Origin of the sequence: Xanthomonas dyei, from assembly GCF_002939865.1 — a bacterium.
GTDB classification, from domain to species: Bacteria; Pseudomonadota; Gammaproteobacteria; order Xanthomonadales; family Xanthomonadaceae; genus Xanthomonas; species Xanthomonas dyei.
In genome coordinates this window covers 1-47,365 of the sequence record NZ_MDEE01000037.1, presented here as the reverse complement: position 1 = coordinate 47,365, position 47,365 = coordinate 1, and the positions used below count along the sequence as shown (strand labels likewise).

34 protein-coding genes and 2 pseudogenes are annotated in these 47,365 nt (G+C 64.2%); 15 read left to right on the top strand and 21 right to left on the bottom strand.

What is annotated here, in order from left to right:
• Positions 1-146: 146 nt before the first annotated feature.
• Positions 147-494: pseudogene (locus XdyCFBP7245_RS24570) on the top strand (IS3 family transposase); the annotation flags it as partial.
• Positions 495-668: 174 nt separating this feature from the next.
• Here the strand turns inward: XdyCFBP7245_RS24570 and XdyCFBP7245_RS23895 are convergent.
• The gene (locus tag XdyCFBP7245_RS23895; protein WP_146091701.1) at positions 669-1,706 is read right to left on the bottom strand and encodes a lysophospholipid acyltransferase family protein; all 1,038 of its coding nucleotides are present in this window, start codon (positions 1,704-1,706) and stop codon (positions 669-671) included.
• Positions 1,699-2,382: a hypothetical protein gene (locus XdyCFBP7245_RS23890; RefSeq protein ID WP_146091700.1), complete on the bottom strand. Its 684-nt coding sequence runs from the start codon at positions 2,380-2,382 to the stop codon at positions 1,699-1,701. Before XdyCFBP7245_RS23890 ends, XdyCFBP7245_RS23895 begins: the two co-directional genes overlap by 8 nt.
• Positions 2,383-3,052: 670 nt before the next feature.
• On the opposite strand from XdyCFBP7245_RS23890, the gene XdyCFBP7245_RS23880 reads away from it, so the two are divergent.
• Positions 3,053-3,739, top strand: a complete 687-nt coding sequence (locus XdyCFBP7245_RS23880) for a hypothetical protein (protein ID WP_146091698.1) — start codon at positions 3,053-3,055, stop codon at positions 3,737-3,739.
• Between the two features lie 388 nt (positions 3,740-4,127).
• Here the strand turns inward: XdyCFBP7245_RS23880 and XdyCFBP7245_RS18935 are convergent, their stop codons facing one another.
• The gene (locus XdyCFBP7245_RS18935) at positions 4,128-4,700 is read right to left on the bottom strand and encodes a hypothetical protein (protein ID WP_104617005.1); all 573 of its coding nucleotides are present in this window, start codon (positions 4,698-4,700) and stop codon (positions 4,128-4,130) included.
• Between the two features lie 155 nt (positions 4,701-4,855).
• Between XdyCFBP7245_RS18935 and XdyCFBP7245_RS18930 the strand changes: the two genes are divergently transcribed.
• A complete protein-coding gene (locus XdyCFBP7245_RS18930; protein WP_046964822.1) occupies positions 4,856-5,059 on the top strand; it encodes a YdcH family protein in 204 nt (67 codons plus the stop codon).
• 611 nt (positions 5,060-5,670) lie between these two features.
• On the opposite strand, the gene XdyCFBP7245_RS18920 is transcribed toward XdyCFBP7245_RS18930, so the two are convergent.
• The 3 genes from XdyCFBP7245_RS18920 to XdyCFBP7245_RS18905 all read right to left on the bottom strand — a co-directional run bounded on the left by XdyCFBP7245_RS18920 (position 5,671) and on the right by XdyCFBP7245_RS18905 (position 10,771).
• On the bottom strand, positions 5,671-6,651 hold the full coding sequence (locus tag XdyCFBP7245_RS18920; protein ID WP_104617011.1) for a zinc-binding dehydrogenase: 981 nt from the start codon (positions 6,649-6,651) through the stop codon (positions 5,671-5,673).
• Between the two features lie 482 nt (positions 6,652-7,133).
• Positions 7,134-9,797, bottom strand: coding sequence for a glycerol-3-phosphate 1-O-acyltransferase PlsB (gene plsB, locus XdyCFBP7245_RS18910; RefSeq protein ID WP_104617002.1), 2,664 nt, complete (start codon positions 9,795-9,797; stop codon positions 7,134-7,136).
• Entirely contained in the window at positions 9,797-10,771 is a 975-nt protein-coding gene (locus XdyCFBP7245_RS18905; protein WP_104617001.1) for a hypothetical protein, read from the bottom strand. Before XdyCFBP7245_RS18905 ends, plsB begins: the two co-directional genes overlap by 1 nt.
• 405 nt (positions 10,772-11,176) lie before the next feature.
• Here XdyCFBP7245_RS18905 and XdyCFBP7245_RS18900 point away from each other — a divergent pair, with 405 nt between their 5' ends.
• From XdyCFBP7245_RS18900 to XdyCFBP7245_RS18885, 4 genes are all read left to right on the top strand, one after another.
• Positions 11,177-12,229, top strand: coding sequence for a LacI family DNA-binding transcriptional regulator (locus tag XdyCFBP7245_RS18900; protein WP_104617000.1), 1,053 nt, complete (start codon positions 11,177-11,179; stop codon positions 12,227-12,229).
• Between the two features lie 166 nt (positions 12,230-12,395).
• Positions 12,396-15,431, top strand: a complete 3,036-nt coding sequence (locus XdyCFBP7245_RS18895; protein WP_104616999.1) for a TonB-dependent receptor — start codon at positions 12,396-12,398, stop codon at positions 15,429-15,431.
• A 303-nt stretch (positions 15,432-15,734) separates the two neighbouring features.
• Entirely contained in the window at positions 15,735-18,767 is a 3,033-nt protein-coding gene (locus tag XdyCFBP7245_RS18890; protein WP_104616998.1) for a TonB-dependent receptor domain-containing protein, read from the top strand.
• 107 nt (positions 18,768-18,874) lie between these two features.
• A complete protein-coding gene (locus XdyCFBP7245_RS18885; protein ID WP_104616997.1) occupies positions 18,875-20,395 on the top strand; it encodes a tryptophan halogenase family protein in 1,521 nt (506 codons plus the stop codon).
• 502 nt (positions 20,396-20,897) lie between these two features.
• On the opposite strand, the gene XdyCFBP7245_RS18880 is transcribed toward XdyCFBP7245_RS18885, so the two are convergent.
• The 3 genes from XdyCFBP7245_RS18880 to XdyCFBP7245_RS18870 form a co-directional block, all read right to left on the bottom strand.
• Positions 20,898-21,494: a hypothetical protein gene (locus tag XdyCFBP7245_RS18880; RefSeq protein WP_146091697.1), complete on the bottom strand. Its 597-nt coding sequence runs from the start codon at positions 21,492-21,494 to the stop codon at positions 20,898-20,900.
• 278 nt (positions 21,495-21,772) lie between these two features.
• Positions 21,773-22,504, bottom strand: coding sequence for an orotidine-5'-phosphate decarboxylase (gene pyrF, locus XdyCFBP7245_RS18875; RefSeq protein ID WP_104616995.1), 732 nt, complete (start codon positions 22,502-22,504; stop codon positions 21,773-21,775).
• A complete protein-coding gene (locus XdyCFBP7245_RS18870) occupies positions 22,501-23,466 on the bottom strand; it encodes a 5'-nucleotidase, lipoprotein e(P4) family (RefSeq protein ID WP_104616994.1) in 966 nt (321 codons plus the stop codon). Before XdyCFBP7245_RS18870 ends, pyrF begins: the two co-directional genes overlap by 4 nt.
• A 310-nt stretch (positions 23,467-23,776) precedes the next feature.
• Here XdyCFBP7245_RS18870 and XdyCFBP7245_RS18865 point away from each other — a divergent pair, with 310 nt between their 5' ends.
• Together XdyCFBP7245_RS18865 and XdyCFBP7245_RS24815 are read left to right on the top strand one after the other, a co-directional pair.
• A complete protein-coding gene (locus tag XdyCFBP7245_RS18865) occupies positions 23,777-24,433 on the top strand; it encodes a YceH family protein (RefSeq protein ID WP_104616993.1) in 657 nt (218 codons plus the stop codon).
• 25 nt (positions 24,434-24,458) lie between these two features.
• A pseudogene (locus tag XdyCFBP7245_RS24815) lies at positions 24,459-24,634 on the top strand (hypothetical protein); the annotation flags it as partial.
• 134 nt (positions 24,635-24,768) lie between these two features.
• Here XdyCFBP7245_RS24815 and XdyCFBP7245_RS18860 read toward each other — a convergent pair.
• From XdyCFBP7245_RS18860 to XdyCFBP7245_RS18840, 5 genes are read right to left on the bottom strand one after another with little or no spacing between them, the layout of a single operon-like run.
• On the bottom strand, positions 24,769-25,620 hold the full coding sequence (locus XdyCFBP7245_RS18860; protein ID WP_104616992.1) for an STM4011 family radical SAM protein: 852 nt from the start codon (positions 25,618-25,620) through the stop codon (positions 24,769-24,771).
• A 7-nt stretch (positions 25,621-25,627) separates the two neighbouring features.
• A complete protein-coding gene (locus XdyCFBP7245_RS18855) occupies positions 25,628-26,989 on the bottom strand; it encodes an STM4012 family radical SAM protein (protein ID WP_104616991.1) in 1,362 nt (453 codons plus the stop codon).
• Positions 26,986-27,804 (bottom strand): STM4013/SEN3800 family hydrolase, encoded by an 819-nt coding sequence (locus XdyCFBP7245_RS18850; protein ID WP_104616990.1) that lies wholly within the window; start codon positions 27,802-27,804, stop codon positions 26,986-26,988. Before XdyCFBP7245_RS18850 ends, XdyCFBP7245_RS18855 begins: the two co-directional genes overlap by 4 nt.
• On the bottom strand, positions 27,797-28,927 hold the full coding sequence (locus XdyCFBP7245_RS18845) for an STM4014 family protein (RefSeq protein WP_104617010.1): 1,131 nt from the start codon (positions 28,925-28,927) through the stop codon (positions 27,797-27,799). Before XdyCFBP7245_RS18845 ends, XdyCFBP7245_RS18850 begins: the two co-directional genes overlap by 8 nt.
• A gap of 19 nt (positions 28,928-28,946) precedes the next feature.
• The gene (locus XdyCFBP7245_RS18840; protein ID WP_104616989.1) at positions 28,947-29,858 is read right to left on the bottom strand and encodes an STM4015 family protein; all 912 of its coding nucleotides are present in this window, start codon (positions 29,856-29,858) and stop codon (positions 28,947-28,949) included.
• Positions 29,859-30,009: 151 nt separating this feature from the next.
• Here XdyCFBP7245_RS18840 and XdyCFBP7245_RS18835 point away from each other — a divergent pair, with 151 nt between their 5' ends.
• The 4 genes from XdyCFBP7245_RS18835 to XdyCFBP7245_RS18820 are packed head-to-tail and all read left to right on the top strand — an operon-like array spanning position 30,010 to position 36,092.
• Complete coding sequence (locus XdyCFBP7245_RS18835) at positions 30,010-31,128, top strand: AAA family ATPase (RefSeq protein WP_104616988.1); 1,119 nt, start codon at positions 30,010-30,012, stop codon at positions 31,126-31,128.
• Positions 31,125-31,538 (top strand): bpX5 domain-containing protein, encoded by a 414-nt coding sequence (locus tag XdyCFBP7245_RS18830; RefSeq protein ID WP_104616987.1) that lies wholly within the window; start codon positions 31,125-31,127, stop codon positions 31,536-31,538. Before XdyCFBP7245_RS18835 ends, XdyCFBP7245_RS18830 begins: the two co-directional genes overlap by 4 nt.
• Positions 31,535-33,382 carry a hypothetical protein gene (locus XdyCFBP7245_RS18825; protein ID WP_104616986.1) on the top strand — a complete coding sequence of 616 codons (1,848 nt, stop codon included), beginning with the start codon at positions 31,535-31,537 and terminating at the stop codon, positions 33,380-33,382. Before XdyCFBP7245_RS18830 ends, XdyCFBP7245_RS18825 begins: the two co-directional genes overlap by 4 nt.
• Positions 33,375-36,092: a bpX6 domain-containing protein gene (locus tag XdyCFBP7245_RS18820; RefSeq protein WP_104616985.1), complete on the top strand. Its 2,718-nt coding sequence runs from the start codon at positions 33,375-33,377 to the stop codon at positions 36,090-36,092. The genes XdyCFBP7245_RS18825 and XdyCFBP7245_RS18820 overlap by 8 nt, the downstream gene beginning before the upstream one ends.
• A gap of 258 nt (positions 36,093-36,350) precedes the next feature.
• On the opposite strand, the gene XdyCFBP7245_RS18815 is transcribed toward XdyCFBP7245_RS18820, so the two are convergent.
• From XdyCFBP7245_RS18815 to XdyCFBP7245_RS18805, 4 genes are all read right to left on the bottom strand, one after another.
• On the bottom strand, positions 36,351-37,385 hold the full coding sequence (locus tag XdyCFBP7245_RS18815) for a DUF4272 domain-containing protein (RefSeq protein ID WP_104616984.1): 1,035 nt from the start codon (positions 37,383-37,385) through the stop codon (positions 36,351-36,353).
• A gap of 10 nt (positions 37,386-37,395) precedes the next feature.
• The gene (locus tag XdyCFBP7245_RS18810; RefSeq protein ID WP_104616983.1) at positions 37,396-37,992 is read right to left on the bottom strand and encodes a GNAT family N-acetyltransferase; all 597 of its coding nucleotides are present in this window, start codon (positions 37,990-37,992) and stop codon (positions 37,396-37,398) included.
• A gap of 71 nt (positions 37,993-38,063) precedes the next feature.
• Positions 38,064-38,327, bottom strand: a complete 264-nt coding sequence (locus XdyCFBP7245_RS23875) for a hypothetical protein (RefSeq protein ID WP_146091696.1) — start codon at positions 38,325-38,327, stop codon at positions 38,064-38,066.
• Positions 38,328-38,420: 93 nt separating this feature from the next.
• A complete protein-coding gene (locus tag XdyCFBP7245_RS18805; protein ID WP_104616982.1) occupies positions 38,421-40,397 on the bottom strand; it encodes a UvrD-helicase domain-containing protein in 1,977 nt (658 codons plus the stop codon).
• Between the two features lie 207 nt (positions 40,398-40,604).
• Here XdyCFBP7245_RS18805 and XdyCFBP7245_RS18800 point away from each other — a divergent pair, with 207 nt between their 5' ends.
• Both XdyCFBP7245_RS18800 and XdyCFBP7245_RS18795 read left to right on the top strand, forming a co-directional pair.
• Positions 40,605-41,240: a thymidine kinase gene (locus XdyCFBP7245_RS18800; protein ID WP_104616981.1), complete on the top strand. Its 636-nt coding sequence runs from the start codon at positions 40,605-40,607 to the stop codon at positions 41,238-41,240.
• A gap of 419 nt (positions 41,241-41,659) precedes the next feature.
• Complete coding sequence (locus XdyCFBP7245_RS18795; RefSeq protein ID WP_104616980.1) at positions 41,660-42,904, top strand: GAF domain-containing sensor histidine kinase; 1,245 nt, start codon at positions 41,660-41,662, stop codon at positions 42,902-42,904.
• 247 nt (positions 42,905-43,151) lie between these two features.
• On the opposite strand, the gene XdyCFBP7245_RS18790 is transcribed toward XdyCFBP7245_RS18795, so the two are convergent.
• From XdyCFBP7245_RS18790 to mutM, 3 genes are all read right to left on the bottom strand, one after another.
• Positions 43,152-44,753: an OpgD/OpgG family glucan biosynthesis protein gene (locus XdyCFBP7245_RS18790; protein ID WP_104617009.1), complete on the bottom strand. Its 1,602-nt coding sequence runs from the start codon at positions 44,751-44,753 to the stop codon at positions 43,152-43,154.
• Positions 44,754-44,821: 68 nt separating this feature from the next.
• Positions 44,822-45,925 (bottom strand): DUF4380 domain-containing protein, encoded by a 1,104-nt coding sequence (locus XdyCFBP7245_RS18785; protein ID WP_104616979.1) that lies wholly within the window; start codon positions 45,923-45,925, stop codon positions 44,822-44,824.
• A gap of 196 nt (positions 45,926-46,121) precedes the next feature.
• Complete coding sequence (gene mutM / locus XdyCFBP7245_RS18780) at positions 46,122-46,937, bottom strand: bifunctional DNA-formamidopyrimidine glycosylase/DNA-(apurinic or apyrimidinic site) lyase (RefSeq protein ID WP_104617008.1); 816 nt, start codon at positions 46,935-46,937, stop codon at positions 46,122-46,124.
• Positions 46,938-47,365: the final 428 nt, after the last annotated feature.

Genomic DNA, 47,365 nt, shown 5'->3' with positions numbered 1-47,365 from the left:
TCTGGCTTTCTGTGAACTTGCTCTTGCGCATCGTTAGTCTCCTCGGTGGCTAGTGTGCCCGGAGACCTGTAGTGATGGATGGATCAATTTTACGGGGAGTCGACAGTGGTCCGGGCGATGCAATCGCCTATGCATACCGGGCGGTGCTACAAGCCTTAATGATAGCCGTATGGCGACGTAAGTCGCCTGCGGGACTGCTGGTCCACTCCGACCAAAGCAAGCAGTTTACCGGGCACGACTGGCAGGACTTTTTAAAGGCACAGGGCCTAGTCAGCAGTATGAGCCTTCGCGGCAACTGCCACGACAACGCATTTGCGGAAAGCTTCTTCCTGCTCCTGAAACGTAAGCGTATCAAGCGACGGATCTAAGTGACACACGAGGAAGCCAAGCCCTATGTCTTCAACTATATCGAGATGTTTTACAGCACACGGCGACAGTACGGGAACAACCATGGGCTATCGCCCGTAGAGTTTCAAAAACAGCAATCGTCATGAGGTTTCGGGGTCTCTACAGAAGCCGAGGCGATTCGGATAGACTTATCTTTTGCCTGAAAAAATACCTCGAATACGACTAACTTTCGCCTTCACTTTCTTGAGAGGCATCTAGAATTTGCATCCACCAAATGTGAAGACTAAGGATCTAAATTTCATGCGTTAGCCTAAAGAGTTTCAATTGCGCGTTTGATAAGCATTATCCGTGATTGGAATGGACCGAGATATACACGCTCTTCTATGACACTTTAAAAGCGGATCCAATGATATAAGTGCAGTGAAGTCCTCGGAATTATTTATATGTACAAATTCCTTCCGATGAAAATGTTTATGCCAATACCTCCAAAAGATGATTTCTTTGCCTATGCCTGTTTCATATTGATGAAAAATTTCTCGGATTGCAGTGTAGTCAACAAGTTCATTTGATGTCGCAGCACTAGATCCTTGTGCATCAACGACCGAAATCGCTTTTAAAACTTTTATTTTTTTGCGCCAACCAAGTGTACGAGGCAGAACCGGAACAATTTTGACGTCAGTCTTTCTACTGAGGCTTGCAACTCCGAGCATTACATCGAAATCACGCAAAAAGAAAGGGATAGTGAAAGCCGCCAGTTGATCCTGACATATATCAGGCATGATTATTACGGTTCCGCCACCTCTAAGAATTTTCAGGGCAACCGCAAGCCCTCTTGGATCGTTGTGACAGATGATAATATCCTTATCTAGTGTGGGTATGACTCTTTGCGCAATGTCGTCGAATACGCTGTTATTTACTGATTTGGTTGGAGGGTCATAAAAAATTGCAACCTTCCGCTTCGGAGGTGCAGATAGGGCTATTGAAATAATATCTACTACAAACTCACCGAAATGTGGTACAGCCACAATCGCGCCTCCTACAGGATGAATCTCCAAAGCTTGCTTCTGATTTATTTTCGATAAACTGCCAGCCAGATTCGTCATCAAATCCCCCGGGAGCTTTACCATAAGCTGCGATTTTAGTTGAGACACTCTCAACCAACTGGCATATGCCTCCACCCTAATTTGAGCGTTATCACACATGGCGTCTATATCAGGACGACTGACGTTATCACCAGTAATACGGGCAACAACATCATACGCCTTTGAAGCAGAGCTGAAATAAAATATCGACAGATCAATTAAATATTTTATTTCTAGCAAAATCCGTATGAGGCCAGAAGAAATTGAGTTAACCATTTGAAATCTCCTTTCTAGCCTCTCGCTCGATTGATTTCAAATCATCCATAATATATGAGGTTTTCTTTGAAGATAGAACCCCTCTATAATGGCAATCTAAGACCTTGGATTTGTACTCAATTATTCTGAAAAGCTCCTGACCTATGTGCTTTTTCCTAAGCCGTTCGCGAGAAAAGCGGGCGGCTAGGCTCCCTTCAACCTCTTCGTAAAATTTAATTAATCCAACTATACTTTCAATCAGATCGTACTGACTTTTTAATCCGCAATACGGCTTAATGGAAGAAAAATATCCATCTCTTTTGAGGAATACTTTTGCCAGGTATTTTGAATAAAATATAATCTCAAAAGTTGATACACCGAAAAACTCTCCTTGCTTTGCAAGGTATATCCCACAATCCTCGTGGCGTATCAGTTGATCTGAAAATGAAAGTACACAAAGGCTACCAGCCGGGCGAGAGAAATAATTCTTAACTGTCTGCAAACCTTGCATAGGAGTTAAGAATGATAGATCGTCTATGCCAGCGGCAAGCATACTATCCGGAGACCCAATTACAACCGCATCGTTTTTAGAACAAACATCTCTTGCAAATTCAATGTTTATCTTCGTTGTAGCTAAAACGATCAGCGTTATTCCGCTCTCGGCCCAGAAAAAATGATCTGTTTGTTCTTGATCCATAAGATGACCACTCCATATAGTAAAAAGGAGGGGGCGAGCCCCTCCTTTGTTATCGTTCAATCAGAACAAGCACTCGCTAATAGGAGTGGTGGGAGGCTGCGGCACATCTGCTAGCTGAAACAGCTCTCGGGCCTTCTGCGCCATGCTAATAAGAGACAAGGCATCTTCGAACTCATTCACATTCAGGGCAACATCCATTTCTTTTACCTTTCAGTGTAAGCGGCCTTCTTGGCCGCTCTCGATATCTATCATGCAAACGAACTCAATGTCAATACCGCTTTCATGCAAGAAAACATACCTCGCATTCCTTAGTAAGAGTGAAAAAGCTTGCCTTAGTGGAGCATGCTTTCTCCTGATTAGCCCTGACCCTCAGCTGGATGTTTGTTGCAGTCCTGCAAATCGCTTCGTTTTCCTGATGTTTTCCGTGATGTCCGCTGTCGGCGCCGTTGGCGCGAGGAGCCGGTCCGAGAAGTTCTTTCAGCCAGGACCCCATCCTGGCCTTGCATTGGGCGGGTTTAGCGATAAGCGCGGAGGTGCTGCAGCTGAAGGTCAGGGCTAATCAGGTGCTTTCTTGATTAGACATTAGAAATGATGTAATGATCCTAGTGCGCGTACTGCCTATAATTCGTATTCAGTAGAACGTTTTGCAGACTAGTTATTCTGAATTAGGATGAAAAAACCGCAAATGGAATTAGAATTCAAATCAAGTCTAAAATATGAATACAGTCCAAATGCCCTTTGGAAAGAGAGGATTTTAGCGGTTCTTTTTATTTTATTTATTCATCTAATTATTTATTTCTTATTAAAAAAAGAAACCGCGGTCAGAGAACCGTTGCCAGCAACTGACTCCGCACTTACTCTGTTTTTCTTACCTCGGACTGACCCTAAATTTCCGCAACTACATCTCAAGCCCAACTTAAATTTACAAAACTCCGCGGTGAAACTTTCTATTCAACCGCCAGCCCCTCTGATTAGAAGACGAACAGAAGCAGCCTCGTCATCTAATATGACCGCGAGTGAAAATTCGGTTGATCATAGAGAGGAAGTTGTTAACCACGAGCTTGACCTAAGCCTACCTGAAGAATATAAAAATACATCACAGGTGCAACCCAATGTACTACCCGCTACGTCAGAACCAGGTACATCACAGAATACTCGATTTGAAAAGAATTGGGCGCCAGATGGACAAGAAATGCAGCAAACATGGGCATTCCGCTCGAAAGCGGCGGCATTATTGCTATCTGCAACTGGTGCGTTACGCCGCCCTTGCACTGATTTAGAGAGAAAGCGCAGGGACAAAAAGTGCTTTGGATCCCAATACGAGGGAGATGATGTAATCCGCGACTCTCAAAGATAATGCATCTGGATCCTGATAGGCTTTTTTGGCTTGATTGAGTAGTGTGCAGATGCGGTCGAGCGCGAGATTAGAGCTAGGATCAGTAAGAAAATTGTTGCACTCCGCGCGCACCGCTTAGTAAGTAATTACTTCCCGAGTTAAAGCATCAAATGCCATTGATGGCAGCATCGCTGTACTCGAAAATCGCTACCAAAATTATCTGGCTCGAGACGCAGAGTGCGATCCAGTGGAGTAACCACCACATGTTGTTACCGGCTCAGCGGATGAACTCCCGTAGCGCAGCAAAGGCGGCGCCTTCCATTTATCATGCCCAACTGCCAGCCGCTTCGCCTGATCCACTGTAATTTTGTGTCCGCAAGAGACCGGATCCAATCTACACCCGACTACCTCAAGGTACCCAGACCAGATTCATCAGCTGCGGGTCGGCGGTCACCTTGACCAGCTTGCCGCTGGGGCCGAACTGCACCTGGTACTCGGCGAAGCTGTCGCGCCAGTAGCGCCACAGCGAGGCTTCCAGATTCGGGTTCTCGCTGCTGATCGGGTAGCCGACCGCCATGAGCACCTGTTCGCGGGTCATGCCACCGGTGAGCTTGCCGTCCACGATGGCCTGGCGGATCTTCGGCGGGAAGGTGGCGAGCTTGAGCTTGGGATCGGCGGTGACGATGTAGCGGGCGGCGAAGGCGGTGTTGTCCAGGTCGCGGCTGTAATCGTTGCCGATGGACTGCTTTTCGCCGGCGATCTTGAGGTTGACGCGGTTGCGGCCAAAGCCGGTGACGCTGACCGGGGTGCCGACGGGGAGCATGCGCTTGCCGTCTTCGGCGTAGTTGCTGTCGCTGATCCAGCTGCCGTCGGTGCGCATGTTGCAGCACAAAAAGCCGTCGTACTTGGCCACATCGGCGGCCGAGGCCAGGTTGGCGGCGGTGAGCAGGCTCAGGGCCAGCAGGGAAGAATGCAAACGCATCGTAAAGACTCCTTTCTCGACGGCCGTGGCCGCGCGGCAATGATGGGATGAGGCGCGCCACCGTTTCCCCGAGGGCGCGGGGGCATTGTCGCAGCCTGCGGCCACTTGGCAAGCGCGGGTGACGCGTGTCGCCCGGGGTTGTGTATGCTCGGGGGGTGGAAACCCTCTCACCCGCCGAGATCGTCGAACAGATCGCCGAGTTGCGACGCGCGCACCGTGCGTTGGACGACGAGATCCAGCGCATGCCCGCGAACCTGGAAGACGAGCTGCAGATGAAGCGCCTGAAGAAGCGCAAATTGCAGATCAAGGACTGCATCATCCGTCTGGAAATGGAGCTGGTTCCCGACGAGCCCGCTTGAGGCATTGGGTGCTTGGCCTGGACCTGGACCTTCGTTGCGAGGGCAGGTGCGCTTGGGTCTGTGCTTCGGTGTCAGGTGTCCGGTGATCCTTTACAGGCGCTGGTCTGGCGTGACCTAGGCTGATCGACTTTGTCGCAGTGGTGAAGCAGCACGCGGGGTGGACGCACCGTGTCGCGCAGGCCGTGCCCTCACCCCAACCCCTCTCCCGCAGGCGGGAGAGGGGCGTCACAGCAGCGATCGGCGGACTGCCTTCCCCCGCCTGCGGGAGAAGGTGCCCCGCAGGGGCGGATGAGAGGACGGGCGCGATTCGAATCGGCTTACAGATTCGAATTCGTCTACGGACATGGGGCCCGATTTCGGTCCTTCTGCTGCACCTTCTGCGGCCCTACCCTGCCCCTGCCCTGTTCCGGATTTGAGTGCAGATGCATTTGGGTGTGGATTCGGATTCGAGTACAAGAGCGAGTGCGGCGTCGGCCGTGGGCGCCACAGATTCCTACCCTGGCCGCATTGCTCCACTCTGGTCGCAGTTGCTCCACTTCGGCCGCACACGGACGGCTCCGATCGCGACCAGCCTCGAACCTCCTGACACCCTTTTTGCTAAGCCGCGCGTGTTAGCCGGCACGCAACAGGATCTTGCCGCGGCGGCCCGGCTCGTCGCTTGCGGCCGCCGCCTTGGCCGCATCTTTCAGGTCGAATACCGCTTCCACCGGCAAGGCCAGGCTGCCATCGACGGCGGCCTTCAACAGCTCGCCGATCATGCGGCGCTTGTCCTCTGATTTTGTGGCCTGCATCACCTTGCTACCCCAGAAACCGCGCACGGTCGCCTGCTTGAAGATCACATCGCCGCTGGAGATCTGCAGCGGCTCGCCGGTCATCGACCCGAACGACACCAGCTCGCCGCCTTCGGCCAGCAGCCCCATCAAGTCGCCGGCGGCACTGCCGGCGACCGAATCGATGGCGCGGATAATCGGCGCATCGCCGGCCAGCGCGCGCACTTTGTCCTGCCAGCCGTCCTGCGCGGTGGAAACAGCATTGCCGATGCCCAACGCCTTGAGTTCGTCCACGCCCGCATCGCGGCGGACCAGGTTGATCACGTTGATGCCGCGTGCGGCGGCAAGCATGGCCACGGTCTTGCCGACGGCGCCGTTGGCGGTGTTCTGCACGATCCAGTCGCCTTTTTCCACGCGCAAGAATTCGATCAGCATCAGGGCGCTCAAGGGCATGGCGATCAACTGGCAACCGCGGTCATCGTCCAGTGCGTCGGGCAGCGGGACCACGCCGGCTGCATCGGCCAGGAAATACTCCGCCCAGCTTTCGTGGACACCGGCCGCGACAACGCGCTGCCCGGTCTGCAGGCCTTCCACGCCCTCACCCAGGGCGTCGATGACGCCGGCGCCTTCGCTGCCGCCGATCGCCGGCAGTTCCGGCGTGTAGCCGTAGTTGCCGCGCACGGTCCACAGGTCGTGGTTGTGGATGGGTGAGCGGCGCATGGCGATGCGCACCTGCCCCTTGCCGGGCTGCGGCACGGGCCGTCCGCCGAGTTCAAGCACCTTGGCGGGATCGCCGAATTGGGTATGGATGGCTGCGCGCATCGAATCTCCTGCCAAGCGCATCCGCATTGCAATGCGCTCGATCACTGTGAAAGGTGGTTCGATGCTATCGACATGCGCGCAAGCGGCCGATGAAACGGACGCAACTGTTGTGTGAAACCTTGCCGTGCTGCGGATCGATGTGTGGTGAGGGCGATGTGCTGCATGGTTGCATGGTTGCCTGCAGCCGCAACCTCATACGGCGCTGCGCGCCACCTTCTCCCGGTGGGAGAAGGTGTCATCGGGTCGTTGCTACAGGTGTGGTGCCTCGCTGCCGCGCTGGTGTTTCTCTACGCCGCGCGCGTGCTGTGTCTCTGCCGCGCTGTCCCGCTTCAGCGGCAACACCGCGTTCGATTTGCTGCGGCCGCACTGCGGCGCGCGATGTCGCACCGTTTCCAACTCGACCGAACTGGAACAATCGGTCAGCGCCAAGCAATGCCGCGCGCTTCGCCACGTGCGCGGCTCTTGCCGCCAAGACCGCTGCCTCACTCCGGCGGCAACACCGCATCCGGTTTTACCGCCGCCGGACTGACCCGCTCGATGGTGTGGCGCAGTTCGCGGCCGAGGATGAACTTGGCATCCTTGGCCCATGCATCCAGCCGCTCATCGAACAGCAGCTTGCTGTTCTCGTCCGGCCAGACCAGGCGCAGCTCGCGCAGTTTCTGGATGAAGCTGCGGAACAGGGTCTTGTCGAAGAACTCCGGCGCGGCAGGTGCGTACAACAGGCTCAGACGCTGCGCCGCCTGTTGGCACAGGCTTTCCAGTTCGCCAGCGCCGAGCACGCCGGGGCCGTTTTTCACCAGCACCGAAATGGCGATGTAATAGCGCTCGAATGCCTGTTGCAACGAGTGGCCGATGGCGCGCAGACGGAACACTTCATCGGTCTGCCCGGTGTTGCGGGTCAGGATGCCGCCGTCGTCTTCGGTCACATTGAGCAGCAGGCCTTCGCGCACGAACATGTCGATGGTCTGTTCGATGCGTTCGGCAAAGCGGTCTTCGCTCCACGGCAAAAACAGCTCGGCCTGCAGGAACGGGTACACCGTGCGACCCAGCCGGATCAGACCGGCGCGGCTCATGCGGCGGTTGTTCTGGAAGCAGCACGCCACCCACGACGATGCAGTGAACAAATGCAGCACGTTGTTGCGGAAGTAGCTCAGCAGCACCGCGGTATCGCCGCTGACGCTGAGCACATCGCCCAGCGGGTGCGACACGCGCGTGAGCACGTTGATCTCTTCGGCGTGGGTGATGATGCGTGCCGGGGTATGCGGAGTCACGGTGACGCGGTCCGAGTACGGCATTTCCGCCAGCAGCTTCTTGCACAACTCGATCTGCGCGATCAGATCGGCCTCGCCCATCGCGTGCTTGGGCGTGGACAGCAGCGCCAGCGCCAGCAGGTTGATCGGGTTGACGTCGGCCGCGCAGTTGATGCGGGTCTGGATCTGCGTGGACAAGGTGTCCACCGCCGGTGCCAGCCAGCTGGGTTTGGCATCTTCCGGCAGCGGCTCGCCATCCCAATCCGGGGCGTGCTTGGCCAGCACGTCGTTGAGCGCGATCGGCTCGCCGAAGTTCACCACCACCTGGCCGTAGTTCTGCTTGAGCACCTTGGGGATCGACCACAGCAGGCCCCAGATGGATTCCTTTTCCTTCGGCCGGCCGGTGAGCTCGTCGAGATAGCTGTTGCCTTCCATCAGCTTCTCGTAGCCGATGTAGACCGGCTGGAACAGCACCGGCTTGCGCGGCTGACGCAGGTAGGCACGCAGCGTCATCGCGATCATGCCGCCCTTGGGCTGCAGCAGACGTCCGGTGCGCGAGCGCCCGCCTTCGACGAAGTATTCGATCGAATAGCCGCCGGCCACCAGCTGCGCGACGTATTCGCTCAGCACCGCCGAATACAGCGCATTGCCGCGGATGCTGCGGCGGATGAAGAACGCGCCGCCCTTGCGCAGCAGCGTGCCCACCACCGGCAGATTGAGGTTGATGCCGGACACGATGTGCGGCGGCACGATGCCGCGTTCGTACAGCAGGTAGCTCAGCAGCAGGTAATCCATGTGGCTGCGGTGGCTGGGCACATACACCACTTCGTGCCCGGGCGCGGCCTGCTTGAGCTTGTCCAGGTGATGCACCAGCACGCCGGCGTAGATGCGGTTCCACACATGGGTGAGCAGGAAGCTGGCCGAACGCACCACCGGGCTGGAATAGTCGGCGGCGATCTCCCACGCATAGGCATGCGCCTTGCGCCAGGCATCGACCGGCTTGGAGTTGTCGCGCTTGGCCTGGGTGGCGATGGCTTCGCGTACCGAATCGGCGGCCAGCACCTGGTCCACCAGAAGACGGCGGGTGGACAGATCCGGCCCGATCACCGCCTCGCGGATCCGCCGGAAATGCGTCCGCAGCACGCGCTGCAACTTGCGCAGGGTGCGCTCGGGCGGCAGGCCTTCGGCCATGGTCTGGCGCAGCGAGATCGGCGGCGCGAAACGCACGATGGTGGTACGGCCATTGAGCAGTACCGCCAGCAGGCGGCGGAAACGGCCGACCAACGCCCAGTTTTCCGAGAACAGCACCGCAAACCAGCCGCTCTGCTTGTCCGGCGCACGCCCGACGAAGATCGACACCGGCACCAGATGCACGTCCAGATCGGCGCGCACGCGGTGCGCCTGCAGCAACTTGGCCAGCGAGTCGGAATGGGTCTTGCCGCCGCGTTGTTCGGGGATCAGCGAATTGCTGCTGCTGCGCCGCGACAGCGCCAGGTAGGCGCGCTTGCGCTCCAGCGGGTCGCCCGGCAGCGGCACCAGTGGCGATGGCAGGCCAGCCTCGCGGCAGGCCTTGTCCAGGATCAGGGCGCTGGACAGGCCGTAGTCTTCCAGGACATAGACCACTGGCTTGCCGTCGTCATAGCGCCCGGGTTGTTCGGGTTCGATGGTCAGGCTCAGCCACGGGTCGGCCAGTCGACCGAGCAAGCGCGCCCACCACGGGCGTTTGGCCTGACGTGCGGTGGCCAGCAGCGGCGCTGCCGGCGCCGCTGCCTCCGGCGTCACGGCGGCGGACAACGGCAACGCAGCCGCGCTCGCGCCGGGGTCGGCGACCGAGGTGGTCGGGGCAGGCTGGCCGTCCGGAAACGGCAGGGGGTTCTGTTCTGGCATCGCGGTCATTATCGCCCAGCCGGGCGTTGCCCGGCGTCCGTGGCCGGTGGCGGCGGTGCCCGCGCCGTGTCGGGGGCTGCCGCAGCATCGGGTAGGGGCGGAGCCGGCAGGGCGTCGAGCAGCGCCTGTATCTCGTTCTGGGTCTGTTGCTGGTACCAGTGCCCATCGCGCTTGATCAGCGCCACGGTCAGGTCGATGGCGTGCGCCGCCAGCGGATAGCGCAGCCGCACCTGGGCGCTGTCGCCGTCCTGCTTGATCAGCCCGGTGCGCAGCGCGTCCAGGCTGGTGTCGATCGACAGGTCGTAGCGCTCCAGCACCTTCTTGCACGCGGCCCAGAACGGCCCCAGCCGGCGCAGGCTTTCTTCCATGCCCAGCCGTTGCAGGTCGGCGTCGGAGGTGATGCCGGTGGCGCGGGCCGCGGCCACCAGGTCGGCGATGCTGGCCTTGGCGCGCGGACGATCGGCCAGCGGCGCGGTGGTCGCCCAAGCGCTCAGCGCGTCGACCAATTGCACGTAATGGGCGCGCTGCTCGGGCTGGTAATCGCTGCGGCTGCGCAGGTACTGCACACCGAACTGGCCCAGCGACTGCGCCGCCTGGGCGATGCCGCGCGACTGCCCGGCCAGCTGCGCGTCGAAGGCCTGCTGCAGGCGGCGCTCGGCATCGGGCGCCGACAACGACCCCAGCAGCGCACCGACTTCGTTGGGCAGCGGCAGCTCGGTCAGCGGCCAGCGGCTGGCACCGCTGCGCCAGGCCGCTTCCAGCTGGGTGTATTGCGCAGGCGTCACCCGGATCCGCGCATAGGCGACCAGATCGTTGCGCCGCAGCGGCAGGGTCATCGACTGCATCGCGGCGGCCGGCTCGGCGGTGGCACCGGGCAAGGGGGCGGCGGTGTCGTTGCGCTGGCAGCCGCCAATGCACAGCGCAGCCAGCAGCACCCACGCGATGGACTGACACCGGCCGGCGCGGACGGTAAATGGCGACATGCGCACGATGTTCCCCTGATCGATCGGCGCATCTTGCTGTCTGAATGCACTGGCGGCAAGGCGCGGCACGACCGTGCGCCACGGTATGGTTCAAAGATGTTACTTTTTCGTAGTTCCCGCGTGATGTCAGCCGGTGTCCGACATTGGCTGCTGTTGTCTTATTCGGACAACTTTGTCCACCAATCAGGTCGCAGCCCTTGTCCCAGCGATGTTTGACCCAATGGTGCGGCGCATCATGTAAGCGCTTGCAGTTCCTGCTAGCGTGCGCGCCATCTCGCTTCGAGGTCGCCATCGGATGGGGCCGATGACATTTATGCGCCTGTGCGACACGAACGTTCTGCGCCAGCAGACCGTGCGCCCTGTGCTGGCGTGCGGTCGCCACCGCCTTGTTTTGGAGAAAGCGCCATGAGTCGGCCCCGTTCGGAAGGCGGCAGCGTCACCATCAAGGATGTGGCGCGCGAGGCGCAGGTGTCGGTGGCCACGGTGTCGCGCACCATGAACGGGCATCAGCATGTGGCCGAGTCGGTCCGCGAGCGCGTGCTGCAGGTGGCGCGGGCGCTGAATTACATCCCCCATCACGCTGCGCGCAGCCTGAGCAGCCGTCGCACCCACACCATCGGGGTGGTGCTGCCGGACCTGCATGGCGAGTTCTTTTCCGAATTGATCCGCGGCATCGACCAAGTGGCGCGCGACCAGGGCTACCACTTGTTGGTGTCCAGTTCGCACGGCGACCCGCAAGCGCAGCGGCGCGCCCTCGAACGCCTGCCTGGGCGCGTGGATGGCGTGGTGGTGATGTCGCCATCGCTGGGCGATTCGGGTGTGCATGAAGACGCGTTGCCTGGCGGCTTGCCGGCGGTGCTGCTCAATTGCGCCGGCAGCGCCAGCCAGCGCCCGGTGCTCAATGTCGACAACTACGGCGGCGCGCGGGTGATGACCCGCCACCTGCGCGACAGCGGCCACCGCCGCATCGCCTTCATCGCCGGCCCCACCGACAACTTCGACGCGCATGAGCGCCTGCGCGGCTATCGCGACGAGTTGGCGCTGGATGCGGATGCGCAGCCGTGGGTACTGCCGGGCAACTTCGACGAAGAATCCGGCTACCGCGCCGGCCAGACGTTGGCGCAGGACACGCGCCCGGACGCAGTGTTCGCCGCCAACGACATGATGGCGCTGGGCTGCCTGTTCGCGCTCGGCCATGCCGGGTTGAAGGTGCCGCAGGACATCGCGCTGGCCGGCTTCGACGATGTGCCGATGGCGCGGTACGTGTTGCCGGCGCTGACCACCATGCGGGTGGATATCGCCGGGCTGGGCGCGCGTGCGCTGCGCTTGCTGCTGGGCCAGCAGTTGGTGGATGCACCCGCGCCGCCTGCCGATGCCGCGCCGCCGGCGTTTTCGGAAATGGTGCCCGAGCTGATCGTGCGTGCGTCCAGCGCGCCACGCGCCTCGCCTAGCGGCTGACACCATGCGCCACATCGCATCTTCACGAATTCTTTGCAGTTTCTTATGCTTTTTATAACGCCTGTCGTTTGTTTGTTGCCGTTCTGCTGTCTTTGAAACAACGCACTACCCGCGCCACGCCGACCACTTTGCCGGTACGCGCCTGACCCCTGGGAGGGGGAAAGTCATGAAGAGCTACCGCACCGTGTCCACCCTGCCGGCACGCAGCCTGTTGTGCTGCGCCCTCGCCGCTTCGTTGTTGTCCGCCGCTCCGGCGATGGCCCAGTCCAGCAATGCCACATTGCGCGGACAGGTCGCCACGTCCCAGGCGGGCACCACCGTGACCGCGACCAACGTCGCCAGCGGCGCAGTGCGACGGGTGACCACCGGTGCGGACGGCACCTATGCGCTGGTCGGCCTGCCGCCGGGCACCTACAAAGTGGATGCCGGCCCGGGTACCGAAAAGACCGTGACCTTGTCGGTAGCCTCGTCGGTCAGCCTGGATCTGGGCGGCGGCGATGCGCCGGCCACGGCGCCGGCCGGCACCGCCACCACGCTGGACGCGGTGCAGGTCACCGCCACCACGCTGCAGGAGGTCAAGACCTCCGAGGTGGGCACCAACATCTCGTTGAAGCAGATCAACACGGTGCCGCAGCTGACGCGTAACTTCCTGGAATTTGCCGACACCGTGCCGGGCATGCAGTTCGAGACCGATGCCAACGGCAACAGCCGCATCCGCGGCGGTGCGCAGGCCAGTTCGGCGGTCAACGTCTATATCGATGGTGTGGGCCAGAAGAGCTATCTGTTCGGCGGCGTCTCCGGCCAGCAGCAGAGCGCGGGCAACCCGTTCCCGCAGTTGGCGATCGGCGAGTACAAGGTCATCACCTCCAACTACAAGGCCGAGTTCGACCAGGTCGGGTCGGCGGCGATCGTGGCGTCCACCAAGTCCGGCGGTAACGAATTCCACGGCGAAATCTTCGGGCGCACCACCAATACCGATTTCCGCGCCCGCCAGGCCGACGAGCGCGCCGGCGCGCCCAATGCCGACGGCGAGAAGCGCAAGACCCACCAGGACGAGTACGGCATAGCCTTCAGCGGGCCGATCGTCAAGGACAAGGCGCACTTCTTCTTCAGCTACGAAGGCAAGGGTTTTGAAGTCTCGGCCAACCCGGTCGCGGTGCCGGATGCCTTCAGCGCACTGAGCGACGATTTGCCGGCCGGCGTGCAGAGCCGCCTGGGCTCGGTCACCCGTCCGTTCAAGGAAGATCTGTACTTCGGCAAGATCGATTGGGACATCGGCGACAACGACCGCCTGGAGCTCACCGCCAAGGTGCGCGACGAAGAAAGCCGCGACAGCGTGGGCGACCAGAACACCGCCATCGCCGCCAAGACCAATCTCAATTCCGAAGAACGCTACGACCTGCGCTGGCAGCATTTCGGCGAGAACTACGTCAACGAAGCGCGGGTGTCGTATGAAGACGTGCTGTTCAACCCCACCGCCTACACCATCGGCAGCCAGACCGTGTACACGCGCGGCGTCGCCGAAGACGATGTGCTGCTCAACGACGATGCCACCAGCGGCCTGGCGATTCAGCGCAAGGGACAAAAAGGCCCCAGCTTCCAGAACGACCTGACCTTCAACAACATCGAGTGGCACGGCAGCCACGTCATCAAGATGGGCGTGAAGTACAAGGAAGTGGAGTTGACCCAGAGCGAAAACTCCGCGGCCAACCCGTCGTTCTATTACGCGGTGACCGATGGCGCAGGCACTGCGTCCATTCCCTACCAGGTGCGCTTCAATCTGCCGTTTGCCGGCGCCGCGCCGTCGGTGACCACCACGAGCAAACAGCTGGGCCTGTACCTGCAGGACGATTGGGACGTCAACGACAAGTTGCAGTTGAACATCGGCGTGCGCTGGGATGGCGAAAAGATTCCGTCCTACCTGGACAACGTGACCCCGCCGGAAGTGATCGCCGCATTGAACGGCCCCGGCACCGACCCGGCGGTCAGCGCCACCTATGCCGAACAACTGGCCAAGGGCGGCGTGAACATCAACGACTACATCAGCAACGGCCGCAATCGCAAACAGGACAACAACAATTTCGCGCCGCGCCTGGGCTTTTCCTACGACTTCCGTGGCGACGAATCGCTGGTGCTGTTCGGCGGCGCCGGGCGCAGCTACGACCGCAATCTGTTCGACATCATGGGTTTGGAGCAGGTCAAGTCGGCGCTGTCGCAGTACACCGTCCGCTTTGTCGAATCCTCCGATTGCACCCCGGCGGCCGGCACCTGCACCAACTTCAATCCGTCCTTTGTCAGCAACCCGGATAGCCTGGGCGGCCTGGTCAATGCACGTGTGCGCAACGGCGAGATCGACCTGCTCAACAACGATCTGAAGACGCCGTATTCGGACCAGTATTCGCTCGGCCTGCGCACCCGCGTGGGCGAGTGGAGCAACTCGGCCACGGTGTCGTACATCCACAGCAAGGACGGTTTGATCCTGACCTTGGGCAACCGCTATCCCAATGGCGATTTCTTCCAGGCCGGCAGCCAGGCCTTCGGGGAGACAGCGGCCGGCTTCGGCAACCTGATCATCGGCAACAACGGTGTCGAAACCAAGACCGCGCAGCTGCTGCTGTCGACCGACAAGGCCTACACCAAGGAAAGCGGCTGGGGCCTGACCGCTGCCTACACGTTCTCGCACGCACGCGGTAACCGCGGCAACGACGATCAGTACGGCTTCGATGCGGCGACGATCGCCAACTACCCGTTCCTGGATCTGAACGCGGTACCGCGCCACCGGCTGGTGCTCACCGGCATCTACGATCTGTTCTGGGGCATCAGCGCCTCGGCCAAGCTGACCCTGGCCACGGTGGCGCCGCGCAACGAGGCGGTGTCGTTCGATCAGTACGGCGGCCCGACATCGGACAACATCCGCATCGTGTCGGTGGATGCACCGGGCGGCAAGTTCCTGGCCGGCGGCGACATCTTCGGCACGCGTCAGTTGGATCTGTCGTTGTCCAAGGACATGCATGTCACCGATGCACTCACCGTGCAGGTGCGTGGCGATCTGATCAATGCGCTGAACTTCCGCAACTACGACCAGTACGCCATCGACTGGGGCAATGCCGGCGTGTATAGCCCGCGCGTGAGCATCAACCAGTACGGCGCGATCTCCACACCGCCCCGTACCTTGTTCATGAGCGCCCGCATCATCTGGTAAGCCGGCCCCGCGGTCTGCAACACCGACTGGTGCAGATCGCAGGTGTCGCACGCTTCTGTTTTCCCGCGCACGGAGCTCGCGCCGTTCTGGACTGGTAACGCTTACTGGTTCGGTGCGGCGCATGCCGTATAGCGCACTTACTGCGCGCTGCGCCCCGCAACGTGTGCGCCTTTGCCGTTTTTGTTTGCAGTTGCTGTTGTTTGTTGCGTTGCCCGTTGTCCCGTCTCACTCACATCAAAGTACCAACCTCGACGCGCCAGTCACTCCACTGGTTCGCGCTTTACCCCTGGGAGGGGGAAAGTCATGAAGAAGCACCGCACCGTCTCCACCCTGCCGGCACGCAGCCTGTTGTGCTGCGCCCTGGCCGCCTCGTTGTTCGCCACCACCCCGGCCATGGCCCAGTCCAGCAACGCCACGTTGCGCGGCCAGGTCGCCTCCGCGCAGAGCGGCAGCGAAGTCGTCGTCACCAATATCGCCACCGGCTCGGTGCGTCGTGCGCCGGTCAATGCAAACGGCAACTACACCATCGTCGGGTTGCAGCCGGGTACCTACAAGGTCGAGTCCAACGGCGTCAGCCGCACGGTGACCTTGTCGGTGGCCTCCAGCGCCACTGTCGATCTGGGCACCGAGACGGCTGCACCGGCCGGCGATGCGACCACGCTGGAGACGGTAACGGTCAGCGCGCCGATGATTCGTGATGTCAAGACGTCCGAGGTGGGGAACACCATTTCCGCGCGGCAGATTCAGCAGTTGCCGCAAGCCACGCGCAACTTCCTGGAGTTTGCAGACACCGTGCCGGGCATGGTGTTTCAGGTGGACGGCAACGGCAACACCAAGCTGCGCGGCGGTGCGTCCAACGCCAGTGCCGGCAATCTGTATATCGATGGCGTGGGCCAAAAGAGCTACGTGCGCAGTGGCGGCGTCGCCGGCCAGAGCGATACGCAAGGCAATCCGTTCCCGCAGCTCGCCATTGGCGAGTACAAGGTGATCACCTCCAACTACAAGGCCGAATACGGCCAGATCAGTGGCGCGGCGATCACCGCGGCCACCAAGTCCGGCACCAACGAGCTGCATGGCGAAGTGTTCTATCGCTACACCGATCAGGATCTGCGCGATAAGCGGCCCGACGAGGAAGAAAACGGCAAGATCGACTCGCAGACCAAGGAATACGGGTTTGCGTTGGGCGGGCCGATCATCCAGGACCGCATGCATTTCTTCGTTGCCTACGAGGGCAAGGAAAACGTTGCGCCCAAGAGCGTGCAGCCCAGCGCAGAGGCGGCCACCTTCGTCAATCAGCTGCCGTCCAACCTGGCCAGCCAGTATGGCCCGGCCAACATGCCGTTCGAAGAAGACCTGTTCTTCGGCAAGATCGATTTCGAACCAACCGACCGCGATCGTATTGAGCTGAGCACGATCTACCGCGACGAAACCCAGACCGCCAATGTCGGCGGCACCAATACGCTGGCGCAGGCCACCGACAAGATCAACAAGGACAAGCGCACCAATCTGCGTTGGCAGCACAGCGCCGACAACTGGTTCAACGAAGTCATCGTCGGCACCGAGAATTCGGAGAACAATCCGACCCCGCGCACGCTGGGCAACGGCATCGTCTATACGTATTTCCAGCCACGTGCCGGCTCCACCGATATCGATGAGCGCACCTTTTTGACCACCGGCTCGGCCGGTGGCCTCAATGCGCAGCGCAAGAGTCAAAAAGGCTGGTTCATCCAGAACGATCTGACCTTCACCAGCTTCCAGTGGCACGGCGAACACACCATCAAGATGGGTGTGAACTACAAGGACATCGAGCTGACCTCGCAGGACGCCGCGGCGGTGAATCCGCAATTCAGCTACCGCGTCAACGGTGGCAGCGTGGAGTCCACGCCGTACCGCGTGGACTTCGTGGCGCCGTACACCACGCCCGGCCAGCGCGCCACGGTGGTGTCGCCGTCCAAGCAGTACGGTATCTACCTGCAGGACGATTGGGCCGCCACCGACAAGCTGATGATCAACATCGGCGTGCGCTGGGATTACGAAGACACCCCGGCTTACACCAACTTCGTCACCTCGCCGGACTTTGTCACCGCGCTCTACGCCAACGATGCCGAAAACCCGGGCCAACCGTGGGCCAACCGCCTGCTGCCCAGCGGCATCAACGTGGCCGACTACATCAGCACCGGCAATAACCGCAAGAACTTCAAGGATGCCTGGGCGCCGCGCTTCGGCTTCTCGTACGACTTCTTCGGCGATGAAAGCGCCATCCTGCACGGCGGTGCGGCGCGCTCGTACGACCGCAATCTGTTCGAACAGTTGGCACTGGAAACCAGCAAGGCGGCGTTGTCGCCGGTGGCGGTGTATTTCGAAAATCCGGCGTCAGGCCAGTGCTATCGCGCAGATCGCTCCTGCGTTGCATTCGACCCGCGCTATCTCACCGGCATCGATCAGCTCAACACCATTCCCGGTGTCAGCGGCAGCGCCGAGCTGTTTATGTTCAACAACAAGCTCAAGACGCCGTACAGCGATCAGTACAGCATCGGCATCACCAATCAGGTGGGCGATTGGTTGACCGATGTGACCTTCCAGCGCGTGCTGAGCTACGACGGGTTTGCGATGGGCCTGATCAACCGCTACCCGGATGGTTCGTACTTCCAGAACGGCAATGTGCCGTGGGGCGAGCCGGTGCCGGGCTACCAGAACACCATCCTGGGCACCAACGGCCTGGAGCAGCGCAACAGCCAGGTGCTGCTGTCGGCCGACAAGCCGTACACCAAGGAATCCGGTTGGGGCCTGACCCTGTCCTACACGCACACCAGCGCGCGCCAGAACCGCAACATCGACGAGCCATACGGCTTCGACAAGGCCACCATTCGCGACTATCCGTTCGTCAAATCCGACGCGGTGGCCACGCATCGCTTTGTGGCCTCCGGCTCGATCGATGGCCCGTGGGGCGTGACGTTGGGTGCCAAGCTGGTACTGGCAACGCCCGAGCCGATCAACACGATCGCTTGCTTCGGCTTCACCGATCCCGATGGTGCGACCTGCCAGCAGGTGGGCGTCACGCCGCCGGGCAGCGGCAAGTTCCTGGTCGGCGGCGATATCTGGGGCTACCGCACGGTGGACTTCCAGGCCACCAAGGAGTTCACCGTTGTTGGCGACTTCAAGCTCAATGCGCGGGTGAACCTGCTCAACGCGTTCAACTTCAAGAACTATAGTGCGTATTCCTATAACAGCTTCGGCAGCAATGGGCAGTTCGATCCGGATATCAGCCTCAACACCAGCGGCGAGATCAACTACGTGCCGCGCAGCGTGGTGTTGGAAGTCGGCGCAAAGTTCTGATTGAGCGTCATCGCCACACGCGTGCGGCTGCGCGCGTGTGGTCTTCGCAACGGGGCCAGCTGGCCCCGTTCGTTTGTCCGTCCTCTCTCGATCAGGAACGTGCAGGCATGATCCCCGCTCCGCTTCGCAACATCGTCATCGTCGGTGGCGGCACCGCCGGCTGGATGGCGGCCGCCGCCTTCGCGCGCGTGCTTGGCCCCACCTTCAACGTGCAGCTGATCGAGTCCGAACAGCTCGGCACCGTGGGTGTCGGCGAAGCCACCGTGCCGCACATCAAGGCCTTCAATAACCTGCTCGGCATCGATGAGGCCGAGTTCGTGCGCCAGACCCAGGGCAGCTTCAAACTGGGGATCGAATTCGTCGACTGGCAACGCCCGGGCAGCGCGTATATCCATGGTTTCGGCACGCAGATCGGCCACCCGCTCGGGCTGCTGCCATTCCATCAATACTGGATCAGGCAACAGCTGCGCGGCAAAGCGCAGCCGTTGGGCGCGTACAGTCTCAATACCGTGGCCGCCGCGCGCGGCAAGTTCATGACCTCGGCCGGCGACGTGCCGGCCACCTCGCCGCTGGCCAACATCGCCTACGCGTATCACTTCGATGCCTCGCTGTACGCGCGCTTCTTGCGCGGGTTTGCCGAAGCGCGCGGCGTGCGCCGCATCGAAGGCATGGTGGAGCAGGTGCAACTGCATCCCGAGTCGGGCCACGTGGTGTCGTTGCAGCTGGCGTCCGGCCAGGTCATTGCCGGCGATCTGTTTATCGATTGCTCGGGCTTTCGCGGCCTGTTGATCGAAGACGCGTTGCACACCGGCTACCACGACTTCACCCACTGGCTGCCGTGCGACCGCGCCCTGGCCGTGCCCTGCGAAAAGATCGGCCCGCCCACGCCGTACACGCGCTGCACCGCGCGCGCAGCCGGCTGGCAATGGCGCATCCCGCTGCAGCACCGCACCGGCAACGGCTACGTGTATTCCAGCGCGCACATCAGCGACGACGAAGCCGCCGCCAGCTTGCTCGCCAACCTGGATGGCGCCCCCTTGGGCGACCCGCGCCCGCTGCGCTTCACCACCGGCCGGCGCAAGCAGTGCTGGAACCGCAATGTGGTCGCGCTGGGCCTGGCCAGCGGTTTTCTGGAACCGCTGGAATCGACCAGCATCCATCTGATCCAGTCCGGCATTTCCAAGTTGCTGGAGCTGTTCCCGCGGCAGGGCATCAGCCCGGTGCTGGTGCAGCGTTACAACGACCGGCTGGCGTTCGAGTTCGACCGCATCCGCGATTTCCTGCTGCTGCACTACCACGCCACCGAACGCGACGACAGCGCGTTCTGGCGACACTGCCGGACCATGCCGATCACCCCCGAGCTGCAGGCCACGCTGGACCTGTTCCGCGACAGCGGGCGGTTCTATCGCAATGCCGAAGAGATGTTCGCCGAGATCAGCTGGGTGCAGGTGATGGTGGGCCAGGGCATCCTGCCGACCGGCTACCACCCGCTGGTGGACCAGGTACCGGACACCGACGCCGAAGGCTTCATGGCCAGCGTGGCGCAGACCATCAGCCACTGCGTGGACGTCATGCCGACCCACCAGCAGTTCATCGACCGCTATTGCAAGGCGGCGCTGCTGCGGTAAGTGCCCGCCGGTGCAGCGATCAGTACCGGGCGAGCGCCTCACGCCCTTGGCGAGGCGGTGCCGGGGTGGCGTGCGATCGTGCCGAAGACCCCGCTCCCAGCACGGTGCGCAGTCGGGTGGCAGCGGCGCATCTGCGCCGGGCGTCGGCCAAAAAAAAGGATCGGGCACACGGCCCGATCCCTTCGAAAACCGGGACAAGCCCGGTGGACAATGAGTGGCACAGCTTCCGACTGACATCGGACGCGGCATGCTAACCAGACTTTAACGTTAAAGCAACACTTTAAGAGTCTTTGCCTAAGATCTTGATTATTCAGCCGCTACGGCGATAGCGGCTTCGTTAAACAAGCCTGGGAAACTGCGTGCGAACTCTTGACTGCACTGGGCAACGTATTGCGCACTCACCTGCTTGACCGTCGCGTAGTCCATCGCTTGCCAGTCGGCGAAGGGTCATTCGATGGGTGCAGGATTGCAGCGTTGGGTGACCAGAGGTAGGACATGGTCATCATTCTTTTGAGCTGGCGGGGCAGCTGGGTAACGCAGCAGCAATGGCACGGCGTTCGGTCGTACCGTCGCGACGCGTCGTCAGCGCATACACATCGAGCTGACAGCGGCCTGCACCGAAGTCCAGATGCGCTTCGTAATCAACGCCCGATTCCGGCACGAAGCTGCGCGTCGTTACACAGGTCGGCCCATGTCCGATGGGGCTGTTACAGACCATCCGATAGCCAGGCGGCGCCTTGGGGCATGTCGGACTGGCCACCGCACCGGCGCTGAAGCCCACCACCATCGGTTCACCTGCCCGCACGGCGAGTTCCAGTGGGTGTTTGGGTGTGTCGCTCAGGCGTGGCATGCCCAAATCTTGACCACCAAACACGAGCGCGCGAGCGGCGCGGCCGAATCCCGGAACATTGGCGCGATCGCATGTGGTCCCTGGGTAGATCACGGTGTTGCCATCGTCGCCGACGATGCGCAGGCGCGTTCGTTGTCCGTCGGTAGGTTCGTCGTAGCGGAACAACTCCGGAACGTTGGCGACGAGAGAACAGCCGCCAATACCAGTCAAAAGCAGCGCCGCAATGAGCGGCCGGAAAAGATCTCGCATGACACATTATCCGAAGCCGGTGTCCCGTATCGGCAGTGTCCGGCAACGTTAGTTGCTGCGGCCACACCGTCCTTGGCGGATATGGCGCAGACACTAGCGCACATCGACATCCATGCAGACGATGGTCACCGTCTAGGTCGCCTGCTAATACAGATTCAGGCTTTCACGCAATCCTCACCAGCGGGCTACGCCTTACCCTGCGTGGGTGATTCCCCCACGCCAAGCGCGCGGCCGATGAAGCGGCGTGTCTTGCGTCATTGCAAACAACTAGGGGTGCCTTACTCGCGAGATCGCACTACTGCCATCGCAATCTCGGCCTGGATAGCGGCCGCCGCCGCTGCCGGGTCGGCGGCCAGGCGGATCGGCCGGCCGACGACAATCGCATCGGCGCCATCGGTGAAGGCCTGCGCCACGCCCACGGTGCGCTGCTGGTCGTCGCCGACCGGGCCGCCGGGACGGATGCCGGGGCAGACGATCGAAAAGGCCGGGCCGGTGGCGCGGCGGATCGGGCCGGCTTCCTGGCCGGAAGCGATCACGCCGTCGATGCCGGCGGCCTGGGCGGCCAGCGCGCGCTCCACCACCACGTCCACCGGTTCGCGGTCGATGCCCATCGCGGCCAGGTCCGGACGCCCCATCGAGGTCAGCACGGTCACTGCCAGCAGGCGCATGTCGCCCTGGTTGGCCTCGGCGGCGGCCTGCAGCATGCCGGCGTGCCAACCGTGCACGGTGCAATAGCTCACCGGCCATTGCGATAGCCGGCGGATGGTGCCGGCCACGGTGGCGGGGATGTCGAAGAACTTCAGGTCGACGAACACGCGCTTGTTGCGCTTGGCCAGGGCGTCGAGCACATGGAAGTACTCGCCCGACGCCAGCAGCTCCATGCCGATCTTGTAGAACGCCACAGAGTCGCCCAACCGGTCGACCCAGGCGATCGCCTCGTCATGGCTGGGCACGTCCAACGCGAAGATCAGCCGCTCGTGCGCGGCCAGCGGCAAGGGGGGGCGGCTCATCGTGCAAGCTCCAGTGCGGCGCGCTTGGCGTCGTGGCGGGTCTGCCAGGGTTGGGAATAATCGTTGTTGAACTGCGCCGGCTCCCAGCCGCCATAGCTGGGATTGGGCAGCATCCACCAGCGCTCGCCGAACCAGTCGTGGTACTGCTGCAGCAACGCGCCGCGCGCCTGGCTGGTGTTGGCGGTCACCTGTACGAAGTCGCCCAGTTGGTCGCCGAACTGCATCAACACGCGGTAGGTCTGCCCAGCCAACTGACGACGGCAGTTCTTCTCGCTGCCGTTCTGCTCGCAGCCTTGCACCACCGTGCCCAGGCCGAGGAACACGCTGTCGTCGGCCACCGGCAGGCCGGCGCTGCGCAGATTGGCCAGGGTGGCGTCCTTGAGGTGCACGGCGCGGTTGGAGATGTAGATCAGGGTGATGCCGCGGGCGTTGGCGGCCTTGGCGAAATCCACTACGCCGGGGATCGGCTTGGCCTTCTTCTCGGCCACCCACTGGTCCCAGCTCAATTCGTCGTACTCCTTGCCATCGCGCAGCAGGCGCGCCTGGTAGGGCGAGTTGTCCAGCACGGTCTCGTCCACGTCCAGCACCACCGCCGGCTTCAGGCCGGTAGCGGCATTGTCGCGTTCTTCCGGCACCAGCGCATCCCAATTGGATTGCTTGAGCGCGGCATCGAGCTTGTCCGCCGCAGCGCGGTAGGTCTGCTCGGCCACCGCACGGTATTCCTCCGAGCGCTGCATCCACAGCACCGCGTTGAGGTTGTCGTCGCCGGCTGGGGCGGTGCTGGCAGTGGGCGTGGAGGCCTGTTTCGCCGCAGCGGCACTGGCTGCCGCGTTGGCCGACACGGCAGCGGCTTGCGCACGCTCGCCCATCTCCTCTTGGCCGGGCTTGCAGGCGCTCAAGGCCAGCGCAGTGCAGGCGAGCAAGGACAACGGTGCGTAAAGCGAGGGGCGCATGGCATCCACCAGAACAGGAGCGGTAATGAAGAGCGCAATTTTAGCGGGTTCGCGCCGCACCGCTCGCCGCTGCCGAAGGCGCTGCATTCGAGAGCCGCAAAGGCACACCGCCGCTGGCCTGGTCGATCCGGGTTTTCGGTGCGACGGCCGGTGGCCGGATGGCGGCGCTGGTTGCGTCCCCACGCGCACGTCAGCTGCCGGCTCCGGCGCCGCAATGGCGCATCCATACCGACACGCCACGCTGCACGATCGCAGGGGCCGAAGAACGCCGATGCCGGATCGGCATATCCTTGCGGGCTGATCGCCCCTGGAGCCACCCATGACAGAGACCTCGCCACCGCCCGTCCTCGATGCCGCTCAGGCCCGCGTGCTTGGTTGCCTGATCGAAAAGGAAGCGACCACCCCGGACGCCTACCCGCTCACCGTCAACGCCGCACAGGTGGCCGCCAACCAGAAGACCGCGCGCGAGCCGGTACTGAACCTGCAGACCGGCGTGGTGCATCACGCGCTGCGCCAGCTGGAAACGCTAGGACTGGTGCGCCAGCAGTTCTCCTCGCGTGCAGAACGTTACGAACACCGGCTGGGCAGCGTGCTGGATCTGACGCGCCAGCAAGTGGCCCTGATCGGCCTGCTGCTGTTGCGCGGACCGCAGACCCTGGGCGAGCTGTTCGCGCGCAGCGAGCGGCTGGCGCGCTTCAACGATACCGACGACGTGCGCCATCACCTGGACCGGCTGATCCAGCGCAACCTGGCGGTACAACTGCCGCGCGCCAGCGGCCAGCGCGAAGAGCGTTATGCCCACCTGCTCAGTGGCGAGCTGGATCTCGACGCGCTGCAGGCCGCAGCCGCAACGCGCGAAAGCACGCCACGCGGCGCCGACACCGCCGCTCTGGAAGCGCGGGTGCAGAGTCTGGAAGAGCAGCTGCAGGAACTGCGCGAGCAGGTGACCGAGCTGCGTACCCGCTTGGGCGAGTAAACGCGGGGATTGAAGCGACTGCGCCGCCGCGTCGTGGGTGGCGTGCTGCTTCCAGAACAACCGCCGCATGAGCCGCGCCGGTCTGATCCGGCTGGGTCGCACGGTGTACCCGTTCCTGCAGACCGAGCTGTTGCTGCCGTGGAGCGAAGACCTTTTGCCGAACGCATCGAACAGACCATCGACATGTTCGTGCGCGAAGGCCAGGGCGCACGCCGCAATCTTCGGGGCGGCATTACGTGCGCACTCCGCTTCCGTCGCGCATCCATTCCGCCGAAGAACGCGCGTCGGGGGCTATCAGCCGCTCCGGGGCGAATCACCAGTCTGCAGTGGCCGGCTTACGCCGTCGCCGGCACCCGTTCCAGCACGCCGCCTGCATAGTCGGCCTGGAACGGCAGGTCCGGCCGATGCGCATAGCCGATGAAGCAATCGCATCGCGCATTGGGGCAGCTGCGGGCACGTAACTGCGTCGCGAAACTGCCGTCGTAAAGATTGCCCAGCGGTGTATCGACGAAGTGGCAGCGCCGCACGGTGCCGTCGCCATCCACCGACAACACCGATTCGCCGGTCAGGCAGGGCGCGCCGAAGCTCGGCGGCGGGGTCAGGTTGTAGCCGAAATGCGGATCGATCCGGCTCAAGCGCCGTACCTGCTCGGGCGTGTAGTAATCGGGCGGACGCGGATCGAAGGCGTTGAGCCACATCGGCGTGGTGTCGGGCAAGGCCGCACGCAGCGCTTCGATCTCGTCCATGTGCGCGTGCGCGGCGACCATGCCCACGCTGTGGCGCACGCCGCGGTCGCGCAACGCCTGGCAGCGCCGCAGGAAGGCCGCGCGCGTCACCTGGCTGGGATGGTAGGTGCACCACAACGCCAGGCGGTCGAGATTGGCCGCGTCGAGCCAGCGCATGCCCGTGCACAGGTTGGTCTGGATCGCTACGCGGCGCAGCTGCGGCAGCTGGCTCAGCTGCACCATCGCCTCGCGGTAATGCCGCCGCACCAGGCCCTCGCCCCAGGGCGTGAACAGGATCGACAACGGCCGCGTCTGCGCCTGTGCCCAGCCGATAAACCGCGCCAGATCCTGCGCGTCGCGACGCAGCGCGGCGGGGCTGTCGTAGGTCTTGGCGAACGGGCAGTAATCGCAGGCGTAATTGCAGCTGCTCAGCCGGCCGCGATAGAGCAATGACAGATGCATCGGCCGCTTACCCGACCTGGTACTGCTGCATACGCTCGACAATCGGCGCCGAGGTCAGCCACGGGCCGATGGTGTCGGCCCGCTCCATGCCTGCGGCGGTGAGCGCCAGCAGCGCTCCGTGCCGTTGCGCCAGACCCAGCGCCAGCAACTCCTGCAGCTGCGGCAAGGCATCCAGGCAATCGCGGCCGAAGCGCTGACGGAACTCATCGCAGTCCAGCCCCGGAAACACCAACAGCGACTGGATCGCATGCCGCCGCATGGCATCGTCGGCATCCAGCGCAATGCCGTAGTCGGCGCAGGCGAAGCTGGCCGGATCGCGCGCCAGATAGTGCTCGAGAATCTCCGCCACCGAGCGCCGGCTGACCCCGTATTCGCTGGAGTAGTGCAGGCCGGCGGTATACGAGCGCGCGCCGCAGCCGATGCCCACCATGCCATCGCTCTGGCAGCAGTACACCGGCGCCTCGCTATCGCGTGCATGCGGGGCGCGGAACATGCGCATCGACACCTGCGTGTAGCCGGCCGCCAGCAGATGGTCGCGCCCGGCGCGGTACAGCACCAGGCGCTCGTCCAGCGGCTCGGGTTGCAGCACGAAGCTGCGTCGCGTGCCCGCCTTGGCCTCGATCCGGCCCAGGCCGGTCATCGGACGCACGTACAGCGGGTACAGATAGAGTTCTTCGGGCGCATGCTGCAATGCGCTGTCGATGGAGGCCAGGAAACTGTCCACGGTCTGCCCGGCGATGCCGTAGATCAGATCCAGATTCAGCGTTGGAATGTCCTGGGCGCGAATGATGACGATCGCCCGCTCCACCGTGTCGCGTTGCTGCGGCCGCACCAGTGCGCTCACTTCGGCAGCGCTGAAACTTTGGATGCCCATGCTGACGCGATCGATGCCGGCCTGCCGGCAGACCCGCAGCCGCTCGGCATCGACGGTTTCCGGCGACACCTCGATGCCGGCCGGAATGGTGTCCAGCGCAATCGTCGCGTGGCGGTCCACCATGTCGAACACGCGCTGCAATTGCGCCGGATCCAAATAGCTCGGCGTGCCGCCGCCCATCGCAAAGCGCACGAAGCGGTGCGTGCCCAATGCCTGCACTGTGGCGCGCAATTGCTGCTCCATCTGCGCCAGATACGCCTCCACCTGCGCCGGTGCCGGCCGCGCCAGTGCGAACAGATTGCAGAACCCGCAGCGGTACGAGCAGAACGGAATATGCAGGTACAGAAACAGCGCTTGCCGGGGCTCGTCGGCCCAGACCTGCGACAACGGCACGGCCGGCTGCAGCGGCCGGTAACTGGTCTTGTGCGGATACGAGTACGAATAGGCCTGATACGGCGGCTGGCGCAGCAATTGGGCCAACGAAGGCAGGCTCATGGGGTCACCAGGAAATGGGCATAAGGCACGGTCATCACCACCTCGTGGGCCAGCCGATGGCCATGGTAGCCATCCTCGCCGTAGGCAGTGCCGTGATCGGAACAGACGATGGCAAACGCACCGCCGCGCGCACGCAGTGCGGCAAACAACGGCGCCAGCGCGGCATCCACATAGCGCAGCGCGGCGCAGTGGCTATCGAGATCGTCGCGCACCGCGCCGGGTAGGTAATGGCAATTGGGCTGATGCATGGCCGAGACGTTGATGAACAGAAAACAGCGGGTCTCGCGCAGCGCGGGGTCGCCCAGGCGTGCGCAGGCCAGCGCGACCTGGCGCTCGGTCGAATCGGCGGCGGTGACGCCAAACTCCGGCGACCAGTGGCTCTCGCGGAACAGGCCGGGCAACTGTGCGCCCAGCGCGTTGCGCTTGTTGAAGAAACCGGTGCCGCCGATGCACAGCGTGTGGTATCCGCAACGTGCCAGGCCATCGACGATAGTGCCGCTGTCGGCGAACACCTGGGTCTGCGCAACGATGGTTTCGCTGCCATCGAAGGCCAGCGCAAACAGGCGCGGATGCGGTCCCTGGCGCGCGGGAGTCGGCAAAAACCCCGCGAAAAACGCCGTGTGCGCCGCATACGTAAAGCTGCCCGGTGTGTGCCGCCGCTCCCAGCCGTCGGCCGGCAGATACGGCGCCAGCACCGGTAGTTCGCCCCGCGCAAAACAGCGCTGCGCAGCGTCGTAGCGCAGCGTATCCAAGGTGATCAGCACGATGTCGTGCGCACCGACAATCGCGCGCATGTCCGGCAGCAGCTCAGCCATGCAGCAGGCCCTCCTGGCGCGTGTCGACGGTCATGCCAGCAGCGGCAGCGACGGCGCCGAGTGCTGCCTGATCTTCGTAGGTGGTGCGTCCCTGCCAGCGCAGCTGCGGCAGCAGATCGCCAAAGCCGTTGGCTTCCAGCACATGGCAGCGCCCGGCGCGCTGGATCAGGTCGAAACCGATCATGCGACAGTCGGCAAACGCGCTGGCCGCCTGCGCCACGACGCTGGCCACCGCCGCATCCACGTCGGCACTCTGCCAGGCCTGCGCCGGCAGGCGCCGGTTGCCCAGGTGCAGATTGGTCAACGGGCCGCGGCTGGCACGCGCCACGCGTTGCCGCGCTGCGCCGTCGAACGCGACCACGCGCAGGTCGTAGTGATAACCGGGCAGGCCGGGCGCGCGCGGCTTGGGAATCCACTGTTCCAGGTAAGCGCCCTGCGCGGCGATCGCATCGACCAGCGGCGCAATCTCGTCGGTGCGGGTGTAGCGGCGCTGGCGCAAGGCGTTGAACACGCGCACCTGGCCATCCTGTACCACCAGCTCGGCCGAACCGCTGGCGATCTGGCGTCCATCGCGATGCCAGCGATACGCCAGCACGCCGGCACCGGAGGAGCCGTAGCGCGGCTTGAGAAATGCCTGGGTGCAGCCGCTGGCCTGCAAGCATTCGCGCAGGCCGGCGTAGCTGTCGACCGTACCCAGCAGGGCCGGCACACTGACACTTGCCGCGGCCAAGCGTTGCTGGCAGCCAAGTTTGTCGGTCATTGCCAGCAGGTCCGCCGGTGGATTGAGATAGCGCGCGGCCGGCAAGGTTGCGAGCAGGTCTGCAAACCCGGCATGCCACAGGTGCTGATGCGCCAGTTCGCCATGCGCCAATAGCGCAGGTGCCGGCCCTGGCTGTCCAAGGCAATGCCAACCGCGCACGATCAGCGCCTGATGCAACGCCGGCGCCTCGCCCGGCGATTCCAGCTTGACCAGCGCGGCCGGATGCTGCGCCAGCCAGTCCTGCAACGGCGCGGCGGTGTCCAGCAGCTGCAGATAATCGAACACCGTCGCCGCGGGCTGCCCCTGCGCCTGCAATGCCTGCTGCAGGGCGGCGACCCTGCGGCTGCCTCGCGGCCCCACCAACACCCAATGCGCGCTCACGTCATTCGGAGACAGCGACGTAGCGCTCGTCTTCGTCTTCCTCTTCGTGCTCTTCCAGGATCACCGTGGCCGGCAGCGTCGCCAGACGGGCCTGCCAGTCGGCAGAAATGTAGTGGTGGCTCAGGTCGATCCGCTGCAGCTGGCCCAGCTGCGTGCTTTCGACCAGCGCCCGCGCACCGACATCGCCGATGGTGCCCAGCGACAGGTCCAGCGTGTCCAGGCTGCCCAGCCACGGCTGGGTAGCCAGCCAGGTCGCCAGTTCGTCGGTGTTGGCGGCGTTGCGCAGCCCCAGATAGCGCAGACGCTCCGGGCCGATGGCTGCCAGCAGCCGCTGGTAGGTGCCCAGATCGCCGTCGTAACCGTAATCCTCCACGCCCAGCCACAGCTCCAGGTGCTGCAGCGCCGGCAGCGTGGAGTCGGCGATCGCCTGCACGATGGCAGACGGCAGCCCACCGCATTCGATCGCCAGTTCCTGCAGCTGCGTATGCGTGAACGGGGTCAGCACCAATTTGGACGACCCGCGCACACGCAGCGATTGCAGCGCCGGAAAGGCGGCCAGCAGCGGGGTGTAGTCGGTCTGGATGATCCACGACACCTCGCAGTCCTCGCAGACCATGTCGCCGACGAACAGCGCGCGCAGCGCGGTAAGTTCGTCGCGGCGTTCGATCAGCCGCTGCAGATAGCCGCTGGGGCCTTCCTCGTAGGATTCGCGCCACGGGCCGATGATCAATGCCTGGATGCTGGCCGGGTCGACCTGCGCCAGCAGGGTGTCGAGCAACTCCGCCTGGCTGCCTTCGCTTTCGTACTCCTGCCGCAGCCGGTACACCACGTCGCCGCCGCTGGCGGGCTGGTCCACACTGAAGTCCACCACGCGCTTGCCGCGATAGAATTCCGAATACTCGCCGATCGTCATTGCATTGCCTCCCTGGCTCGGTGAGGTCGCAGGATACCCGCACGGTCATGGCAACCTCGTTAATGCCATGCGCCACCGTTCCATTGCCCGTTCCACAGGCGGTCACCGGTGCCTGCACCGCGCCGCACGTTTTGTTCGAAGGACCGATCGCATGCATGCCCATCCCGCCGCCGCGCGCATTCGCGCCACCGTCCAGGCCGCCACCACCGGATTGATCGAGCGCGATCAGCTGGCCGAATTGATCGTGCTCGCAGCAGTGGCGCAGGAACACCTGCTGATCATCGGCCCGCCGGGCACCGCCAAGAGCGCAGTGGTGCGGCGCGTCGCCGCCGCACTGGGCGGCCGCTATTTCGAGTATCTGCTCGGCCGCTTCACCGAACCGGCTGAATTATTCGGCCCGGTGGACCTGCGCAAATTGCGCGAGGGCAGCGTGCAGACCGATGTGACCGGGATGTTGCCCGAAGCGGACATCGCCTTCCTCGACGAAGTCTTCCTGGGTTCCACCGCCATCCTCAACACCTTGCTCGGGCTGCTCAACGAACGCCGCTTCCGGCGTGGCCAGACCGACCTGCATTGCCCGTTGCGCCTGTGCGTGGGCGCGGCCAACGCGCTGCCGGAAGACGACGCGCTGGCGGCCTTCAGCGACCGCTTCCTGCTGCATCTGTTCGTCGACCCGGTGGCAGACCATCAGCTCGAAGCGCTGCTGGCCGGCGGATGGCAGGCCGAGCGTGCGCCGCTGCAGCCTGTGGCCGGGCTGGCTGACCTGGACCTGCTGTGCGAACAGGCACGTGCGGTGGACATGGATGGCGCGCGCACGGCGCTCGCCGCGGCGATCCGGACATTGCGCGGCGCAGGCGTGCAGCTGTCGGACCGTCGCCTGGTCAAGACCCAGCGGCTGATCGCTGCCGCCTGCGTGCTGGCTGGACGCACCCAGGCCAGCGAGGCCGATCTGTGGCCGCTGTTCTACGTGCTGCCCACGCGCGCGCAGCAAGCCAGCGCACAGGACCTGCTGCGCGGCACCCTGGCCGCCGCTGCCAATCCCACCTTGCGCGCGGCCGTCGAACAAGCCGCCCTGCAACCGCTCTCGCGCACTGCGCGGCTGGTGGAGGCGGCCCAGTCTTGCCTGCAGGATCAGCACAATCCGGCCCTGCGCACCATGGCCGAAGCCTTGCTGCGCGAGATCGATGCCAACTTCACGGCCACCTCGCTGCCAGGCGAGCTGGCCCACGAACGCACGCGCCTGATCGAGCAGATCGGCAGCGCCGCGTGACCTGGTCGTGGCAGGACGAGCCGCTGCCGGTCGTCCCGCAGGGGGTGATCGGCGTGGGCGAGGCCGCACGCGCGTTGCTGGCGGCATGGGCGCGCTTGCCCGACGGCGCGGGTTTGCTGGTCACCGCCACGGCACATTCGTTGCTGCTGACCGGCCCTGCGCCGCAGCTACCCTGGGCCAACGGCGTGCAGTACGTGGCACCGCGCGCGGACGCCGCTGGCCTGTGGTTGCCCACCGCCGAACGCCCCGCGCTTCCGCTGGAGCTGCTGGAGCGTGCGCTGCGCCGCCAACACGGGCCGCAGCCGCTGTTGCTGCTGCGATCACCCGCACTGGTGCTGCCGCTGCATCGGTTGCTGCCGGCGCGTGCCGAGATCGTGGCGCAGATCCGTCAGCGTTGGGAGGCCGCGTGAGCGCCGCGCTGCAGGTGCCCGCCCCGCTCCAGGCCTGGCGGCTGTGGCTGGACTGGTTCGACCCGGACATCGCCTCCCAGCTCGGCACCTGGTTGTTGCGCCTGGACCCCTTGCTCGGCCGTGACAGCCTGCGCCGCCGCGATGGCGACAGCGAGCCGGACGGTATCGACGACCTGCGTCGGCGCGGCAGCTACGACCACCTGCTGCTGAGCGAGTGGGCACTGGCCGACGCACTGCCGGAAGAATTCCTGCGCCGCGCCGCGCATGCCGAGCACCTGTTCTTGGTGCCCCGCATGCGGACCCGCGCGCGCGATGCGCGCCTGGTGGCGATCTTCGATGCCGGTCCGGCGCAATGGGGCGCGCCGCGTCTGGCACAGATCGCGTTGTGGATCCTGCTGGCACGCCGTGCGCAGGCCGCCAATGCGCGCTTTGTCTGGGGCCTGGCGCATCTGCCCGGCGACCTGCACGACGCCGACAGCCCTGCCCGGCTGCAACAGCTGCTGCAGGGCCGCACCTTCGAGGCGACCGGCCCGCAGCACGCGCAGACCTGGGCCACGCAGTGGGCAAGCGCGACCCCGACCACCAGCGAGTGCTGGTGGATCGGCGCGCAACCGGTGCGTGTGGCGCCATTCCACCACCAGGCCAGCATCGTGCCTGCGGCCGATGCGCATCTGCAGGTGGTGCTGCAAACGCGCCACGGCACCCGCAGCAGCCGGTTGCCGGTGCCTGCCAGCATGGCCGCCAGGCAGCTGCTGCTTGGGCACTTCACCGACACGCAACGCCCCGCCGAGGCCGACACCGCAAACCACGTGGTCAAGGGTAAGTTTTCGCTGCGCCACGCGCCGCTGTTCAGCCCGGACGGCAGCCATGTGGCGCTGCTGCTGGCAGACGGCTACCGCAGCGCGATGGTGAAGGTGCAGCCCGCCGACATCCCCAAACGGGCGGCGCCGCGCTACCACCAATGGGCGCAGGGCGGTCAGCCGCTGTGCCTGACGGCGCAGAACAAGCACGTGGGCGGCATCGTCGCTCTCGGGGAGCAGGCCGCGTTCTGGAATCTCGATGGCATGCACGGCTCCATCGAAGCCGGCGGGCAGAGCCTCTGCCCCGCACCCGGCCAGGTGCGGCTGCGTCCATGCGTGTGGCTCAACAGCGGCGGCAAGCCACAGCGGTTCCTGCTGTGGGACCAGCACGGCCGGCTGATGACCTGGACGCGCGATACCAACCAGCGGCAGCGGGTTGCGCAAGGCAGCGAGCTCGCCGGGCAGGTGGTGGCGCTGGCGCAAGGCGATGCCGAACACGCGGTCTACGCCACCCATGTCGCTGGCGAACTGCGGGTGCTGCGCCTGCATCGCAACGGCAAGCAGGACCTCATCCTGCAGCTGGCGCTGGGGTCGCGCCCGCCGGTCGTGTTGCTGCGCAACCTGGTCCAGGAGGACCAGTGGCGTGGCGCCATCGCCCTCGAACTGGCAAGCCGTCAGGCCGGCGGCGACCGCTCGCTGGCTTACCGGGTGCTGCACGGAGGCCCTGCCGACGGCTTTCAGGAATTCGAGGCGATCGTGGCGTCCGGCGACAGACCGATCGGCCTGATCGGCGACCCGGACGCGCCGCAGCACAGCCTGCTACTGGTGCTGCGCGCCGATCGCCGCGCGCTGCTCGCCATCGGGGCCAGCGGCCGGCGGACCCTGCATCGCGCCGCCAGCGAGATCAGCGCTGCGGCGGTGTCCAGCGATGGTGCGCGGGTCGCACTGGTGACCCTGCAGGGGCAGGCGTGGATCTTGGGCGATGGCGGGCTGACCCCGTTGATGGTCGTGCAAGGCCAGGCCGAGCAACCCGGCCATGACTAGCCCGGCGCGCACGGACAACGCGGGCAGCAGCGTGCGCTATCCGCTGTGGCACGGCAGCCAGATGGTGTCGGCGTTGTGGTTCTCGGCAGCGTGGCTCAACCCGGAACAACGCCTGGCCAGGATTATCTGTGCCTGGCAACCGGGTAGCCGGGCGCTGCGCTTTGCCGACGGCGATGTGCTGTGCTTCGCCGCGCCGCGTGCGTTGGTCTGCGAGCAGGCGCCCGGCCTGGCGCTGTGCCAGGTGCACGGCGGCCTGTTCTCGGGCGCGTTGACTGCCGCCGAGGCGGCGCAGTTGCCCCCGGCCGATATCGGCCTGGTCCATGGCGCCCAGGTGATCGCCTTGCAGTGGCAACACGCGGTGGCGCTGGATCCTTCCGAGGCGATCGACGTGTCCGGCTACCCGCTGCACATGCCCTACGACTGCCGCCCGAGCGAGCCACCGCTGCAGGTGGACCGGCTGCGCGGCAAACCGCTGCGGCAATTGCTGGGCAATGCCGTCCCGCCAGCCAGCGCAGAGCGCGATGCATTCCTGCACGCGCTGAAGACACAGCGCCCCGCCGTGCAGAACACCACGCTGTGGCAACGCCTGCTGGCGCGCGCTCAGCGCAGCTTGAGCCGCGAGCACGCACCGGCATCGAACGGATCCACAGCGTCTGGCGCCGACACCGCCACCGGGCAGAAGACGACCGTGCCGGCACGCCGGGGCGCCGCATCGGTATCGGCCTGGCGCACGCGGCTGGCCCGCGCACTGGTTGCCTCACGCATGGCCAGTCTGGTCGGACGTCACCAGGGCGCCTACATGCGCCGGATGCTGCGCCAGTTCGAAAGCGGCGATCTGGACGAAGCCTTGCGCAACGCGCTGCCGCTCGATGGCCTGGGCGAATCCTTGGGGCAGGCGTTCGGGGTGCCACAGCGGCGCAGCGACCTGAGCCTGTCGCGCACGCGCGGGGCCGGCACCAGCATCGGCCTGGGCGAAGAGCTGCAGGCGCATCTGCGCGCGACCTATCGCAGCGCCTTCGCGCGGCTGGACCGCGAAGGCCAGATCGATCGTGCGGTGTTCGTGCTGGCCGAATTGCTCAATGCGCGCCAGGAAGCGCTCGACTATCTGGTCAAGCACGCCCGTTACAAACAGGCCGCGGAGCTGGCGCTGGGCTGGGACATGTCGGCGGCGATGATCATCCGGCTGCTGATGCTGGCCGGCGACCACGCGCGCGCGGTGCAGGTCGCGCGCCGCGATGGCGCCTTTGCCGCCGCCATCCAGCTGCTGCACGGTACCGACCGCGCACTGGCCGACGCGCTGCGGCTGGACTGGGGCCAGGCGCTGGTGCAGGCCGGCGACTGGCTGGCCGCCGTGGACGCGGTGTGGCCGTTGCACAACGCGCGCCACCAGGCCGCGCAGTGGCTGCTGGCCGCAGAACAGGCCGGCAGCACGGTGCACGCACGCGCCCTGGTCAAGCGCGCGCAGCTGTTGCCGGACACGCTGGAACACCACGCAGACCGCATCGCCGCGATTGCAGACCCCAGCGCCGATCCCGCACCGCGCAGCGACATGGCAGCCGCGCTGCTGGTGGATGCTGTCCCCAACCGCTCGCTGCAACAACTGGCGCGGCAGCTGCTGCCGGCGATTGCCGCCGATCATGCGTTCGCCCGCAACAGGCTGTCCGTCGGCGATCTGACCACGCTGCTGAAACTGGCCAAGGACCCCCTGCTCAGCGCGGATATTCCAGCCTTCAAACCACACGTCGCAGCCAAACAATCCAATCTCTGGGACAGCGCCACCACCTTGCGACTGCAGGCACCGCAAGCCGGCCTAGCGGCAATCCACGATGTCGCTGCACTCCCGGGTCGCCGCTATCTGCTGGCCCTGGGCGAAGCCGGCGCGGCGGTGGTGGACACACACGGGCGCCTGCTGCGGCGCTACCCGGCGCCGGCCTTTGGCGTGGTCATCGCCGACAGCGGGCAGGTCGCCCTGGCGATCGCCCCCCGTGAGCGCGTGTCCACCGTGCATCGGCTGGATTTGATCACCCATGCGGTGCGCGACCTTGGCCAGCTCGCGCTGCAGCATGCCGCGCCCAGCTACAGCGGAATCGGCTGGAGCATCGTGGTCGATAACCGGCTGCTGGTGGTCGATACCGACAAGGATCTGCACAGCGTGCTGTGGCATGTCGGCGACCTGCCCGGCCCGGTGATTGCGGCGGGATTCTTCAGCGATTGCGAGGTGTATCTGGTGCAGGCCGGCGAGCACCTGGAGGACTGGACCTACAGCCTGCCCGCGCGACGCCTCAAGCCGCGCGATCCCCTGCACGTGGACCCGCAAGCGCCGGTGCTCGCGCATCGGCTCGGCAGCGCACAGCAAACGGAGGTGCGCACCGATCCAAATGGCGACAGTTACCTGCACTACCAGCACATCGGCAGCGCCCGTCAGTGCCGATTGAACGAACACAGTGCCGCATTCGGCGCGCCCGATGGCTCGAGCGTGGTGGCGCTTGAAGCGGGATTCCTGGTTGGCCTGCATTGGCCGCACGGCTCGCGCTATCTGGTGGTGCGCCACCATGACGGTGGCATCGTTGCGTCGCTGGACTGGCCTGCGGGCAGCACGGTCAAGGTGCGCGAGCAGTCCGGCCATCTGCTGTTCCATGACGCGCACGGCCGCTTGCTGGATCTGCAGACCGACCGCTCGCTGACCCACGCCATGTCCTTCCTCGGCTAGGGAAGGTCCGAACAACGCGCAGCATGACGGGGGAACCTGGGATGTCGCTCCAACGCGGCGGCCTGCCCTGCTGAACATCCAGCGCCTGCGCGTAGCGAAGATGGCCAGCGGTGTTGCTCGAAACCACACGGACGCGTTGTTCGGCGCTTGCCTGGCGCGTGTGAGAACCACACGCCGTGGCAGGCGCGACGCCACAACGCCATGCGGATGCATCCCTTGAGGGACGCTTAGCCCCGACGTGATCGGTGCGCGCTCCGCTCAGGTCGGCGTATCCACCTCGTCCCAGTCCGCATCTTCGAAGTACAGCAGCCAGTTGAGCGCGTAATGGCGCTCGTACACCACGCCGGGCACGATGCCGGCCGGCGGTGCCTGCTGGGTGTGACCGGCCTGGCGCACGGCCCAGTGCAGGCGCAGATGCAGGTCCAACGCATCCAGCAGTTCGGGCAGCGGCCGCAGCGTCAGTAACGTGCGCGCAGGCGCCTGCGCATGCTCCAGCGCGCGCTGCGCGGCCAGCGGCACGTCGCACAGGGCGGTCGGCTGCGGCAAGCTGTCGGCCAGGCCCAGCGCCCACTGCAACACGGTCAGGCTTTCGTAACGCAAGCCAAAATTGGCCAGCATCTGGTCTTCTGGGTGCGCCTCGGCGAAGAAAGTGCGCTCCTGCGGCGACAGTGCAGCCGTCACGCCGGGCAAGCGTGTCTCCACCTCCTCCAACGCCGGTGGCGCATCGCCGGCGGCCAGCATCTCCGCGCGCAAGGCCACCGCAAACAACGCCAGCATCCGTTGCGTCACCGCCGTCGCCTCGCGCACCCGCGCTTCGCCCTCACCGGCCACCGGCGGCAAGCTCGGCGGTACGCGGATGCCCTGTGCGCTCAGCTGCGCCAGATGATGCGCTCGCCGCTCGCGCGCGTCCGGCGGGTACGGCACCTGCGCTTGGTCATCGAGCGCCGGCTCGCCCTGGCTGATCAGCACACGCCCCTGCGGGTCGCGCACGCTGCCGTCGGCCAGAAAACACACCGCATTGGCCTGCTCGGCCCACTGCGCCAGATCGCCAAACGCGCTGTCGTCGACCTCGAAGCTGAAGTGCTGCCGCACCCGCTGCACATGCCGCATCAGGTGGTACCGCGACTGGGTCATTTGCCCGTCGCCCGCCTGATTCACGTAGCCGACAAAGCCATGCAGATGGTTGGCCAGCTCCGGGTCGGCATGGTCGCGATGCTGCACGGCGTCGTGCGGCAGAAAGTCCGGCCAGCGCGGTTCGCGCAACGTGGAATAGGCATTGACCAGCAGCGGCATGCGGGTGTCCTTAGGCAGTCGGAGGCAGGCCGGCAGGGTGCCGCACACCTGGGGTGCTGTCCATGTCGGCGGGAGCAAGATCGATCGTGTAATACGCCAGCGCGTCGGTGCCGGGACTCAACACCCGCAGGCCCTCGCGGTGCAGCCCCAGCGCTTCCAGCGCGCGAATGGAAGCGGCATTGTCCGGCGACACGATCGCGCACAGCCGGGCCAGCCCCAGCACATCACGTGCATAGTCCAGCACCGCACGCCCGGCTTCGCTTACATAGCCCTTGCCGCGATAAGCCGGCAACAGCGCAAAGCCGAGATGCGGCACCGGCAAGGTGTCGCGGCACAACAAACCCAACGTCCCCATGAAGGTGGACCCGTCGCGCGTCTCCAGCGCCCAATGCGCAAACCCGTACATGTCGTGATGCGCCTGCGCCCACTCGCGCAGATGCGCGCTCGCCTGCTCACGGGTCCGGATGCCGCGGTCGTTGATGCCGGCGATAAAGCCGGGGTCGTTGACCAGCGTCAATATCGCATCGGCATCGCGCTCGGGATCGAGCGTGCGCAAGCGCAAGCGCGGGGTTTCGATCACGACAGTCACAGCGCACTCCTGCAGCAGGAAAAACCAGACTGCCGTGCGGGTGTGCCGCTGGCAAGCCTCGGCGCGCTACAGCCAGGTGGGTCCGGCAATCATCCAGCAGACGATCCGCGCCGTGCATGCACGTGTCGCCAACCTGGCACGTCGATGTCGATGTCGATGTCGATGTCGATGTCGATGTCGATGTCGATGTCGATGGTCACAATCCATTCCGCGCGCAGCAAACGCCAGTCTTTCGACAACCGATCACTGCCGCGATGCAATGCAATGCGGCAGTGTACGGATCCGTGCAGCAGCCACTCGCATGCGTATTGAAGCGCATGACACGCCTGGAACGGCCGGCGCACCGCCGCCAATACGCTGGCGCGTGCCAGACCGCGGTGCCAAACGCTAACCACGCACCGGCCGCGCCCATCCGACGACAAGCACGGTGGCTTGATCAGCCGTGGCTAGTCGAACAACGCCTGGATCGCCGCCAGCCCGGCGCTGGCACGCTCTTTCTTGCGTTCGGCATCGGCCACCGGGTCGGCACCATCGCGCTGCAGTTCTTCGGCCGGAATCTCATCGAAGAACCGGCTCGGCTTGAGCCGCACATGCTCGCCGAACTTGCGCGTCAGCTTGCTGTGACTCATCCACAGCTGCTCCTTGGCGCGGGTGATGCCCACGTACAGCAGACGGCGCTCTTCCTGCAGATTGCCTTCTTCCAGGCTCACTTCGTGCGGCAGCACACCGTCTTCGCAGCCGACGATAAACACATAGCGGAACTCCAGACCCTTGGACGCATGCATGGTCATCATGCGCACCTGGTTGCCGCCGTCGTCCTTGTCGTTGCGCGACAACAGCGCCAGCTGCGCGGCCAGATCGCTGGCGCTCGCGCCACGTGGGCCGCCTTCGAACCACTCGGCCAACTCGTCCAGGTTGCGCTTGCGGCGTTGGAAGCCGGTGTCGTCCTTGGATTGATTGCGCAGGTCGTTGAGCAGGCCGGACTTGTCGGCCAGCGTCCGCACCAATTCGCCGGCCGGCATGGTCGCCGCGTGCTCGCGCATGTCGCGCAGGATATCGGTGAAGGCACTCAGGCCATTGGCCGCGCGCGGCGGAAGGTGCTGCAATGCGCCCATCGATTCGGCCGCGCGCGACATCGGCACCGACTTCGCACTGGCCAGCTCGGCCAACCGCGCCAGCGAGGTCGCCCCCACTTCGCGCTTGGGCGATTGCACTGCGCGCAAGAACGCCGCGTCGTCCTCGGGGTTGACGATCAGGCGCAGCCACGACAGCACGTCCTTGACCTCCTGACGCTCCAAAAACGCGGTGCCGCCGGTGAGGTGATACGGCACGCGCAGCAGCTGCAAGGCTTTTTCCAGCGGCCGCGACTGGAAGTTTCCACGGAACAGAATGCAGAAATCGCTCCACGGCACCTGCTTGGCGGTGCCCAGGAACGAAATCTCCGCAGCGACCTTTTCGGCTTCGTGCTCGCTGTCGCGGCATTCCCACACGCGGATACGTTCGCCGTCGGCCTGGTCGCTCCACAGCGTCTTCAAATGCTCGTGCGGGTTGTGCGCGATCAGCGCATTGGCCGCGCGCAGCACGCGATTGGAGCAGCGATAATTCTGTTCCAGCTTGATGATTTCCAGCGCCGGGTAATCGCGCCCCATCTGCTGCAGGTTTTCCGGGTTGGCGCCGCGCCAGGCGTAGATGCTCTGGTCGTCGTCGCCCACGCAGGTGAAGTTGCCGCGCGGGCCGGCCAGCATTTTCAGCAGGCGATATTGCGCATCGTTGGTGTCCTGGCACTCGTCCACCAGCAGGTAGCCGATGCGCTCGCGCCAGCCCAGTACGATCTCTTCGTTGGCTTCCAGGATCTGCACCGGCAGGCGGATCAGATCGTCGAAGTCGACCGCATTGAAGGTGGTCAATCGCGCCTGGTAGCGCTCGTACAGGCTGGCGGCTTCCTTCTCGCGGTTGCTGCGCGCCGCGGCCATCGCCTGTTCCGGCGACAGGCCGGCATTCTTGGCGCGCGAGATCAGGTTCTTGGCATCTTCGATCGCGTCGGGCTTGGCGCCATGCATCAAGTCCTTGATCTGCGCGGCAGCATCGTCGGAATCGAAGATCGAAAAACCGCGCTTCAAGCCGGCAGCGGCATGTTCGATCTGCAGGAACTTCAGCCCCAGCGCATGGAAGGTACAGATGGTCAGGCCATCGGCGCCATCGCCGCGGATGCGCTTGGCCACACGCTCGCGCATTTCCTTGGCCGACTTGTTGGTGAAGGTGATCGCGGCGATGCGCTTGGCCGGATAGCGGCCGATCGCGATCAGATGCGCGATCTTTTCCACGATCACGCGCGTCTTACCGCTGCCGGCACCGGCCAGCACCAACAAGGGACCTTCGCAGTGCAGCACCGCGGCGCTTTGCGGGGGATTGAGACCGTGCATAGAGGCTTCCGACAGAGCGCGCCATTGTACCGGGGCGGCCTGCGGCTGGCCGGCGCAATGGATTCAGGTCGGCAGGGGAATGGTTCTGTCGCGCCAGGTCTGCAGGTGCGGCGGCACGGCAGCAGCGCCCGCCCGCGTTGGCCCGCGCGGCAGCACTCACCAATAGCGCGCGCTGCATGCAGCCGCCCGGCCCGGTAAAATCGCCCGATGGCCAAGCTCTATTTCTATTATTCGGCGATGAATGCCGGCAAGACCACCACCTTGCTGCAGTCGGCGCACAACTACCGCGAACGCGGCATGCGCACGCTGATCCTGACGCCCAAACTCGACCACCGCGCCGGCAGCGGCGTGGTCGCATCGCGGATCGGCTTGCGTGCAGACGGGCGCGCGTTCGATCGCGACACCGAACTGCAGCAGCTGGTCGAACGCGACATCGCCGCCCAGGGCGCCCTGCATTGCGTGCTGGTCGATGAGGCGCAGTTCCTCAGCCGTGCACAGGTCTGGCAGTTGAGCGAGGTGGTCGACCGGCTACGCATCCCGGTGCTGTGCTACGGCCTGCGGACGGATTTTCGCGGCGAGCTGTTCGAAGGCAGCCAGTTCCTGCTGGCCTGGGCCGACGAGCTGGAGGAGATCAAGACCATCTGCCACAGCGGCAGCAAGGCCACCATGACCGTGCGCGTGGACGCGCAGGGGCATGCGGTGCAGGACGGCCCGCAAGTGGAGATCGGCGGCAACGAGCGCTACGTGTCGGTCAGCCGCCCCGAGTTCAAGAAGATCATGCGCGGCGAAGGCCGCATCGACCCACTGCAAATCGCCTTGCCGCTGCCGTCTGCCGACGCCTGAGTGACCGGCATCCTGCCGACTGGCGACACCGCGGCTTCGGTCCGTCCGGCCTGCGCCGGGCAGTGCCCGCTCATTCCGCCACACGTCGCATGGCGACGCCGTCAGCGGTAGATGACGGTGTGGCACGAACGCACGAATCATCCGTCGCCTTGGTCGGCGCGGTGGAGTCATCGCGCCGCTGGACAGCTGCACTAGCGACACGTCCATCGGCGGCGGTTTGCCTGATCGCCAACGCGCATTGGCGTTGAGCCATATGCTGCGAATGCATCGCGAAACCGGTGCAGGCATGTCTTGGCAACGGCATCAGCGGCACCGGCCGACAAGGCGTATCGTTGCCATCGCTTGCAGCGGCCTGGCGCACAACCAGGCCCAACCACAGTCCTGTAAACTGGCGACCATCCACTTGTCGGGAGGCACACATGGGTACGCTTCCCCCCGAGTTACGCGCCGATATCGCGCGTGTTGGCCGGCTATCGTCGGTTCCCGATGTGCTGAACATCCTGACTCGCCTCACCGGCATGGGCTTTGCCGCTGTCGCGCGGGTGACCGAGGCGCGCTGGATCACCTGCCAGGTGCGCGACGAGCTGTCCTTCGGTCTGATGCCGGGCGACGAGCTGCCGCTGGCCACCACCTTCTGCGACAGCGTGCGGGTGAAGGGCAACGCGGTGTGGTTCGGGCATGCCTCCGACGACCCGGTCTATCGCGACCACCCCTCGCCGCGGCTGTATGGCTTCGAAAGCTACGTCTCGGTGCCGATCCGTTTCGACGATGGCAGCGTGTTCGGCACCTTGTGCGCGCTGGACCCGCTGCCGCGGGTCATGGACCAGCAGCTGGTGGAAAAGGTCGAGCTGCTCGCGCAGTTGCTGGCCGCGCAGATCCAGGCCGAACAGCGCGCCGAAGAGAGCGCGCAGGAATCGCGGCGCGCACGCCGCGAACTGGGCCGCGCCGGCGCCTCGGCGCGGTTGCGCGAAGAGTTCATCGGCATCCTCGGCCACGACCTGCGCAATCCGCTGCAGTCCATGCATGCGGTGGTGGACATGCTCGCCATCGACCCGCTCAACCAGCGCCAGGGCGGCGCCATCCGCTGCCTGCAACGCAGCTTGCAACGCATGGAAGAACTGATCGACTTCGCCTGCGATTTCGCGCGCGGTATCGAGCGCGACTGGCTGCAGCTGGACTACGCCAACGGCAGCGATCTGCTCGATGCGCTATCGCAGGTGGTCGACGAAACTCGGGCCGCCTACCCCAACCAGGTGCTGTCCACGCATGTGGCCATCGACGAGCCGGTACATGGCGATGCAGTGCGGCTGGCACAGATGTTCGGCAGCATGATGATCAATGCGGTGGTGCAAGGGCAGCCGAGTTCGTTGATCAAGGCAGTTGCGGTCACCGAACACGGCCGCCTGCGCATCGAGGTTTGCAATCTGGATGGCATCGACCCACGCCGGCTGGATGTGCTGCACGCCTCCACCCACGTACACACCGCCGGCCGCCCCGTGCCGGAAGTGGATCTGGGCCTGCACATGGCCGCGCAGATCGCACAGGCGCACCAGGGCGAGCTACACATCACCAGCGGCAAGAACGGCACCTGCTTCCGCGTGGAGCTGGCCTGCGCACGACCACGTGCGCGCATGCACCTGGTCAGCGGCACCACCTCGGCCTGAGTGCTTAAACCCGGCGCTACCGCCCCACGGCGGCGTTCGCGTCCTGCAGCAGTGCGGTTGCGCTACAGAAGCGCGTCCTTAGACAGGCGCTTTTGGAGACACGCATGTTCTGGTGCGGCATCCACTCACCGCGCCGAGATCACTGCAGCATCTTCGCTTCCGGCTTCGATCGCCCGGGATCGCTCTACAAAGACGCCGCGTTGCAGACGAAACCACGCGATGCGCACCCGCGCGCACCGGCACACACTCAATAGATCTTGCGCTCGCTCACCGGCGGCGGCGTCCATTGATAGAGCCAGGTTTCGGTCAGCGGCTTGCCGTTGGCGCGCAGGTACAGGCGGATATCGATCTGCTGCATGCTGTCATCCGGCGGCACCAGGTCGAACATGGCCCGATAGCCCTTGAGCTCATGCAACGGCCGCGCCGAGACAATCTCCGTGGTGCCGCGCGACACCTGGATCACCGCTTCGACCTTGGTCTTGGCATCCTTCACCAACCCAGGCAAGTCTCCGCCGGCAAAGTCCACCGCAAAGCGCCAGGAAAAATGGCTGCGCTTCTGCCCGACGATGCCGCCCAACCCGGTGCGGGTGGCCACGCAATGCGCCAAATGCGAACTGGCCGGCGGTTGGGCGCCCCAATACAACCGGTAGCCCATCAACAGCTCTTGTCCCGGCTGCGGCTTGGCCTGCGGGTTCCAGAACGCCACGATATTGTCGAAGGTCTCGTCCACGGTCGGGATCTCGACCAACTGCACCGAGCCCTTGCCCCAACCGCTCTTGGGCTCCACCCACAGGCACGGGCGCTTCTCGTAGAACACGCCGTCGTCCTGGTAATGGTCGAAATTGCGGTCGCGCTGCAACAGCCCGAACCCACGCGGGTTTTCATCGACAAACATGTTGAAGCGCAGATGCGGCGGGTTGCACAGCGGCCGCCAGATCCATTCGCCACCGCCGGTCCACATCGCCAGGCCATCGGTGTCGTGGATCTCCGGGCGCCAGTCCCAATCCATCCGGCTGTCGTTTTCGCCGACCTGGTACATGCTGGTGCACGGGCCGATGCCGAGCCGCTCGATGGCCTTGCGCGGGTACAGCGCGCTGTCGATATCCATCACCAGCACGTCGCCATTGGTGATGGCAAAGCGGTAGGCGCCGGCGACACTGGGCGAATCCAGCAGGCCGTAGACCACCACGGTGTCGGAGTCGTCGGCCGGCTGCTCCAGGTAGTAGGCGATGAAATCCGGAAACTCTTCCGGTCCACCGGTGCCGGTATCGATCGCCAGCCCGCGCGCCGACTGTCCGTACTGGCCTTCCTTGCCCACCGCACGGAAATAGCTCGCGCCCAGAAACGCCGAAAAGTCGCGATCGGTGTCCTTGCGCGTGTTGAGCCGGAAGCCGGCAAAGCCCAGATCCTTCGGTAACTGCTTGCCGCCTAGCCCGCTGCTGCCGTAATCGAACGCAGCCGGGTCGTAGGCCAGCTGCTGGGCCTTGCCATCGACGATGTCGTAGATGTGCACCGGGGTGTGGAAGTACAGCCCCAGGTGGAAGAACTTCGACTGAAACTTGCCATTGCCGTCGGCCCACAACGCATGGTCCTGCCGATAGCGGATCGACTGATACTGATCCCAGTTCAACGCTTCCAGCGGCCCCGGCAGCACCTGCTTGTGGCTTTTGTACGGCGCCTTGGCCAGCGCACGCGCCTGCCCCTTGAGCCACGCATAGTCGAACGGCTGCGGCTGCCCGAGCCGACGCAGCCCCACGGCCTTGGCCGCCAACGCCCACTGCGGCAATGCCGGTAAACCGAGCGCGGCCAAGGCGGCAGCGGCATTCTTCAGGAAGTGGCGTCGTTGCATGCGCATCGATCTGATCGGGGATTGGGCGACATCATAGCCAACAAGCCCGGCGTGGACGCGCGCGCGCGTCAAGGGGCCGCAGCTGCGGCTTCGCACGCGTTGTCCAAAGCCAGCTCTGTCGCCTTGCTGCACAGGAAGCGCCGCTGCGCCCGCACATCGTCCGGTCCGCTGTACTGCAGCAACGTCCACTGCTCGTGCGCCTGCATCTGCGCACCTGGCACAAGCTGGCGATACGGTGCATGCACCTCCATTTCCAGCAAGCCCTGGTCGGGATGCAGCGGCGGGGCATCCAGGTACAGCTCCACCTGTCCTTGTTCCGGATGGATCGCGGCCAACGGCTGATGCACGAAGCGGATCACCAGCACCTGCGCACCGGCAAAGCCGGCCATCCAGCCCGCCGATGGTTGCAGCAACACCTTGCCGCGTTGGACCATGCCGTCATCACGTACGTCGGCACGCAACGCCAGAACGCCCGCATGGTGACCGAACACGGGCGGCACCGTGCCTGGCTCGCTCGGCGGTTGCACCCGAATATCGCCGGCATCGGCCACCGGTACGAAGACCCGCGTACTGGCCGCAACGCGGGTGTTGAACCAGAGGTCCCAAGCGATCGCATCCTTGCGAATATTGCGCGCCGTGGCCTGGACCTCCACCGTGTCCGCGCGTGCAGTGGACAACGCGATGCGCTTGCTCAGTTGCACGCCCGTCACCGGGCTGGGCACGCCCAGCAGGCTCATCTCGGTCGGTCCACGTACCACGGCCCGCGTACTGGCCAACGAGAGATACGGATCCGGCGGCCACACCGCAGCGGCGGCTTTGCGCTCAAGATTGACCTGCTGATGCAGCCACCACTGACTTTGCGGCCCCACCCACACATCATGACCGAGATACGGAACATCGCCTGCGCTAGCAGACACCGTAGGCGCGGGCTGGCGATCCACTGCCGCTCCGATCTTCAACACACTAGGGTGTCCGCGCAGGTTGAAGGACAGTACGCGTCCACCAAATGCCGGCGTAGCGGTTAGCTCCACTGCATCGTTGCGCAGCTGGATACGTTCTATTGGCGCGAGGCCGGTTGTCGCGGGCTCATCCGCATGCGCCTTGCCAGGAAGCGATAACGCCAGTACCCCGCCAGTCACCAGAAGAATGAAAAGAGGCCGTGACATGGGCATAACGCAGTTCCAAATGCAGGACGTAGCGATTGTGGGGTGGTGCACGTGTGGAAACTAGCCGTTTGCATCTTGTTACTGCGAAGGCGGAACCATTGATCGCTCGGCCGGCGGCTTATCCGTTGAGGCTGCACATCGATCGCGAAGATCCATCTGATCCGGGAGGCAACAGGAACTGTTAAAAAAATCCTGCCATACCTCAACGCTGGCAACTGCTGCACCACACCGTCGCGCGCTGTCCAATCGTTGCGTGTTTCAAGGCCCGCCCGCACTGTTTGCAGGGCTCACCCTCGCGACCGTAGACCGTCAGTTCCTGCTCGAAATAGCCAGGTGCCCCGTCCGGGCTGATGAAGTCGCGCAATGTCGTGCCGCCGCGCTGGATCGCATATCCCAAGATCTCCTTTACCGCGGTCGCCAGGCTCCGATAACGCTCGAGTGATACTTTTCCGGCCTCGCGCAAGGGGCTGATTCCGGCACGATGCAGGCTCTCAGCGGCATAGATATTTCCCACGCCGACAACCACTGCCTGATCCATCAGAAAGGTTTTGACTGCAGCGCGACGACCGCGCGATAGCGCATAGAGATAATCGCCAGTAAATGCCTCAGATAATGGTTCCGGACCTAGCGCAGCAAGCAGCTCATGCACCTGGGTGTCGGATTGCCACAGCAGGCAACCAAACCGTCGCGGGTCATTGAAGCGCAGCACACGCCCGTTCTGCAGGCTTATATCTACATGATCATGTGCGCGCGGCAGCGTGTCACCAGGCAGTACACGCAAGCTCCCCGACATTCCCAAATGCAGTAGTGCACTCCCACCAGCATCGGTATCCATCAGCAGATACTTGGCACGTCGACGGACGTGCGTGATGGTAGCTCCAGGAAGCAAGCGCTCGATCTGCTCGGCAATGGGCCAACGCAGATCCGGCCGACGCAGGATCACCCCATGGATGCGCTGCCCGACCAAATGCGGCGCTAGGCCGCGCACCGTAGTTTCGACTTCAGGCAATTCCGGCATCAGCGCATCCAGCAACAGCCGGTCACGCACCGGCACGGCACGATATGGAGGTCCGCATGCTGAAAAGCAATCAAGCGGCGGTCAGTCAGCCACCAGAGAGCGGTCTCCAGGAGCACAGCCAAGGGTTTGCGAGCAAGGTTTTGTGAGCGACGCATGTGGTGTGGGTCATCGTTGCCTAGCTGCACGTGGTCCGAACTCACGTAACGCAATGCAGATTGGCTGGTACGCGCCAACCAGCCATGTGCCTGTCGTTTGTGGCGAGGCAAGCGGTGCACGTGTTTGGCTGAGTTGCAGTTATTTTTTCTAACGGCCAGGCAAGAAGAAACCCTCAGTCCGGTTGGACTGAGGGTTTCGGGTAAAGCCCCTGGCGATGACCTACTCTCGCATGGCTTGAGCCACACTACCATCGGCGCAGCTGCGTTTCACTT

Excerpts from the sequence above, each read along its gene's own strand:
- XdyCFBP7245_RS23895 (WP_146091701.1), bottom strand. The coding sequence starts at position 1,706 with ATGGTTAACTCAATTTCTTCTGGCCTCATACGGATTTTGCTAGAAATA.
- XdyCFBP7245_RS23890 (WP_146091700.1), bottom strand. The coding sequence starts at position 2,382 with ATGGATCAAGAACAAACAGATCATTTTTTCTGGGCCGAGAGCGGAATA.
- XdyCFBP7245_RS23880 (WP_146091698.1), top strand. The coding sequence starts at position 3,053 with ATGAAAAAACCGCAAATGGAATTAGAATTCAAATCAAGTCTAAAATAT.
- XdyCFBP7245_RS18935 (WP_104617005.1), bottom strand. The coding sequence starts at position 4,700 with ATGCGTTTGCATTCTTCCCTGCTGGCCCTGAGCCTGCTCACCGCCGCC.
- XdyCFBP7245_RS18920 (WP_104617011.1), bottom strand. The coding sequence starts at position 6,651 with ATGCGCGCAGCCATCCATACCCAATTCGGCGATCCCGCCAAGGTGCTT.
- plsB (WP_104617002.1), bottom strand. The coding sequence starts at position 9,797 with ATGACCGCGATGCCAGAACAGAACCCCCTGCCGTTTCCGGACGGCCAG.
- XdyCFBP7245_RS18905 (WP_104617001.1), bottom strand. The coding sequence starts at position 10,771 with ATGTCGCCATTTACCGTCCGCGCCGGCCGGTGTCAGTCCATCGCGTGG.
- XdyCFBP7245_RS18900 (WP_104617000.1), top strand. The coding sequence starts at position 11,177 with ATGAGTCGGCCCCGTTCGGAAGGCGGCAGCGTCACCATCAAGGATGTG.
- XdyCFBP7245_RS18895 (WP_104616999.1), top strand. The coding sequence starts at position 12,396 with ATGAAGAGCTACCGCACCGTGTCCACCCTGCCGGCACGCAGCCTGTTG.
- XdyCFBP7245_RS18890 (WP_104616998.1), top strand. The coding sequence starts at position 15,735 with ATGAAGAAGCACCGCACCGTCTCCACCCTGCCGGCACGCAGCCTGTTG.
- XdyCFBP7245_RS18885 (WP_104616997.1), top strand. The coding sequence starts at position 18,875 with ATGATCCCCGCTCCGCTTCGCAACATCGTCATCGTCGGTGGCGGCACC.
- XdyCFBP7245_RS18880 (WP_146091697.1), bottom strand. The coding sequence starts at position 21,494 with ATGCGAGATCTTTTCCGGCCGCTCATTGCGGCGCTGCTTTTGACTGGT.
- pyrF (WP_104616995.1), bottom strand. The coding sequence starts at position 22,504 with ATGAGCCGCCCCCCCTTGCCGCTGGCCGCGCACGAGCGGCTGATCTTC.
- XdyCFBP7245_RS18865 (WP_104616993.1), top strand. The coding sequence starts at position 23,777 with ATGACAGAGACCTCGCCACCGCCCGTCCTCGATGCCGCTCAGGCCCGC.
- XdyCFBP7245_RS18860 (WP_104616992.1), bottom strand. The coding sequence starts at position 25,620 with ATGCATCTGTCATTGCTCTATCGCGGCCGGCTGAGCAGCTGCAATTAC.
- XdyCFBP7245_RS18855 (WP_104616991.1), bottom strand. The coding sequence starts at position 26,989 with ATGAGCCTGCCTTCGTTGGCCCAATTGCTGCGCCAGCCGCCGTATCAG.
- XdyCFBP7245_RS18850 (WP_104616990.1), bottom strand. The coding sequence starts at position 27,804 with ATGGCTGAGCTGCTGCCGGACATGCGCGCGATTGTCGGTGCGCACGAC.
- XdyCFBP7245_RS18840 (WP_104616989.1), bottom strand. The coding sequence starts at position 29,858 with ATGACGATCGGCGAGTATTCGGAATTCTATCGCGGCAAGCGCGTGGTG.
- XdyCFBP7245_RS18835 (WP_104616988.1), top strand. The coding sequence starts at position 30,010 with ATGCATGCCCATCCCGCCGCCGCGCGCATTCGCGCCACCGTCCAGGCC.
- XdyCFBP7245_RS18820 (WP_104616985.1), top strand. The coding sequence starts at position 33,375 with ATGACTAGCCCGGCGCGCACGGACAACGCGGGCAGCAGCGTGCGCTAT.
- XdyCFBP7245_RS18815 (WP_104616984.1), bottom strand. The coding sequence starts at position 37,385 with ATGCCGCTGCTGGTCAATGCCTATTCCACGTTGCGCGAACCGCGCTGG.
- XdyCFBP7245_RS18805 (WP_104616982.1), bottom strand. The coding sequence starts at position 40,397 with ATGCACGGTCTCAATCCCCCGCAAAGCGCCGCGGTGCTGCACTGCGAA.
- XdyCFBP7245_RS18800 (WP_104616981.1), top strand. The coding sequence starts at position 40,605 with ATGGCCAAGCTCTATTTCTATTATTCGGCGATGAATGCCGGCAAGACC.
- XdyCFBP7245_RS18795 (WP_104616980.1), top strand. The coding sequence starts at position 41,660 with ATGGGTACGCTTCCCCCCGAGTTACGCGCCGATATCGCGCGTGTTGGC.
- XdyCFBP7245_RS18790 (WP_104617009.1), bottom strand. The coding sequence starts at position 44,753 with ATGCAACGACGCCACTTCCTGAAGAATGCCGCTGCCGCCTTGGCCGCG.
- XdyCFBP7245_RS18785 (WP_104616979.1), bottom strand. The coding sequence starts at position 45,925 with ATGCCCATGTCACGGCCTCTTTTCATTCTTCTGGTGACTGGCGGGGTA.
- mutM (WP_104617008.1), bottom strand. The coding sequence starts at position 46,937 with ATGCCGGAATTGCCTGAAGTCGAAACTACGGTGCGCGGCCTAGCGCCG.